48 protein-coding genes (1 of these 48 only partly in view) are annotated in these 57671 nt (G+C 57.2%); 24 read left to right on the top strand and 24 right to left on the bottom strand.

Features of this window, described 5'->3' with window-relative positions:
• Positions 1-77: 77 nt before the first annotated feature.
• Together ACTRXA_RS03940 and ACTRXA_RS03945 are read left to right on the top strand one after the other, a co-directional pair.
• On the top strand, positions 78-626 hold the full coding sequence (locus ACTRXA_RS03940; RefSeq protein ID WP_442426336.1) for a thioredoxin family protein: 549 nt from the start codon (positions 78-80) through the stop codon (positions 624-626).
• A gap of 20 nt (positions 627-646) precedes the next feature.
• Positions 647-3499, top strand: coding sequence for a UPF0182 family membrane protein (locus tag ACTRXA_RS03945; RefSeq protein WP_442425910.1), 2853 nt, complete (start codon positions 647-649; stop codon positions 3497-3499).
• A gap of 34 nt (positions 3500-3533) precedes the next feature.
• Here ACTRXA_RS03945 and purF read toward each other — a convergent pair whose 3' ends face one another.
• The 4 genes from purF to purS are packed head-to-tail and all read right to left on the bottom strand — an operon-like array spanning position 3534 to position 8144.
• Positions 3534-4970: an amidophosphoribosyltransferase gene (gene purF, locus ACTRXA_RS03950; RefSeq protein WP_442425911.1), complete on the bottom strand. Its 1437-nt coding sequence runs from the start codon at positions 4968-4970 to the stop codon at positions 3534-3536.
• Entirely contained in the window at positions 4948-7182 is a 2235-nt protein-coding gene (purL, locus tag ACTRXA_RS03955; protein ID WP_442425912.1) for a phosphoribosylformylglycinamidine synthase subunit PurL, read from the bottom strand. Before purL ends, purF begins: the two co-directional genes overlap by 23 nt.
• Complete coding sequence (gene purQ, locus ACTRXA_RS03960) at positions 7179-7877, bottom strand: phosphoribosylformylglycinamidine synthase subunit PurQ (protein ID WP_442425913.1); 699 nt, start codon at positions 7875-7877, stop codon at positions 7179-7181. The genes purL and purQ overlap by 4 nt, the downstream gene beginning before the upstream one ends.
• Positions 7878-7895: 18 nt before the next feature.
• Complete coding sequence (purS, locus tag ACTRXA_RS03965) at positions 7896-8144, bottom strand: phosphoribosylformylglycinamidine synthase subunit PurS (protein WP_442425914.1); 249 nt, start codon at positions 8142-8144, stop codon at positions 7896-7898.
• A gap of 274 nt (positions 8145-8418) precedes the next feature.
• On the opposite strand from purS, the gene ACTRXA_RS03970 reads away from it, so the two are divergent.
• Positions 8419-10479, top strand: a complete 2061-nt coding sequence (locus tag ACTRXA_RS03970) for a bifunctional aldolase/short-chain dehydrogenase (RefSeq protein ID WP_442426337.1) — start codon at positions 8419-8421, stop codon at positions 10477-10479.
• A gap of 31 nt (positions 10480-10510) precedes the next feature.
• On the opposite strand, the gene ACTRXA_RS03975 is transcribed toward ACTRXA_RS03970, so the two are convergent.
• Positions 10511-13252 (bottom strand): MMPL family transporter, encoded by a 2742-nt coding sequence (locus tag ACTRXA_RS03975; protein ID WP_442425915.1) that lies wholly within the window; start codon positions 13250-13252, stop codon positions 10511-10513.
• Positions 13253-13369: 117 nt separating this feature from the next.
• Complete coding sequence (locus ACTRXA_RS03980; RefSeq protein ID WP_442425916.1) at positions 13370-14146, bottom strand: acyloxyacyl hydrolase; 777 nt, start codon at positions 14144-14146, stop codon at positions 13370-13372.
• A gap of 458 nt (positions 14147-14604) precedes the next feature.
• On the opposite strand from ACTRXA_RS03980, the gene ACTRXA_RS03985 reads away from it, so the two are divergent.
• The 6 genes from ACTRXA_RS03985 (at position 14605) to ACTRXA_RS04010 (ending at position 18729) form a co-directional block, all read left to right on the top strand.
• On the top strand, positions 14605-15228 hold the full coding sequence (locus ACTRXA_RS03985; RefSeq protein WP_442425917.1) for an RNA polymerase sigma factor: 624 nt from the start codon (positions 14605-14607) through the stop codon (positions 15226-15228).
• Positions 15225-15464, top strand: a complete 240-nt coding sequence (locus ACTRXA_RS03990) for an anti-sigma factor family protein (protein ID WP_442425918.1) — start codon at positions 15225-15227, stop codon at positions 15462-15464. Before ACTRXA_RS03985 ends, ACTRXA_RS03990 begins: the two co-directional genes overlap by 4 nt.
• Before the next feature lie 159 nt (positions 15465-15623).
• Positions 15624-16112, top strand: a complete 489-nt coding sequence (locus ACTRXA_RS03995) for a bifunctional nuclease family protein (protein ID WP_005011229.1) — start codon at positions 15624-15626, stop codon at positions 16110-16112.
• Between the two features lie 132 nt (positions 16113-16244).
• The gene (locus ACTRXA_RS04000) at positions 16245-17120 is read left to right on the top strand and encodes an NAD(+)/NADH kinase (RefSeq protein WP_442425919.1); all 876 of its coding nucleotides are present in this window, start codon (positions 16245-16247) and stop codon (positions 17118-17120) included.
• A gap of 34 nt (positions 17121-17154) precedes the next feature.
• Positions 17155-18069, top strand: coding sequence for a peptidoglycan recognition protein family protein (locus ACTRXA_RS04005; RefSeq protein WP_442425920.1), 915 nt, complete (start codon positions 17155-17157; stop codon positions 18067-18069).
• A 174-nt stretch (positions 18070-18243) separates the two neighbouring features.
• On the top strand, positions 18244-18729 hold the full coding sequence (locus ACTRXA_RS04010; RefSeq protein ID WP_442425921.1) for a hypothetical protein: 486 nt from the start codon (positions 18244-18246) through the stop codon (positions 18727-18729).
• A 15-nt stretch (positions 18730-18744) separates the two neighbouring features.
• On the opposite strand, the gene ACTRXA_RS04015 is transcribed toward ACTRXA_RS04010, so the two are convergent.
• The 5 genes from ACTRXA_RS04015 to pgeF all read right to left on the bottom strand — a co-directional run bounded on the left by ACTRXA_RS04015 (position 18745) and on the right by pgeF (position 24445).
• Positions 18745-19572, bottom strand: a complete 828-nt coding sequence (locus ACTRXA_RS04015) for a hypothetical protein (protein ID WP_442425922.1) — start codon at positions 19570-19572, stop codon at positions 18745-18747.
• Positions 19573-19753: 181 nt separating this feature from the next.
• Entirely contained in the window at positions 19754-21310 is a 1557-nt protein-coding gene (purH, locus tag ACTRXA_RS04020) for a bifunctional phosphoribosylaminoimidazolecarboxamide formyltransferase/IMP cyclohydrolase (protein ID WP_442425923.1), read from the bottom strand.
• Between the two features lie 8 nt (positions 21311-21318).
• Complete coding sequence (locus ACTRXA_RS04025) at positions 21319-21561, bottom strand: hypothetical protein (RefSeq protein ID WP_442425924.1); 243 nt, start codon at positions 21559-21561, stop codon at positions 21319-21321.
• A gap of 155 nt (positions 21562-21716) precedes the next feature.
• The gene (locus ACTRXA_RS04030; protein ID WP_442425925.1) at positions 21717-23522 is read right to left on the bottom strand and encodes a DUF6178 family protein; all 1806 of its coding nucleotides are present in this window, start codon (positions 23520-23522) and stop codon (positions 21717-21719) included.
• A gap of 143 nt (positions 23523-23665) precedes the next feature.
• On the bottom strand, positions 23666-24445 hold the full coding sequence (pgeF, locus tag ACTRXA_RS04035) for a peptidoglycan editing factor PgeF (RefSeq protein WP_442425926.1): 780 nt from the start codon (positions 24443-24445) through the stop codon (positions 23666-23668).
• Between the two features lie 316 nt (positions 24446-24761).
• Between pgeF and ACTRXA_RS04040 the strand changes: the two genes are divergently transcribed.
• A complete protein-coding gene (locus ACTRXA_RS04040) occupies positions 24762-24995 on the top strand; it encodes a hypothetical protein (protein WP_442425927.1) in 234 nt (77 codons plus the stop codon).
• 201 nt (positions 24996-25196) lie between these two features.
• On the opposite strand, the gene ACTRXA_RS04045 is transcribed toward ACTRXA_RS04040, so the two are convergent.
• Entirely contained in the window at positions 25197-26405 is a 1209-nt protein-coding gene (locus tag ACTRXA_RS04045; protein ID WP_442425928.1) for a class I SAM-dependent rRNA methyltransferase, read from the bottom strand.
• Positions 26406-26522: 117 nt separating this feature from the next.
• Positions 26523-27752 (bottom strand): M23 family metallopeptidase, encoded by a 1230-nt coding sequence (locus tag ACTRXA_RS04050; protein WP_442425929.1) that lies wholly within the window; start codon positions 27750-27752, stop codon positions 26523-26525.
• A 184-nt stretch (positions 27753-27936) separates the two neighbouring features.
• Here ACTRXA_RS04050 and ACTRXA_RS04055 point away from each other — a divergent pair, with 184 nt between their 5' ends.
• A complete protein-coding gene (locus ACTRXA_RS04055) occupies positions 27937-29028 on the top strand; it encodes an SPL family radical SAM protein (RefSeq protein ID WP_442425930.1) in 1092 nt (363 codons plus the stop codon).
• A gap of 33 nt (positions 29029-29061) precedes the next feature.
• On the opposite strand, the gene dnaN is transcribed toward ACTRXA_RS04055, so the two are convergent.
• Entirely contained in the window at positions 29062-30171 is a 1110-nt protein-coding gene (dnaN, locus tag ACTRXA_RS04060; protein ID WP_442425931.1) for a DNA polymerase III subunit beta, read from the bottom strand.
• Between the two features lie 257 nt (positions 30172-30428).
• Here dnaN and aroF point away from each other — a divergent pair, with 257 nt between their 5' ends.
• The 7 genes from aroF (at position 30429) to ACTRXA_RS04095 (ending at position 38036) form a co-directional block, all read left to right on the top strand.
• Positions 30429-31448 carry a 3-deoxy-7-phosphoheptulonate synthase gene (aroF, locus tag ACTRXA_RS04065; protein WP_442425932.1) on the top strand — a complete coding sequence of 340 codons (1020 nt, stop codon included), beginning with the start codon at positions 30429-30431 and terminating at the stop codon, positions 31446-31448.
• Positions 31449-31608: 160 nt separating this feature from the next.
• Positions 31609-34329, top strand: coding sequence for a hypothetical protein (locus tag ACTRXA_RS04070; RefSeq protein WP_442425933.1), 2721 nt, complete (start codon positions 31609-31611; stop codon positions 34327-34329).
• A 56-nt stretch (positions 34330-34385) separates the two neighbouring features.
• On the top strand, positions 34386-35018 hold the full coding sequence (locus tag ACTRXA_RS04075; protein ID WP_442425934.1) for a tetratricopeptide repeat protein: 633 nt from the start codon (positions 34386-34388) through the stop codon (positions 35016-35018).
• 132 nt (positions 35019-35150) lie between these two features.
• Positions 35151-36014: a dimethylarginine dimethylaminohydrolase family protein gene (locus tag ACTRXA_RS04080; protein ID WP_442425935.1), complete on the top strand. Its 864-nt coding sequence runs from the start codon at positions 35151-35153 to the stop codon at positions 36012-36014.
• A gap of 81 nt (positions 36015-36095) precedes the next feature.
• Positions 36096-37025, top strand: coding sequence for an ornithine carbamoyltransferase (argF, locus tag ACTRXA_RS04085; protein ID WP_442425936.1), 930 nt, complete (start codon positions 36096-36098; stop codon positions 37023-37025).
• A 148-nt stretch (positions 37026-37173) separates the two neighbouring features.
• Complete coding sequence (gene orn / locus ACTRXA_RS04090) at positions 37174-37755, top strand: oligoribonuclease (RefSeq protein WP_442425937.1); 582 nt, start codon at positions 37174-37176, stop codon at positions 37753-37755.
• Positions 37756-37760: 5 nt separating this feature from the next.
• Positions 37761-38036, top strand: coding sequence for a hypothetical protein (locus tag ACTRXA_RS04095; RefSeq protein WP_442425938.1), 276 nt, complete (start codon positions 37761-37763; stop codon positions 38034-38036).
• Between the two features lie 31 nt (positions 38037-38067).
• On the opposite strand, the gene purC is transcribed toward ACTRXA_RS04095, so the two are convergent.
• Together purC and purB are read right to left on the bottom strand one after the other, a co-directional pair.
• Positions 38068-38772: a phosphoribosylaminoimidazolesuccinocarboxamide synthase gene (gene purC / locus ACTRXA_RS04100; RefSeq protein ID WP_442425939.1), complete on the bottom strand. Its 705-nt coding sequence runs from the start codon at positions 38770-38772 to the stop codon at positions 38068-38070.
• 24 nt (positions 38773-38796) lie between these two features.
• The gene (gene purB, locus ACTRXA_RS04105; protein ID WP_442425940.1) at positions 38797-40098 is read right to left on the bottom strand and encodes an adenylosuccinate lyase; all 1302 of its coding nucleotides are present in this window, start codon (positions 40096-40098) and stop codon (positions 38797-38799) included.
• Between the two features lie 182 nt (positions 40099-40280).
• On the opposite strand from purB, the gene ACTRXA_RS04110 reads away from it, so the two are divergent.
• The 3 genes from ACTRXA_RS04110 to ACTRXA_RS04120 are packed head-to-tail and all read left to right on the top strand — an operon-like array spanning position 40281 to position 47680.
• Entirely contained in the window at positions 40281-40769 is a 489-nt protein-coding gene (locus ACTRXA_RS04110; protein ID WP_442425941.1) for a low molecular weight protein-tyrosine-phosphatase, read from the top strand.
• A gap of 11 nt (positions 40770-40780) precedes the next feature.
• A complete protein-coding gene (locus ACTRXA_RS04115; protein ID WP_442425942.1) occupies positions 40781-41656 on the top strand; it encodes a fructosamine kinase family protein in 876 nt (291 codons plus the stop codon).
• Positions 41657-41710: 54 nt separating this feature from the next.
• Positions 41711-47680, top strand: coding sequence for an MG2 domain-containing protein (locus ACTRXA_RS04120; RefSeq protein ID WP_442425943.1), 5970 nt, complete (start codon positions 41711-41713; stop codon positions 47678-47680).
• A 139-nt stretch (positions 47681-47819) separates the two neighbouring features.
• Here the strand turns inward: ACTRXA_RS04120 and ACTRXA_RS04125 are convergent, their stop codons facing one another.
• From ACTRXA_RS04125 to ACTRXA_RS04155, 7 genes are all read right to left on the bottom strand, one after another.
• Positions 47820-48578 carry a hypothetical protein gene (locus ACTRXA_RS04125; protein ID WP_442425944.1) on the bottom strand — a complete coding sequence of 253 codons (759 nt, stop codon included), beginning with the start codon at positions 48576-48578 and terminating at the stop codon, positions 47820-47822.
• Between the two features lie 155 nt (positions 48579-48733).
• On the bottom strand, positions 48734-49015 hold the full coding sequence (locus tag ACTRXA_RS04130; protein ID WP_005011279.1) for a 4Fe-4S dicluster-binding protein: 282 nt from the start codon (positions 49013-49015) through the stop codon (positions 48734-48736).
• Between the two features lie 49 nt (positions 49016-49064).
• Positions 49065-49808: a 2-oxoacid:acceptor oxidoreductase family protein gene (locus tag ACTRXA_RS04135; RefSeq protein ID WP_442425945.1), complete on the bottom strand. Its 744-nt coding sequence runs from the start codon at positions 49806-49808 to the stop codon at positions 49065-49067.
• 30 nt (positions 49809-49838) lie between these two features.
• Positions 49839-50741, bottom strand: a complete 903-nt coding sequence (locus ACTRXA_RS04140) for a thiamine pyrophosphate-dependent enzyme (protein WP_005011284.1) — start codon at positions 50739-50741, stop codon at positions 49839-49841.
• A gap of 74 nt (positions 50742-50815) precedes the next feature.
• Positions 50816-52069, bottom strand: a complete 1254-nt coding sequence (locus ACTRXA_RS04145; protein WP_442425946.1) for a transketolase C-terminal domain-containing protein — start codon at positions 52067-52069, stop codon at positions 50816-50818.
• A 74-nt stretch (positions 52070-52143) separates the two neighbouring features.
• A complete protein-coding gene (locus ACTRXA_RS04150; protein ID WP_442425947.1) occupies positions 52144-52785 on the bottom strand; it encodes a carbon monoxide dehydrogenase beta subunit family protein in 642 nt (213 codons plus the stop codon).
• Between the two features lie 449 nt (positions 52786-53234).
• Entirely contained in the window at positions 53235-53735 is a 501-nt protein-coding gene (locus ACTRXA_RS04155) for a ferritin family protein (RefSeq protein WP_442425948.1), read from the bottom strand.
• A gap of 165 nt (positions 53736-53900) precedes the next feature.
• Here ACTRXA_RS04155 and rnhA point away from each other — a divergent pair, with 165 nt between their 5' ends.
• Positions 53901-54341, top strand: coding sequence for a ribonuclease HI (gene rnhA / locus ACTRXA_RS04160; RefSeq protein ID WP_442425949.1), 441 nt, complete (start codon positions 53901-53903; stop codon positions 54339-54341).
• A 33-nt stretch (positions 54342-54374) separates the two neighbouring features.
• Positions 54375-55898 carry a murein transglycosylase A gene (gene mltA, locus ACTRXA_RS04165; RefSeq protein WP_442425950.1) on the top strand — a complete coding sequence of 508 codons (1524 nt, stop codon included), beginning with the start codon at positions 54375-54377 and terminating at the stop codon, positions 55896-55898.
• Positions 55899-55931: 33 nt separating this feature from the next.
• Here mltA and ACTRXA_RS04170 read toward each other — a convergent pair whose 3' ends face one another.
• Entirely contained in the window at positions 55932-57041 is a 1110-nt protein-coding gene (locus ACTRXA_RS04170; RefSeq protein WP_442425951.1) for a hypothetical protein, read from the bottom strand.
• 289 nt (positions 57042-57330) lie between these two features.
• On the opposite strand from ACTRXA_RS04170, the gene pyk reads away from it, so the two are divergent.
• Positions 57331-57671 carry the start of a pyruvate kinase gene (gene pyk, locus ACTRXA_RS04175; protein ID WP_442425952.1) on the top strand. The gene runs 1096 nt beyond the window's last position, so the window shows 341 of its 1437 coding nt (coding positions 1-341); it begins with the start codon at positions 57331-57333; its stop codon lies beyond the right edge, outside the window.

The raw sequence follows: 57671 nt of genomic DNA on the forward strand, positions 1-57671 counted from the left end.
CATTCCAGATTGCCACGCCCCAACAGGCGTCCGGCTCGCATGCATACCGGACTTTCATCCATAATAAGGAAAGCATCATGGCATTGGCCCACTCTACGATGGTTCCGCTGGGAACCCAGGCTCCGGACTTTTCCCTGCCCGGCACCGACGGCAAAACGTACTCGCTGGACAGTTTTAAAGACACCGAAGTGCTGGTGATCATTTTCATGTGCAACCACTGTCCTTACGTGAAAGCGGTTCTGCCGCGCCTCATCGACCTGCAGAACAAATTTGAAGACAAAAGCGTGCAGATCATCGGCATCAATTCGAACGATGCCGTGAAGTACCCGGACGACTCCATGGAAAACATGAAAAAAATCGCGAAGGAAAAGAACATCCCGTTTCCATACCTGTTCGACGAGACCCAGGCCGTGGCGAAAACGTACGACGCCGTGTGCACACCGGACATTTACGTTTTCGGTCCGGAACGGAAACTCCTGTACCGCGGCCGCATCGACGACAACTGGGAGCATCCGGAACAGGTCACACGACGCGACCTGGAAGACGCCATCAACGCCATCCTCGATGGTCAGCCCATGCTGGAGGAACAGATTCCTTCGATGGGATGCTCCATCAAATGGAAATGAACAGATAACGAAATAAACTTATGAGACTGTCCCGCAAATGGTTCGTGGCCCTCGTCGCAGTGGTCCTGTTTTTCCTGCTGTTCACCGAAAAGCTGGTTTCCTTTTATATCGACCTCGTCTGGTTCGAAAAATATGGACTGTTGTCCGTTATCTGGACCATCCTCGGCTCGCAGTTCGGCTTCGGGTTTCTGTTCGGCGGCCTGTTTCTGGCCGTGACCTTCGGCATTCTCCGGCGCGTGTACCAGAAGACCTCGCACCTGCCGGTGATCCTGGCCGATCAGACCCGGCGCGACATGCCGTTTCTGGAAATGGTGGCCGACAACCTGAAACCGCTGGTGCTGCTGCTGCCGTTGGTGTTCAGCGTGTTCATCGGCCTCATTGCGGCGGAACGCTGGGACGTGACCCTGAAATTCCTCAATCACGTCAAATTCGGCGAAGCCGATCCCATTTTCCATAAAGACTATTCCTTTTATCTTTTTACGCTGCCCTTTCTGGAGATGGTGAAAGGCTGGCTGTGGGCGGGGCTGGCGTTGATCGGTTTCGGCGTCTCGCTCATTTACTTTTTCAAACAATATATTTTCCTGTCGCCGAAAGGCTTCGCCACCCTGCCGGAAGCGCGCCGGACTCTGTCGTTGCTGGCCGCCTTTGCGTTCCTGAACCTGGCCTTCGACATGTACCTGCGTCGCTACGGATTGCTGATCCAGTCCAATTCGCAGGTGGTGGCGGGCATCAGTTATGTCGATGACTGGGGCCGCCTCCCGGCGTACAACCTGCTCATCGTTCTGTCTTTCGTCGGCACGGCGCTCAGCATCTTCAACATCAACCGGGAAAACCTGCGCCGCATCTTCATCTGGGCCGGCGCGGTGGTGGTGATCTATGCCGTCGGCAACGTGTATCCCGGCCTGTTGACGCGGTTCGTCGTCGCACCCAACGAACTGGAAAAAGAAACGCCGTATATCGAGCACACCATCGCCGGCACCAATCGCGGTTTCGATTTGAAAGGCGTGGAAGAAAACGTGCTCACCGGCGCCAACACGCTGGACGCCGAAGCCGTCCGCAAAAACGATCTGACCATCGAGAACATCCGGTTGTGGGACCAGGCCCCCCTGCTGGACACGCTGGGCCAGATTCAAGAGATCCGCACCTACTACCAGTTTAAATCGGTGGATAACGACCGTTACATCCTAGACGGCAAATACCAGCAGACCCTGCTGTCGCCGCGCGAACTGGATTCCACCAGCCTGCCCAACCGCACATGGATCAACGAGCACCTGACCTTCACCCACGGCTACGGCCTGTCATTAAGCCCCGTCAACCAGATGACGCCCGAAGGACTGCCTGTTCTTCATATCAAGGACATTCCGCCGCAGTCTTCGATCAACCTGCAGGTCACACAGCCGGAAATCTATTACGGAGAGATGACGAATGACTACGTGTTCGTCAACACCGGAACCGAGGAGTTCGACTACCCCAAAGGCGAAAAGAACGTTTACAAAAACTATGAAGGCAAGGGCGGCATTGCGGTCAACTCCTTCCTGCGCAAAGTGATGCTGGCGACCCGTTTCAAAACCACCAAGATCCTGTTCTCGAACGACATCTCCAACGAAAGCCATGTGCTGATGTACCGCAACATCACCGAGCGCGTGCAAACGGTCGCGCCGTTTCTCAAGCTGGACCGGGACCCGTACCTGGTGATCACCGACGCCGGCCGGCTGAAGTGGATCTACGACGCCTACACCACGAGCGACAAGTTTCCCTACTCGCAGTCGATCCGCGATCCGGAAGTCATCCGCGGCGTCGCCAATTACATCCGCAATTCCGTCAAGATCGTCATCGACGCCTACGACGGCGACATGACCTTTTACATCACGGAACCGGACGACCCCATCATCGCCACCTACGCAAAACTGTTCCCGGCCATGTTCGAGCCGCTGGAGAAAATGCCGGACGACCTGCGCAAGCACATCCGCTACCCGGCGGACCTGTTCGCCATCCAGGCGTTCGTGTACGGCACCTATCACATGGAAACGCCGCAGGTGTTCTACAACAAGGAAGACCAGTGGCAGATTCCCGTGATCGACGGCACGCTGATGCAGCCCTACTACACCATCATGAAACTGCCGAAAAAGGACAAGGAGGAGTACATCCTGATGCTGCCCTTCACCCCGCGCAACAAGGAAAACCTGTCGGCGTGGATGGTGGCGCGCAGTGACGGCGCGCACTACGGTAAGATGGCAGCGTACACGTTTCCAAAGCAGAAGCTGGTGTACGGGCCGTCGCAGGTCGTGGCGCGCATCAACCAGGACGCGGTGATCTCCCGCCAGATTTCATTGTGGGATCAGCGTGGGTCCAACGTCATCCAGGGCAACCTGCTGGTCATTCCCGTGGATGAATCGTTAATCTACGTGCGCCCGCTGTACCTGAAGGCGGAAGGGGGCAAGATTCCGGAACTGAAACGCGTGATCGTGAGCTATCTGGACCAGGTCGCCATGGAACCCACTCTCCAGCAGGCCCTGGCGAAAATTTTTCCGGGCCTCAGCACCCAGGATCTGCCGGATACGATCATCGACGAAAGCGGTGAGAAAAAAGGTGTGATGGCCCGCGCCAAGGTCGAGGCCAAAACCGAAACCGAACAGACCCTGGCGGCGCCCACGGGCAGTATCGTGCTCAAGAAGTCGGACTACCTGAAGATCAAGGAACACTACCAGCGCGCCCTGCGCTCGCAGAACCTTCTCGACAATGCGTTTTCGGGCTACAAGGAAGACCTGAAGGATTTGGGGACTCTGCTTGAAAACGCAGAGGTGATGGAGCCATCCGTGGAGAAGAAAAAGAAGGAAGCCACCGCTCCGCCGACTGAAACGCCCTCTCCCTGACGGGCGCCTGCCTGCGGGGCCTGCCCCGGAGGGGTCACACGTCCGGCGTTTCGCTCCCGAAGAGTTGCAGTTGCACCGGTTGATGGCCGCGGCCGTCGATGTCCACCGGGTACTGCCCATCGAAACACGCCGAGCAGAACTTGCCACTGTCCTCGTCCATCACCTTCAGCATGTTTTCCAGGTGCAGGTATTCCAGTGAATCCGCCGTGATGAAGTTACGCGTTTCCTCCAGCGTATGGCGGGAAGCGATCAGTTCGTCCCGGTTGGGCGTATCGATGCCATAAAAACAGGGGAACAGGGTCGGCGGTGAACTGATGCGTACGTGCACCTCCTTCGCTCCGGCATCGCGTACCATCTTCACGATCTTGCGGCTGGTGGTGCCGCGCACGATGGAATCGTCGATGATGATCACCCGTTTGCCCGATATCAGCTTCTTCACCGCGTTCAGTTTCACCTTCACGCCGAAGTGACGTATGGGAGACTGCGGTTCGATGAACGTGCGCCCGACGTAGTGATTGCGAATGAGCGCCATTTCGAACGGAATGCCGGATTCTTCCGAGTAGCCGAGCGCGGAGAGATTCCCCGAGTCCGGCACCGGCACCACGATGTCCGCATCCACCGGAGACTGGTTCGCCAGAGCTTTCCCCATGCGCTTGCGCACCGAATAGGTGTACTCGCCGAAAATCAGACTGTCCGGCCGGGCAAAATAGATGTGTTCGAAAATACACCGCCGCGTCTCCTTCCGCTGGAACGGGAAAAAGGACTGCAACCCGTCTTCGTTGAGGAGGATGACTTCACCCGGCTGGACCTCCCGCAGGTATTCCGCTTCTATGAGGTCCATGACACAGGATTCCGATGCCACGATGTACGCGCCATCGAGCATGCCCAGGCACAGCGGGCGGAAGCCGTGCGGGTCGCGGGCCACGACAACTTCGTGTTCTGTCATCAGCGCCAGCGAATACGCCCCCTGCACTCCCGCCAGCGCCTCGATCACACGGTTGACGAAAAGTTCCTGGTGGCTGTGCGCGATGAGGTGGACGATCACCTCGCTGTCGTTGCTGGACTGGAAGATCGCTCCTTCATCGACCAGCGCTTCGCGGATCTGGTCGGCGTTCACCAGGTTGCCGTTGTGGGCGAGCGCCATCGATCCTTTGGCGTAGTTGATGAGACAGGGCTGGGCGTTGACGATCTGGCTCACGCCCGCGGTGGAATAACGGTTGTGGCCGATAGCGATGTTACCGGGAAGTTTTTTTATGCGCTGGGAGGTGAAGATGTCCGCCACCAGGCCCATGCCCAGTTCGACGTACATCTTGCCGCGGTCGCTGGTGGCAATGCCCGCGCTCTCCTGCCCCCGGTGCTGAAGGGCATAGAGGCCGAGGTAAACGAGGTTGGCCGCTTCGGGGTGACCGTACACAGCCACCACGCCGCATTCCTCGTGAAATTTGTCGTTAGCGGGAAACTCGACTGGCATAACCGCTCAAAGAATGTTTCCAGATATCCGCGAGCGTCTCCACATCTTCCTGGATGTAGGGCTCGTTATTGATGCTGAACCGGAACGCCGACCCGCCGACCGTGCCCAGCATTTGAAAGGCCACGCCCGCCTTCTCCGCGTCGGATTGCAGGCGCTCCAGACTTTCCTCTTTAAAGGAAACCAGAATGCGCGACTGCGACTCGGCGAAGGCCACTGCGTCCGGTCTCAACGTAGATTCCATTTCCACCACCGCACCCAGCGGTTCCGGTCCGGAGAAGCACGACTCCGCCAGCGCCACCGCCAGCCCGCCTTCGGAGCAGTCGTGCGCCGAGGCGATGAGGTCGTTCTGGATCCAGTCGCGGCACACCTGCTGGACGTCCATTTCTTCCCTGGGATTCAATACAGGAGGTTTGCCCTGGCACCGGTTGAAAATACGTTTCAGGTATTCGCTGCCGCCCAGTTCTTCCAGCGTCAGGCCCAACAGGCCGATCTTGTGCCCTGGCCGTTTGAACCACTGGGTCATGTGCCGGGACCGGTCCTCCAGCAACCCCACCACCGCCACGGTGGGTGTCGGAAATATCGCTTCGCCTTTAGTTTCATTATAGAGACTGACATTCCCACTGACCACAGGAATGTTGAAAAACCGGCAGAAATCCCCAAGACCCTGTACTGCCTGCTGGAACTGCCACATGATTTCGGGGTTCTCCGGGTTGCCGAAGTTGAGGCAGTTGGTGACGCCAATGGGCTCCGCCCCGGAGCAGGCCAGGTTGCGGCAACCCTCGGCCACAGCGATCTGCGCTCCTTGAAAGGGGTCGAGGTAACAGTAACGGCTGTTGCAGTCCACAGAGATGGCCAATGCCTTGTCGGAGTCCGGCACACGCAGAACGGCGGCGTCCGACCCCGGCAGAACCAGCGTGTTCAAACCCACCATGTGGTCGTACTGGTCGAACACGATTTCCTTGCTCGCAATGGTCGGGCTGGCCAGCAGTTTTTTGAGTGCGTCGCCGCCGGGGGCAACCACCTCGATCTCGTTCAGGTCCAGGTGCTGGACGGCGTCGATGTATTTGGGTTTGCGGGTGGGGCGGTGCGTCTCCGTGGCGCCGTGCACCACGACCTCGATGGGGAGGTCCACCACCACCTCGCCGCCGAAGCGGATACGCATGTGGCGGTCGTCGGTGACACGCCCGATGACGGCGGCGTCGAGGTCCCACTTGCGGAAAATCTCCAGCGCTTCTTCCTCGTGGCCGCTTTTGATGACGAACACCATGCGTTCCTGCGATTCGGACAGCATGATCTCGTAGGCGTTCATGCCCTCCTCGCGCATCGGCACCGCGTCGAGGTCCAGCTCCACGCCGCTGTCGGCACGCTCGGCCATCTCGAACGACGACGACGTGAGCCCCGCCGCGCCCATGTCCTGCACGCCCACCACCCAGTCCTTCTGCATGATCTCAAGACAGGCTTCGAGCAGAAGCTTTTCCATGAACGGATCGCCCACCTGCACGGTCGGGCGTTTTTCTTCCGTCGAGTCGTCGAACTCCGCCGACGACATCACCGCGCCGTGAATGCCGTCGCGCCCGGTTTTCGAGCCGACGTACACAATGGCGTTGCCGACGCCCGAGGCGCGGCCGAGGAATATCTTGTCGGCCTTCACCAGCCCCAGGCAGAACACGTTCACCAGGATGTTGCCGTCGTAGCAGTCGTCGAAGTAGATGTCGCCGCCAACGGTGGGCACGCCGATGCAGTTGCCGTAACCGGCGATGCCTTTCACCACCCCGTGAAACAGGTAGCGCATTTTGGGATTGTCCGGGTTGCCGAAGCGCAATGAGTCGAGAAGCGCGATGGGACGCGCGCCCATGGTGAAGATGTCGCGCAAAATGCCGCCGACGCCCGTCGCCGCACCCTGGTACGGCTCGATGAACGACGGGTGGTTGTGGCTTTCGATCTTGAACACCGCCGCCAGCCCGTCACCGATGTCCACCACGCCCGCGTTCTCGCCCGGTCCCTGCAATACGCGGGGGCCTTCGGTGGGCAGGGTTTTCAGGTGTGGCTTGGAGCTTTTGTAACTGCAATGCTCGCTCCACATGGCGGAGAAGATGCCGAGTTCGACGAGATTCGGCTTGCGTCCGAGCAGGTCGCAGATGCGGTCGTATTCCACGCGGGTGAGCCCGTGCTGGGCGGCCTGTTCGGCGGTGATGAGCGACGGCGCACTCATGCCCGCACCCCGGTTTTGTGGAACAGCGAATCGAACAGCTTCTGACCGTCGATCTGTGGCCATACCGGATCGGCACAGCGCTCCGGATGCGGCATCATGCCCAGCACATTGCCCGCGTCGTTGACGATGCCCGCGATGTTGGCGAGCGAGCCGTTGGGATTGGCGTCCCCGGTGACGTTGCCCTTTGGGTCGCAGTAACGGAAAACGACGCGTCCGGTTTCTTCCAGCCGTTTCATCGTGTCGGCATCGGCAAAATAACTGCCCTGCGCGTGGGCGATGGGGATGTTCAACACTTCACCGGATTCGCAGGAGCGGGTGAAGGGGGTGTCGACGTTTTCCACCTTCAGGTATACGTAGCGGCATATGTAATTCTGTGTTCTGTTGTCGAGAAGCGCGCCGGGGAGCAGTCCCGCTTCCACCAGGATCTGGAAGCCGTTGCAGATGCCCCACAGCAAGCCGCCCCTGTTGGCGTGTGCGACCACGGCTTTCATGATCGGCGAGAAGCGCGCGATCGATCCGGCGCGCAGGTAGTCGCCGTAGGAAAACCCGCCGGGCAGGACCACCAGGTCGAACCCGTCGAGCGACGTGTCCTTGTGCCAGACCATCCTTGTGTCCGCGCCATAGACGTTTTTCAGGATGTGGACGCAGTCGCGGTCGCAGTTGGAGCCGGGAAATGTGACGACGCCGCACTTCATGATTCGATCACCGGACGGTCAGTTCTGAGGTTCGAGGGTGAAGCGGTAGGATTCGATGACGGTGTTGGCCAGCAGTTTTTCGCACATGTCACGCACGCGCGCTTCGGCCTCCGCCGCCTCGACGCCCTCGAGCTCGATTTCCATGTAACGGCCCAGATGCACATCCCGCACCTCGTTGTAGCCGAGATCGTTGAGGGCGTGGTGCACGGCCTTGCCCTGCGGATCGAGGACGCCTTGCTTCAGGGTGACGTGGATTTTTGCGAGCATGTATGGGTGTTCGGGACCGCGCAGCGTGGCCTGAGCCGCGAGCCGGGTCCGGGTTGAGAGTCGATTCGGGCGAACCGGGAAGGCACCGTCCAACAGGGCGAAAACCAACGCCCTCCGCCTTGGATTCGCGGCAAGATTAGCACAGAACCCCGCCGAATTCATCCGACTTTTCTTGCCCCTGCGCGCGTTCCGGTTAATCCTCTGTATTTCATAAATTTTCCGCCGTTGATTTTGCAACTTTATTTAGTTCGCGGGATTTGTTATTTTGCTTGCCATGAAGAATCGCTGGAACGATAAAGAGGCGCAGGCGGCCATCGAGCGCTGGTCCGACGTGAATGAGGACATCGCCCTCCGCGTGTACACCTCGCGGCTGATCGGCGCGGACACGGAACTGGTCCTGCACGGCGGCGGCAACACCTCGGTCAAATCGCGCGTCAAAGACCGCTTCGGCGAGGACATCGACGTGCTGTTCGTCAAGGGCAGCGGCTGGGACCTGGACTCGCTGGAACCGCCGGGTCTGCCGGGGGTGAAGCTGGGCCCCATCCAGAAACTGCGGCAGTTGGACGGTTTGTCGGACGAGGCGATGGTCAACGACCAGAGGACGAATCTGCTCGACGCCTCGGCGCCGAACCCGTCGGTCGAAACCCTCCTCCACGCTTTTTTGCCGCACAAGTTCGTCGATCATTCCCACGCCGACGCCATCCTCGTCATCGCCAACCAGCCGGACTCGGTCGAAATCTGCAAGGAGATTTACGGCGACGAACTGGGCGTGGTGGATTACATCATGCCGGGATTCGATCTGGCCAGGGCCGCGGCGGAGGCCTACGAGAAAAACCCGAGTGTGAAGGGGCTGGTGCTCATCAACCACGGACTGTTCACCTTCGCCGAGACGGCGAAGGAAAGCTACGACTACCACATCGACGCCGTGACGAAGGCGGAAGAATACATCGCCAGACACCCGGCCAAAAAACTCACGCCGCAGACGGTTTCGATCGGCTCCAGGAGCCCGGACGAGATCTTCCGCCGCATCGCCCCCGCGCTGCGCGGCATTTATGAAAAGGAATCGGGCGTGCCGTGGCTGGTGCACCACCGGCAAAGTGAGACGGCCTACCACTTCGCCACGAGCGAGGAAAGCCTGACCTGGTCGCAGATCGGCACCGCCACGCCGGACCACGTCATCCGCACCAAACAGAAACCGCTGTTGCTGAACCTGAAAAACCTGGACGACACGGATGCGTTGTGGAAGGAACTCACCGGGGCGATCCAAACGTATAAAGACGCCTATCACGCCTACTTCAAGAAAAACTGCGAAGCCAAAGGTATCGAGAGAAAAGAACTCGACCGCCTGCCGCGGGTGATCCTGGTGGCGGGGCTGGGGCTGGTCACCATCGGCAAGAACGCAAAAGAGACACGCATCGCCGCCGACATCTACGAACACACGATCGACATCATCCACCAGGCGTTCAACGTCGGGACCTACCAGCCGCTCTCCGACTTCGACCTGTTCGACATGGAATACTGGTCGCTGGAGCAGGCCAAGCTGGGCAAGGCCAAGCCACCTTTGTTGAACGGCAGGGTGGTGTATGTGACGGGGGCGGCGTCGGGAATCGGACGCGCCACGGCAGAGTTGTTCGCCGAGCAGGGCGCGAACGTGTTCATGACCGACATCAATCCCAACCAATTGGCCGAAGCCGCCGAGGAAATCAAGAAAACAACGAAGGCGAACCTGCTGGCGCGGGTGGTGGACGTAACGGATGAAAAAGCCGTGCGCGAATCGTTCGAGCAGGTGGTGCAGCACTTCGGCGGCCTCGACATCCTGATCTCCAACGCCGGCAACGCGGTGCAGGGTCCCATCGGCGAGGTGGACAGCGCGACGTTGAGGCAGAGTTTCGAGCTCAACTTCTTCGCACACCAGTCGCTGGCGTCACAGACGGTGCGCCTGTTCAAGACGCAACGCACCGGCGGGGTGTTGCTGTTCAACGCGTCGAAAGCGGCGTTCAACCCAGGCAAAAATTTCGGACCCTACGCCCTGCCGAAAGCCGGGGTCGTGGCGCTCACCAAGCAGTACGCCCTCGATTACGGCGCCGACGGCATCCGCTCCAACGCGGTCAACGCCGACCGCATCCGCACCGGCATTTTCCCACCGGAGTTCGTGAAAGAACGCGCCGCCGCGCGCGGTTTGAGCGCCGACGAATATTTTCAGGACAACCTGCTCAAGCGCGAAGTGACCGGACGCGACGTGGCCGAGGCGTTCCTCGATCTTGCACTGGCCGAAAAGACCACCGGCAGCATCGTCACCGTCGACGGCGGCAACATCGCCGCCTCCCCGCGCTGACGTTTCTCTTACCTTTTCTATTTTCTTCGATTCAAATGCGCCAGCCGTGCGCGTGGAAGAGCTTCATGAGTGCGGGCAGCAGCGTGATCGACGTGATCATGCAACTGCCGACGCCGAGGCTCAATACCTGCCCGACGCTGTACACGCCCTGGTGCTCCGCCACCATGAGGCTGCCGAAGCCGATGATGGTGGTGAGGGATGTCAGCACCACCGACATGCCGGTGCTTTTGGAGATGACGTTGCCGCCCTGGTCCGGCGTCTCCCGGTAGCGGTGCACGATGTGCACGCCGTCCACCACGCCGATACCCAAGATGAGCGGCAGGATGACGAGGTTGGCCATGTTGAAGTTGACGTTGTAGAGCACCATCAAGCCCAGGGTCAGCACCGCCCCCGCCAGGGTCGGCACCAGAACCAGCATTGTGGTATTGAGGTTGCGCAGGGAAAGGAGCAGGTAGAGGAAAATCGCCCCCAGCGCGTAGATGCCGCCGCGCACATAACCGTCGATCATCAAGCGGCTCGACTCGTACATGTGCACGGCGTTGCCGGTGACGTCGGGATCGATCCGCCGCATCTCGGCGAGAAACGTTTCCATCTCCTCCCGCTCCCAGATATTGATCGAGGGATACACCAGCGTCAGGTAGCGTCCGTCGTCACTGATGAAACGGTTTTTGAGGTCGCGCGGCAGGTCGTCGATCTTCACCTCCGACGGATGCGCCGCGGCCTTGAGATCGGCAATGCGTTCCCGGTAATCCACGAACAGTGTTTCCGAAAACGCGGAAAGGCGTTCGGTCGCAGTCGTTGCGTCCGTACTGTCGAGGTCCTGTTGAAACCGCGCCACCCATTCCGACGCCTCCGCCACCTCGTCCGTCGGCCCTTTCTTTTCCTTCTTGCGCAGTTTGAACCGGATCTTTTTCATCGTTGCCACAAGTGCATCGAGCGAAAACGACTCGTCGGAAACCGCCACACGGTATCCATCGATCTCGGTTGCGTAGTCGGCGATGAGTTCCATTTTTTCCTGCTGGCTCTCCGGTACCGCTTCAAACAGACCCTCGACCTTGCCGACGCTGGTCATGGTTTTCAGCCGCTCGTATTTCGCCTGGGCTTCCTCGCGGGTTTTGGAGATGAACGCCGCATTCCACGACGCGCGCTGGGCGTTATCGAGGATTTTCATTTCATAGCGCACGGCCTCGATGCCTTCCGCCTGCATGTTGAGCAGGTTGTAATCGAAACGCAGGGACTGAGACGCCCACGCCGAAACCAGCAGGACCGCAAGCGACCCGAAGATGATCAGGTAATAGTGCGCGTAAAAACGTTCCATGAGATTTTCGCGCAGGTCCACGTAACGGCGCTTGACGTATTTCGGTTTCAGCCAGCGTTCCTCCAGTGAGATGCACGCCGGAAACGTGAGCACCATGGCCAGGAAACAGAGCAGGATACCCCCGGCGGCGATGACGCCCAGCTCCGCGATGCCGATGAAATCGGTGAACGCCATGGCGCCAAAGGCGATTGCCGTGGTGATGGCGCCTGCAAGATTCCCTCGTCCCGTCTTCTGCAAGGTCTCGCGCATGGCGGAAAACGAATCGAGTCCATTCCGCCGCTCTTCGCGGTAGCGTCCGAGGATGTGGATGCCGAAGTCGATGCCGAGCCCGATGAGGATGGTGGTGAACACCACCGACATGATGTTGAGGTGGCCGACCGAAAGGGTGGTGTAGCCCATCGACCACGCCAGCCCCAGAACGAGGCTGAACACGGCGAGGATGGGTTTCCGCACTTCGCGGTAACAGAGGATGAACAGGATGGCGACCCCTGCCAGGGCGATTTCCGATGCCTCCTGCGCATCGGTCATGGTGGTGTGCATTTCGTCCGATGCGATCACCTCACCTCCCGTCAACCCCACCTGCACCTCCGGGAAATCCGGTTTCACCTCCCGGATCATGCTGCGGATGAGCTCGATGGAATTTTTCGATCCGGCAAAGTCGCCTTCCGTTTCCACCGGGTTGAGGAGCACAAACAGCAGCCCGCCGTCGTCACTGACGAGGTACCCGTCCTTCTCCAGCGGATTCTCGTCGTCCTGCAAAAACGAACTCCACGGAGAGCGGTATTCCGCATTCGGGTCTTTGAGATGCGCCCTCATCTGCTTGACCAGCGCAATGAGCATATTGAGATCGGCGGTGTCGTCTTTTTCCTCTCCGCCGCCGGTGCCAAGGAAATCCGTCATGAGCGACCCCACCATGCCGGCGCTGATTTCGCGGTTGATGCTTTCGAGCAGGGTGTTGAGCCCCGGCGACCGGTTGACACTGGAAAGGAAATCATGGTGCGACTCCAGCTTGCCGCCCAGTTCGCGGATTTCGTCCGGTTCCAGGTAAAGCAGGGCCTTGTCGCGAAAATAACCGGTGTCGATCCTGTAATAAATTTCCGAGAACAGTTCCTGCCGGGTTTGCAGGCGGGACACCAGAGCTTCGGCGAAGCGGCGCATCGGTTCAGGCCGGTTGCCCTCGACCACCACGATCATGCCGTCGAAATCTTCAAACGCTTTGCGGTAATCCTGGAAGAGCTGGTGGAATTTCTGCGACGGGGAGATCAGGTCCTGCCGGCTGGTGTTGAAGGTGAGGTGGTGCGCCGTGTACCAGAAACTGAGGCATGCGAGGAGCAGCGATGCCGCAAGCACCCAAAGCGAATGGCGATAGGCCAGCACCTCCAGTGCATTGAAGGCACGATCGATCGGGCTGGTTTTGGAAGGGATCGGGTTGTGGCCGGGATGGCGGTCGCTCATGGTCACCAGGGGTTGAGGGAACCGGGCGCGCGCGGCGCCCCACCCTGCACGGGTGAGAAGGCAAGATTATAAGCGATCCCGGCCGGAAGAAAAAGGTTTGCCGGGCCGGAACCCGCTCTAGAACGTGAACCCGATGGTGAAGACGTGGGCGTTCAGGCCGACGTTCGGTTCCTTGATGTCGGAGTTGGACAGGTGCCAGAAATGGTAGTTGAAACTCACTGCCCTGCCGTTTTCGAAAAAGTATTCGATACCGCCACCCGTATTCAGCACAAATTCGAAAGGCGTGCTGATCTCATTGGCCCCGTGCTGGAAGTCGCCGACGGAGACCCCCGCCCCGCCAAAGACGAAGGGAACCCAGCGGCGGTGAGGATTGAGGAATTTGTATTCCACCTGAATCGGCACCAGCGCCACGACGAAATTGGGGGCGTCGTCGGTTTTCACGCTGTTGATTTCGGGATCGGTGACGTTCGCCACCACGCCACCTTCGACGACCCAGTACAGGGCACCCTGGTAAGCCCCTTCCCCCACCACTCCGGTCAGGTTGTATTTCCATTTTGGGAAAAAATAAACGAACTCGATATCCGTGCGATCACCCAAAGAAGGAGGTGGGGGGGGCAGGTCGAAAGTGAAGCCGTACCCGATTTCAAATCCCCACAGGGTCTGCCCCTGGTGAAACTGTGCCATGAACCCCGGGATGACCGGGTCCGGGGACTGACCCAGTACCACCTTGGAAAAGTATTTGACGGGCGAACTCTGGGCAAAAGGGGTTTCCGATTCCACGCTGGTCGAGGAAAAGTCCGTTGAAAAGTAGGAACCCTCAGCACCCACCGGAGCAGGCAGCCCCATCCAAAGCACAAACACAAACAACCCTGAAAACCTGAGACCCTGTTTCATACCACTCGTCGAAGAAAAAGTTGAAAAAGATGCGATTTTACCACAGTGCCGCGCTAACCGTTGGTTTTTAAACCTTTTTTTAGTCGCAAAACAAGCCATTCCTTACAGATGAATTGAAACCCGTTCCCGGAAACCGTTCCCAACCGGCACCCCTCCCCCGTTGACCCCGGCAATTGCCGTAAAACCGGCCCCGCGTGGTTCCCATTCCCGGGCAAGGGTGATAGAATCGGAAATTCCACGCTGGTTTTCGCACCATCGGCGTGGATCGATCGATTCCGGTACCCGGATATGACTTGAAAATCCGGGTTGCAGTGGACTCCGGGACGGGAATTAATGAACCGTTTTCCGTTTCCCCGGCATCTTAAATTTCAAAGGGTGAGACCCCTTTGGGATGGATCACGAGCTGCTGCTGAATCCGTAAGGAATCCCCCAACGCGCACATCCCAGGGTGTCAACGCATGCCGACGCAGGAAGAAAAAGAGCAGGACGATCTGCTGGTCCGGGACCTGAAGGCGGGCAGTCACGAGGCGTTTGAAAAAATCGTTGAGTCGTATCAGCGAAAAATCTACGCCCTCGCATTCAACATGACGCGCAACCAGATGGATGCCCAGGACATCACGCAGGAAGTGCTTCTCAGCATATACAAAAAGATCGATACGTTTCAGGGCAAGTCCGCATTTTCCAGCTGGGTTTACCGGATCACCCTGAACGCGACATACATGAAGCTCCGCAACAAGAAAAAAGAGCAGTATGTTCCTCTGGATGACATCCTGCCCGCTTTCAATGGAACGGGGTTTCAGACCGAAAAATTGATGGACTGGTCGGATTCGACCGAATCCCTGCTGTTCTCCAACGAAACGCGGGAGATCATCGGCAAGGCTGTCGATCAATTGCCGGAAAAAGAGAAGGTGGTGTTCATTCTGCGGGATGTGGAAGGACTCTCCACCGAAAAGGTGAGCGAGATTCTGGACCTGACCATTGCAGCGGTCAAATCGCGACTGCATCGGGCGCGGCTCTTTTTGCGTAAGAAATTGTCTCACTATTTTGAAGAATACCAAGCGCAGGGGGAAAAGAAGAAATGATCTGCTGTAAGGAATGCATCGATTTGCTGTACGACTACCTGGAAGGGGCGCTGAGTGAAGAGACTGCAAGCGCACTGGAAGAACACTTTCAGGACTGCCCTCCCTGCATCTCTTTCCTGAACACGTACAAATCCACCAGTGACCTGTGCCGGGAGACCATGGGAAAGATTGAAATCCCGGAAGTGGTCCAGGCCAAGCTGCGGGATTTCATAAAGGAAAACACCTCCAAAGCCTGACTCCCCACTCTCCTCCAGAAGGGCCGTTTTGGAGGCTCCTGCCTTGATAAAACGATGATTGAAAAAGGGTGGGGATTGATTTAGTATTTAAATGTGATCTCCAAAACGACTGCGCCAAACGGTTTTCTCCTTACCAATTGATTGACGAGGCTGTTCTCAATGGTTGAAATGAAAGTAGATGGGCTCACGCTGGATCCCCTGACGAATATGCCCATCATCATTCTCAAGGATCTGGAAGGCAACCGCGCCCTGCCGATCTGGGTCGGGTTTTTCGAAGCGAACGCCATCGCCCTTGAGATTGAAAAAATCTCCACGCCCCGTCCCATGACCCACGACCTGATGAAAAACCTCATCGGCAACATGAAAGCAGAGATCAACCACATCCTCGTGAGCGAACTCAAGGACAATACTTTCTACGCCGTCATTTCCATGGTTCACGGTGGAAGCACATTGAACATTGATTCGCGGCCAAGCGACGCCATCGCCCTGGCGCTTCGGACCAAATCCCCTATCTTCGTAAACGAAGAAGTCATCGAAGCGGCCAAAAGCCTGGACCTTCCCGACACCAGCAAAGCCTCCCCGGAAGACAAGGACCAGTGGAAGAAGTGGCTGGACAACATCAAGCCGCAGGACTTCGGCAACCTCTGAGTTTTTTCCACCCATTCCCATCGCCTCCTGAGAAGCAAGGAAAACTTGCGCCGAAACGGGAAAGTTCTATATGATGCCGTAAGGAGTACGCCTGCGTCCGCCGGGAGACGCAGCTTCCCGAAAGGAATTTTCGTGGACACCATCAAATCCATCGGCATTTTCTGCAAACAGAAACCCCATATCAGCCAGGAAGTCCTCCAGGAACTGGTGGACTGGCTCCGCCAGCGCAATTACCAGGTTTTAATGCCACCCGATACCGCCGCCATCGTGCAGGAACCCTCCTCCGACGGCAGTGACGATATTCCGGGAAAAAGCGATCTGATCATCGTCCTTGGCGGCGACGGCACGTTGCTGAGCGTCGCGCGCCTGACCGAAAACCACGAGGTGCCGATCCTCGCCGTCAACCTCGGCAGTCTTGGGTTCCTCACCGAAGTCGCTCTTCCGGAGCTGTACTCGACGCTGGAAAACGTGCTGAAAGGGCAGTCTGCGGTGGAAGACCGCATGCTGCTGCGCTCCTGCCTCAAACGGCACGGCAAGGTTCTACGTAGTGACGCCGCGCTCAACGACGTGGTCATCAACAAACGCGACGCCCGCATCGTCAACCTGGAAGTGCACGTGAACGATCAGTACATGACGTCGTACCGCGCGGACGGCCTGATCATCGCCACGCCGACGGGTTCCACGGCGTATTCGCTTTCTGCAGGCGGCCCCATCATTCACCCCAGCATGAACGCCCTGCTGCTCTGCCCCATCTGCCCGTTCACGCTGACCAACCGGCCCATCGTCATTCCCGACCGGGCGGTGATCCAGGTAAATCTGACCACGCAGGAGAAAGTGCAGATCACGCTCGACGGTCAACACGGTTACGAAATGACCAGCGAGGAAACCCTGGAAGTGCAACGCGGCCCCAAGCCGGTTCACCTCATCCAGGCGCCCGGAAAAAACTATTACCAGATCCTGCGCCAGAAACTGCATTGGGGGCGTCCCGCGGAAGATCGCAAACAATAACACGGCGCCGCCCGGTCCCCCGGCATCGCACATCATGAACGACACCACCCCCCACGAAGCCATCGTCGCCTGCGGCCGAACCATGGATATCGGCTCGCCGGTCGTGTTGTGGAACCAGGCGGGCGGGTTTCGCTGTCCGCATCCGCGCGGACGCGCTGCGTGTCATCAGCATCCGCCGGAACTGAATGACGCACCGACCCGGCCTTTCGACGCCTACCGGATCGCCGATCCTGAACGTGCTTACGAGGAACTCACGCAAACGGTTCACCAGTTGGTCCTGCATTACGACGTGTGTTACACCTCCCGCCACTGCCATGAAGTGCTCCAGAAAAGCGCGTTCATGGGAAGTCATTTTTACCTGGACCTCGACGGCACTCTCTACCAGACCTGCGACCTGTACTGGAAAACCAACACCGCACCCGCCGATGACCGCAAAGGCAACGAACGCGCCATCCATGTGGAAATGGCGAACCTCTCGTGGCAGGCACGGGCGGAGGAGTCCGACCTCTACCGCGCTGAGAAGGATTTATACGTGAAACAGGGGAATTGCTGGCGGTTGCAATTGCCGCAGGCTTACCGGAAGACGCTTCGCACCCCCGGTTTTGTGGCCAGGCCGGCGCGAACGTATGGCCAAAGGGGTTATTTCAGCCGCAGGGTCAACGGCAAGATGGTTCGCATGTGGGATTTCACGGAACAGCAGTACCAGGCGCTCATTCGGTTGTGTTTCGGCGTCCACGCGCTGTTACCGGGTATTGGCTTGAAGGTACCCTTCGACAAAAATACAGGCAGAACACCGCTCTCCCGCCTGCGCAATTTCGCCACCTTTCGCGGAATTCTCGGCCATTTTCACGTTCAGGCGGGCACCACCCCCGGCGTCAAATGCAAATACGACCCCGGATCCGCCTTCGACTGGGGACGGGTCCGGCGCGCACTGGAAACGCAGGAATAAACAACACGGCTTCGCAACCCTTCCCGGTAAAATATTTGACCTCTCCCCGCCTTTGAGGTTAGGGTTTAATAATCCCGTTGCCCGATTCCCGTCCCCTCTTCGGTCCGGGACCGCCTGTTCCTGCACGGAACCCTGCGGTGAAACACCGCTTCATACCATAAGGATTCAATACCCATGAAACTTGGAATATTCCGGGACGAACTTCCCGGCGAACGAAAAAGCATCATCAACCTCATCATGGCGGGTTACATGGTGGTGATCGCCATACTCGGCTACATGGCGTTTTACCTGAACATCCAAATGGCCCAGGTGGAGCGCCTGCTGACGGGCATCGACCCGGTCACCCTGAGCGGGGAACAGTTCGGCCTGCTCAAGCAATCCCTCATGCGCACCGCGGACCGCCTCGGCAACGAGTCGATCTGGATCGCGGTGGTTGGCGGGTTGTTTTCGCTGATAGCGGCAGGATACACTTATAACCTGGTCATCCGTCCGTTGCGCCAGTTGATCGTTTACACGGAAACCGGCAAAGGTGAGCTTCCTGAAATCAAGAACAACAACGAGATCAAGCAACTGATGACGGCCATCCTGGAAAAAGAGGGATCCGGGCCACAGAACGGGGCGGGTTCCAGACAATCCGCAAAATCTTCCGGCGGACGTTAATGAAATAGGAAGAAATCAGGTGCCGGCCAGGTCTTCGGTCATTCCCTCCAGCTTTTCGGTGAAGGTAAACACTTCGCTTTCCTTCATCCCGATCTCCCCAAGTAGCTGAAGATACTTGAAATAATCCAGTTTCTCTTTCAACTTCTCAAACGCACGACCGATGGCACGGGGGTTGTCCTCAAGCGGAATGAGGTCGGTGCAGAACAACTCCGGCGTCATTCCACCCAGCCGCGTGTCCTGAAACGTCTCCACCAGGCTGGACTGGTACTCGCCTTGTGGAATTGAAACGCGTTCCGATTGTTCCTGTTTCAGGTAGTGAACGCACTTTTCGCGCAGGATAAGGCCTTTTTCCCAGGGGCCTGCCTGGCCCCAGCGAAGGCGCTCGGCCAGCATGCTGGACAGGCGGTTGGTATAGCGGATGTTGGAAACCGCTTTGGCATGATCTTCCAGCCGCGCTTCCCGCGCCTTTTCCATTGTTTCCTTGCGTTCCCGCCGCTGTTCCAGACGAAACTTCGGGTCCTGTTTGAACTGTTTCTGCCAGCGTTCATAGCGTTCAAGATACAGCTTTTTCATTTCGATATCTTCCAACGCGGAAAACTGCCGAAACGCCTCCAGGAAGTGCAATTCTTTAATTTCTCCCACCGCCTGCTGGTAACGGAAGGCGTCTTTATTTTTCAGGCTCTGAAAGTAAGGCTGGAAGTAATAATAGGCCATCACTCCAAAAACGATGAACATCAGCGACGCGTAAAAACCAGCGATGATGAGTTTTTCGAGCAGGAGCACCGAAAACCGGATTCTCGGCAGTTTGAATTTGAATCTGGATGTGATTTGGGTCCAGTCCATGACGGCCCTCCGTAAAGACCCGTTTCTTGTTTCTAGAATAAACAGGCCCCTCAAGTGCGTGGGAAGAATTTCTGGAGATATTGTTTTGGAGAAACCTTTCAACTCTTTACGGAAGAATTCCCGTAAAGTTGAGTGCCGTGGGGAACACGGGACCGGGAGGAGAGGGAGAAAGGGGCCGGGATCAGTGCCGGAAGTGGCGGATGCCGGTGAACACCATGGCGATGCCGTGCTCGTCCGCCGCTTCGATCACTTCCTTGTCGCGGATGGAGCCACCGGGCTGGATGATGGCCCGGATGCCGCTTTTCGCCGCGGCGTCGATGGAATCGCGGAACGGGAAGAAGGCGTCGGAGGCCATCACGCATCCATCCACCGGCTTGTTGGCCTTGTCGATGGCGAGGCGAGCGGAGTCCACGCGGCTCATCTGACCCGCACCGACACCGACGGTCTCGGTATCGCGTGCGTAAATGATGGCGTTGGATTTGACGTGCTTGGCAACGATCCACGCGAACTCCAGCGTGCGCAGAGTGGCATCGTCCGGTTGCAGTTTGGTCACCGTTTTGAGCGTGGTGCGGTTGAGCGTGACGTCGTCCGCATTCTGCACCAGCAGACCGCCGCCGATACGTTTCAGGTCGAGGCGTTTTTTATCCGGGTTGGTTTGCGCGGTCGGCATCTCCATCACACGCACATTCTTTTTCGCGGCGAACAGGGACAGGGCTTCCGGTTCGTAACCCGGAGCGATGACCACCTCCACGAAGTTTTTCAGGATCTCTTCCGCCGTCTGTGCCGTGACCACCTGGTTGAATCCCAACACCCCGCCGAATGCGGAGACGGGGTCCGTCTCCCGCGCCCGGATGAACACATCCAGCTGGTCCTTTCCGATGGCGACGCCGCACGGGTTGGTGTGTTTGATGACCACTGCCGCCGGGTCTTCAAACTCGATGGCGCATTCCCACGCCGCGTTCATGTCGATGAAGTTGTTGAACGACAACTCCTTGCCCTGCAGCTGCCGCGCCTGCACGACATCCGTCTCCAGCGTCTGGTACTCGCGGTAGAGCGCCGCCGCCTGATGCGGGTTTTCCCCGTAACGCAGGTCCTGAACCTTGAGAAAGGTCTGCTGGTAGGTGGGCGGAAAGCTGTCCGGGCCCTCGATCTGCAGGGACAGGTAACGGTTTATGGCCGCGTCGTATCGCGCGGTCAGCGCAAACGCGTCGCGGCTCAGCCGCTGGCGCGTGACCTCCGTCACTTCTCCATTATTTGCGTCCATCTCCGCGATGACCACCTTGTAGTCGTCCGGATTGACCACAATGGCGACGTCCTTGTAATTTTTCGCGGAGGAGCGCACCATCGTCGGCCCGCCAATGTCGATATTCTCGATCGCGTCGGCAAGCGTGCAGTCGTCGCGTGCGATGGTTGCCTCAAACGGGTACAGGTTGATGACGACGAGGTCGATGGGTTCGATGCCGTGGTCCTTCATCGCCTGCATGTGTTCGGGGTCGTCGCGGCGTCCCAGGATGGCCCCGTGCACCTTCGGGTGCAGGGTTTTGATCCGGCCGCCCATCATTTCCGGGAATCCCGTGTAATCGGAAATGGGAATGACCTTGATGCCGTTTTCTTCCAGCATCCGCGCCGTACCGCCGGTGGAAAGGATCTGCACACCGCGTTCGCTCAACTGCTTGGCGAATTCGACGACATCCGTCTTGTCAGAGACGCTGATCAGCGCCCGTTTGATGGCTCGCATGGGTTGGGTCAGACTCGGTATTTTTTCTTTGAGGGGTTTTTCTGCACCAGCGCGTCCGGGGTCAGCATCTGGATTCCCTTGAGCATCCAGACGGGAAACGTGCCATACGATTCCATCATGCCCGGATCTTCCTTGCGCGGGTCCAGTTGACCGGATTCCTCTTCCACAAACTCGGGTTTGGGGAGGATTCTTTCGGGTTTGGGCGGCGGTGTGTCGATGATGATTTTGCTGCCTTTGTTTTCTTCTGCCATAACAACCTCGTGACTCAGTACCCGCCGGAGGGGCCTTGCGGGAGACCTTCCGGCTTCAGGGTGGAGAGTGATGGTACACTCTTTTTTCACGTTTGAAAATCAAAAAAACGGTCCGGGCGGGACCGCTCTCCTAACCTCCTGAAACCACACCGCATTCACTGCAAAAGCAGGCCGCGGGTGAATTTCCAATCGATCTTCTCCTTGAGGTTCAGCCTGCCGAAATGGTGTTCCAGGTTGGCGACCGCATCTTTCAGCAGCTGCTCGAGGGACGCCCGGTCCTCGTCGCTCCACGCCATCGAGGCGCCCAAAAGCGTATCCCGGAAGGCCGCCACCTTGTCTTCGTCCACGGTGTGCGGGTCGTCAGGATGGATGTTGTGGACGAACACGGTTTGCAAAAACGTTTTCGCGGCTACCTCCGGCAGAGGATCACACGCCAGATGACCAAACAGGGTGGACTGCGCGAGTGCGGTGGTGGTCAGCACCACAATGTTGAAATCGTCGATGGACGCGGGATGCGTGCACTGGTCCTTCAATTCTTCGATGCGTTTTTCATCCAGATTGAATCCCTGCTTGGCCAGCCGCACGTAAAACCGGGTTTTTATCAGGAAATCTTCCATCAGAGCAAGGTCTTCCAGCGCGCGCGGGTGAGCCCACTGGACGTTGGTTTCGGCGATCTCGTCGCCCTCCTGCACCAGCACCCCGATTTTCGGGAAGCGGTCCACGATCGCGGCGAAGTGGTCGACCAGGCCCGCAGGCAACACGTACTCCACCAGCCGTCCGTTTTCCTTGAGCAGCTTCTCGCCTTCCCACTTGAGCCGCATGAGCGCCGCGTACCCCACCTGGAACAGCGACTGCATGTAAGTTTTGGTGAGCAGGGTCTCGCCCTTCTGGATGTCCCCCCCTGCACCGAGTTCGAGGCCGATGTTGATGTAGCCCAGCAGTTTGCGCATCGCCTCGTGACGCTGGTGGATGTCGGCAAAGTCACCCCGGTCTGCCACCATCACTTTATGAAACAGCCACGCCAGCTCCCAGCTGATGGCATGGAACCGTTCGGCCGATTTCACGATGGCCAGGCACTGGCCGAAGAACGTTCCCGGATCGAGGTCTTCCAGCGGAAACGCCGGCGCGAGGGTGTGGCGGATGTCCTCGGTGCGGAAATCGTCGGCGGACGGCAACGACTCCTTCAGCGTCTGCGCGTCGAGCAGGCTGTACACCTGGAACGCTTCCTCGAAAGCAAGTACCCCCCGCTCCTCGTTGCGCGCCAGGTACCAGCGGTAGGACGTCTCCACCGTCGGGGTCACGCCGTACCAGATGACTCCCTCCATCAGCGAATGCAACAGCTTCTGGTTTTCGCTGTACAGCATTTTGAAGATGCGCGTGAGGGGTTTCTCCGCCTCGACGTCCTTGAAGTAAATGTCGTACACCCCGTCCGGCGAGTAATGCGGCAGGTTCTCCACATTCTCATACTGGTCCGTCATCTCGTCACGTTTGTACACCTTGATGAGGGACTGAAGGACCATGACCTTCTGGTCGAAGTCCTCGGTATAAAGCCAGTGCAGGAGTTGCTGGTCGTTGGCGTCGGCGACCAGCCCCAGCCATTCGACAGCGCGCTGGGGAGAAAATTTATCCGCCTGCCACCACTCCATGTCAAACATGAACTGGAGTTGCTTCTGCGAACAGATGGCGATGAGCGGCAGGGCGTCTTCCTGCCCGATCTCCTTCACCGTCTGGTACAGCTCCTCGTCCGGCAGAGCGCGCACCACGGAGACCGCCTGTTTCGACAACAGGATGAGGGCCTGCTGTTGCACGCCGTGCAGTTGCAGGACACAGCGGGCCTGGTCCGCTACCGACAGTTTGTTGAGCAATTCCTCAACCTTCTGCGGCTGGGTTTTGATCCATTCGACGGGAAACGGCAGTTTGGGTGCGGGAGTCTGGGACACGGGATACTTTTCGGATGGCATCGTTGGTTTCTAACTTATATGAATAGCGGCGCCGATCGGTCGATTTCCTTTCAACCGGTGCCGCCTTCTGATTCAAAATCGGATCGTGATGGAAAATATTGTAGCACGAACACGCGCTCAATCCCGCCTGGCAATGGGGTAATTCAGTCTTTCAGCATGGCGAGGGTGATCATGCGTCCGGTTTGCCCTTCCCTGCGGTAGGAGAACCAGCGGTCAGGATGGCAGGCGGTGCAATCGCCGTGGAGATGGATGCGATCTGGAAGGATGCCCGACCGCTCGGCTTCCATGCGATTCGCCATCCACAAATCGAGCATGTATTTTCCCGGTTTGCCCGGTGTGCTGAAAGCCTGCCAGCCCCCATCCCGGTTTTTGAACGGAGTGACGCAATCCTCGTCCACCTCGTAACAGCAGGGGCCGATGGCCGGCCCGAGTCCCATCACCACCTGTTCCGGACGGCTTCCGAAGATCACTTTCATCGCATCGAGTGTTCGAGTGAGGATTCCCTGCTGGGTGCCACGCCGCCCGGCATGCGCCACGCCCACGGCATGCGCCTTTTCGTCGTAGAGGATAACGGGAACGCAGTCGGCGGTCATCACACCGATGGGGGTGTCCTTCAGGTGGGTCACCAGCGCGTCCGCTTCCTGGCCGCCCACCTGCGCCGGAGTCATCGATTCGCGGTCGATCACCACAACACGGTCGCTGTGAACCTGCTTTGCGAGGAACAGGCGATCGTGTTCGATACCCAGTGATTGCAAAAACCATCGGCGGTGCTCCACCGACGCGCTTTCCATTTCGTCTCTTCCCAGATGCAACGGTTCGACGGTTCCATCTTCATGAACCGCGCAACGCGGGCTGACCCCGTGAACAAGCCGCGAACACACATCCAAACCGGGAATGGGTTGATTGGGGATACGAACACTCATAAATTTTTTCAGTTTTTTTCCGGTTCTGATTCAGTATGCAAAACGTTCATTGCTCAAAACTTTTATTCGATGCAAAAAAAGCAGTACTCTATTTTAAGGCCATTTTATGCATGCTTCCGACATGCATGCTAAAAAACAAATGAAGCACACGCACTGCGGAACATGCAGACAAAACCATAAACACTTCACCCATCAAACCACAACTGCCTCATTTTTTGACAATATTTTCTTGACAAAGTAAGTGTATGGAATAAAATACATTAAAATATTTGGGCGCTGAGACATACCAGATATTTTTAAACGAAAGGAGTTCTTGATGGCAACCAAGAAAAAATCCAAAGCAAAAACCAAGACCAAGGCTAAGGCGAAAACCAAAACCAAAGCCAAGGCGAAAACGAAAAAGAAAGTAACACGGAAGAAAGCAACAAAGAAAAAAGCCACGAAGAAAAAGGCTACCAAGAAAAAGGCTACTAAGAAAAAAGCGACCAAGAAGAAGGCAACCAAAAAGAAAGCGACCAAGAGAAAAGCTACGAAACGGAAAAAGAGCTGAGGTTGCTCCCGCTTACTTGGTATTGATTTGGGATTGTTTCTCTTTTACAAGTTCGAAGGTTGTATTCAGGGAAATCTCAAAGCATTCATTTGCAACTGGTATCGTTTCAGCGCCCAAAATTTCCCCCTCCTTTGATTCATCATTACTTTTTGCGTTCTTTTCCCGCCCTTCGGACTCCAGTAACTCCTTATATTCCTTAACTTAGCCAGAAAACTCCAGAAACACCCCCTTGAGATACGCCCCTTCCCTGAAGGTCACCGGGTGATCCAAAGCATGCCCCGTTTTGAGCATTTTTGCGGGGGTCCGGTTCGCGGCTTTCAGTCCCTGCTCGACCGCCCGGTAAAACTCATCCGCTGCCACCGGCCCGGAACAGGACGCAGAAAATAACGTTCCCCCCTTTGAGGTCACGCGTGCCCCGAGCCGGACCAGCCGCTGGTAGGCCCGAATCGCGTTCGGTTTGTCCTTTTTGCTCTTGGCGAACGCCGGCGGATCCAGAATCACCAGGTCGAATGTTGTGCCTTCCGCATTCAGGCGCTCCAGTGCTTCAAAGGCATCACCCTGAATCTGTGAAAACCGCCCCGAACTCGCCACCTCTTCACCGAAATTCAAAACCGTATTGGCACGAGCGGCATCGAGCGCGGGCCGGCTGATTTCGAGTTCCGTGACCGATTCGCATTCTCCCGCCAGCGCGTAAACGGAAAACCCGCCCGTGTAGCTGAACACATTGAGCACTGTTTTTCCCGAAGCACGGCGACGCACCTCCTGCCGGTTGTCGCGCTGATCGAGAAAGAATCCTGTCTTTTGTCCCGCCACCACGTCGGCTGTAAAACGCAATCCATTTTCCAGAAACTCAACCGGGCCCTCAACCGGGACACCCGCCAGCACCTGGCCGTCGTGGTACCCTCCCGCATCGACTTTCTGCACGTGGCGGCTCAATCGCAGAATCAGTCGCTCCGCACCAAACTCTTCCGTCAACAACGCCACGAGGATCGGCAGATGCGGCAACCATGCAGAGGTGTACACCTTCACAATCTGCGTTCCCGCGTAGCGGTCCACCACCAGCCCCGGCAGGGCGTCGTTTTCCCCGTTGACGAGACGGTATCCTGTCGTGTCTTCCGCTTCCAGTCCCTCACGCAACGCCGCCGCCGCACGCAATCGCTCCATGAAAAAATCACGGTCGATGATCACCGGTTTGCGGGTTTGCAGGATACGCAGGCGTATGTCGGAATAAGGATCGAACAGACCGATGGCGAGGAACTTGTTGGCGGAATCGTACACCACGCCCAGGTCACCTGCGGCACCCGACACCCTGCGGTCTTTCATCTGGTAGAACCGCACCCACGGGTCGCCGTTCAGGATACGCTTCTGCACTGTTTTCGAGACCTTGATTTTGATTTTTCCGGAACGCACGGAATCCGCTTTCCTTTCGTAAGACAAAAAAACCCTGCAATTCACGCAGGGTGAATGGTTTCAATTATACAGGTTGGGAGAGGGGTTGCCGAAACGCGGTGCGATCGTGGGACCCGGTCAGGAGTTCGCTTTCTTTTGCGTCTCGGCCCTGACCTGCAGGAAGGGTTTGCCTTCGAGCACCGCGTCGTAATGCCGCACCCGGGATGTGAATTCATCCATCGCCTGCGAGGGGATGCGGCGGACATGCGTTTTGTGGTGCCTGAACTCGAACGGGTTGTGAATGCGGCCGCCCTTGCCCAGGCGGCGCACCTCGTAGTGCAGGTGCGGCGCGAAGCTGCGTCCTGTGTTGCCGGAGGTGCCGATCTGCTGGCCGCGTTTCACGTATTCTCCCCGCCGCACCATCACGCGGTCGAGGTGCAGGTAGAGTGTGCGCACGCCTTCGCGCGGATGCACAATCTCGATGCAATAGCCGTTGTGGCTGCGGTTCCAGTTCGTGCGGGTGACGCGTCCGTGGAAACTCGCGTAAACCGGCGTGCCCACTTCGGCCTTGAAGTCGGTACCGTGATGGCCGTCCACCTTGCCCCTTCGATAGTCGCCGGGCAGCGAGGTGATGGCTTCATATTCCCGGATGGGAGCGCTGTGGTTGCGCAGGCGGGGAAACAGTTCGCGCCCGGATTTATCGAAATAACTGCCGTATTTCATGTTGGGTGCACGGTAGTAGTTGGCCTCAATCACCTGTTTCAGAAACCGGCTGTCGTATACCAGCTTAAGAATACGAAAGCGTTCCTCGCTTTCGATCTCCTCGTAGACGAGGGACAAGCGATCGCCCTTGCGCACCGATTGGCTGACATCGAGGTACCACGACAGAATGCGCGCGGCATAGGCGGACAGGCGTTTGCAGTCGTCGGCGGGCAGGCGCGCACACAACGAATGCGTGAGCGACAGCTTCACCTCCAGATCGAGCGTGTGCAGTCGGCTTTGTTCGAGCGCGGAAGGGTCGTACGCCGTCTTTTTTACCTCCGGCAGAACGGACGATTCCAGCTCGGCCATGAAAGCTTCCGCATTGCCGGCGATCCAGCCGCCTTCATTCGGCAGGTCCTGGGTTTTCTCCTCCACCCAGTCCACCGCAGGGCCCAGAGGCGTGGCACTCACCATCTCCTGCACCGGTTTCTGGGGAACGAGGCCAAGGAGATCCCGAACCAGATCGGTGTCTTTATTGAAGAAAAGGAACGTGCCGAAACCCATCAGCGTATACAGCACCACCCAGAACGGACTGGGACCTTTTTTCTTCTGCGGCCAGTCCTGGTCTTTTAATAACGAAGATTCCTGCGTTGGTTCCAAATCCATTTCAGCCACTCAAAAGTCCGGCCCGGAGACCCAAAGGAAAAATCCGGCAATAATGAGGACAGGCGGGAAAGTGCTTGATTTCACGTTCCCTCCTCCTCTAAAAACCTGTATATTATCGCAGATAGCCCCCATTCAGACAATAGCGAAAAATCGAATAAAGTTAATTTTTTCAATAAAATAGACCATGCCGTTCGAACCCGACCTCATCGTGCTGGACACCCCGGCGGAGGACCACCCCTTCACCCAGAGGGTGCTGGAAACCCTGCCCGGCGTGCCCGTGCGGCGGGACCACACTCCGGAAAATGCAGTCGAAACCCTGCGCGAGGAGGCGGTCGATGTGTTTGGCGCGGCCAAGCGGCAGCTCGCCCTCACCACCTTCAAGGGATCGTTTCTTAAAAAGTGCCCGGGGTTGAGTCCCGGCATGGTGTGCTGCAACTACTATGTCGTCAACCTGATCAAAAACTGCGTGTACGATTGCTCGTACTGCTTCCTGCAGGATTTTCTGGAAAACAATCCCCTGCTCACCGCTTTCGTCAACATCGACGACCTGCTGGCGGAACTGGAAGAGGAGTTTTGCGAACACCCGGACCGGTCGTTCCGCGTCGGCACCGGCGAAGTCACGGACAGCCTTGCGCTCGATGACCTTCTGCCTTACACGGATTACCTGGTGCCTTTTTTCAACCGGCAGAACAACGCGGTGCTGGAACTCAAAACCAAGTCCGACTGCGTGGACAACCTGCTCAAACAACCTGACCCGACCAATGTCATCGTGTCGTGGTCGCTGAACCCCGAAGAAATTGTCGAGCGGGAAGAGATCGGCACGCCGTCACTGGCCCAACGGCTGGACGCGGCGCGGCGTTGCGCGGAACACGGCTTCCAGGTGGGGATCCATCTCGACCCGGTGATCCTGTTCGACGGCTGGGAAAGAGCGTACGGGCGGTTGATCGAACAGGTTTTCGACACCCTGCCCGCCCACCAGTTGGAATGGATCAGCCTCGGCAGTTTCCGCTACCGTCCGAACCTGAAACGCGTCATTAAGGAACGGCATCCCCATACCCGCCTGCTCACGCAGGAGCACGTCGCCGGCGCCGACGGCAAGTTTCGTTACCTGCGGCCTTTGCGCAATCACGCTTACGACACCCTGCGAACCACCATCAAACGGCGCGCGCCGGAGGTGGACGTCTATCTGTGCATGGAGACGAAGGAAGTGTGGGAGGGCGTCACCGGTCACCTGCCCCGCGCGGACGAATCCCTCGACCGCTTTTTCGATTTTTAAAAAGAAATCAGATTGGGGTGGGAACGCGCCGGATCACAGCCGCATGGGCATGACGATGGAGAGGTAGTCCTTGTCGTCGTTGATGGTCAACAGGCAGGAGTGGTTTTCGTCTTTCAGGTTCATCACCACCTCAGGTTCCTCCACCACCGCCAGCACATCCAGGATGTAACGCGCGTTGAGGCCAATGGATACCGGTTCTCCGTCATAATTGATTTCCAGTTCCTCGGTGGCGTTGCCGATTTCGGTTCCCTCGGACACCAGCGTCATCAGCCCCGGAGTGATGTCGAACCGCACCATCTTCGATTTTTCATCCGCCAGCAGGGCCACGCGTTTGAGCGCGTGCACCAGCGATTCGGTGTTGACCGTCACCTTGAGGTTGTTGTCGCCGGGGATCACCTGCCGGTAGTTGGGAAACTTTCCGTCGATCTTGCGCGACACGATGACCTGCTGTTCCTGAATGAACGCGAGCTGGTTGTCCTTCACGGAAAACGAGCAGGTGGCGTCGTCGCTTTCCATCAGCTTCAACAATTCCGTCAGCAATTTCTTCGGCAACAGGTAACCTGACTTGTCCACCTTGTCGGCGTTTGCCTTGAGCAGGGGACGTTTGATGAACGTCATGCGATGGCCGTCGGTGCCGACCAGGTTCACGTGGTTGTCTTCCTTTTCCAGGAGCAGACCGTTCAGGGCCTGCCTGGTTTCGTCCGGTGAGATGGCGAAATAGGTTTTACGGATCATCTCCCGCAGTTGCGGTCCGCTGAACTCCATGAGAGGCTCTTCGCTGTACTCCGGAAGCTTCGGGTAGTCCGCCGCCGCCAGACCGGGCAGGCGGAACTTCGACTTGCCGCAGGTGATCGTCACCCAGTCGTTGTCCTCCTTTTTCAGCGTCACCTCCAGGTCCGGAAGCTCCTTCAATATATCGAACAGCTTGCGCGCGTTGACGGTGACCGAGCCCTGGGTGACCACATTTGCCGGGCAGAACCGCTTCATGCCGATTTCGAGGTCGGTCGCCTGCAGGTATACGCCTTTTTTTTCAGTGGAGATCAGCGTGTGGGACAGGATGGGCATGGCGCCTTTGCTTTCCACGATGCCCTGAACCTTGTGCACCCCGTTGAGAAAGGCGTCGCGTCCGATTTTGATTTCCATCCGGCCTCCGGGAGTGAGTGGTGCGTCGAAAAAAGGAGAGAATCCTCAAGAGTTTGTTAATTATCACACTTCCATGAAAGCTGTCAAAAATTTCATCTCCCGCCCCGTCCCCCCCTGCTGAAAACCGAAAAACACAAAGCCGGAACCCGGCGTTGCAGCCGGGTGTGGAAAACGGTTGATTTCTTTGTAAAGTGCTGTCTTGACTGGATTTTTAAAAGCATGCTAATTTGATACCAACCTCATAAAAGGAGTTGGCAATGATCGTAGTGCTCAAGGCGGACACCTCCCCGGAGGAGGTCCAGGCCGTGAAGGATAAAATCAAGGAAAACGGATTCACTCCCCACGAGATCCAGGGAGTGGAACGCAAGGTCATCGGCGCGGTCGGTGACGAACATTTCAAGGATCACCTCATGGAAGTTCTCGACTCCATGCCGGGTGTCGAGGACGTGATCCCCATCCTCAAACCGTACAAACTGGCCGGACGCGAAATCAAAAACGCGAATTCAGTGATCGAATGCGACGGGTTCGCCATCGGCGGCGACCGCCTGGCGCTGATCGCCGGTCCCTGCTCGGTGGAAAGCCACGACCAGATGATGGCCACCGCCAGCTCCGTGAAACACGCCGGAGCCAACATGCTGAGAGGCGGCGCATTCAAGCCGCGCACCTCCCCATACAGCTTCCAGGGCCTGGAAGAAGAAGGCCTCAAGCTCCTGAAGGAGGCGAAGGAAGCGACGGGCCTGCCCATCGTCACCGAAGTCATGAACCCCGGCGACGTGGAACTGGTCGCGCGTTACGCCGACGTGCTGCAGGTGGGTGCGCGCAACGTGCAGAACTTCTCGCTCCTCAAGGAACTGGGCAAGGTGAACAAACCCGTGCTCCTGAAACGCGGCATGATGACCACCATCAAGGAATTCCTCATGTCGGCGGAATACATTCTGTCCGAGGGCAACAAGGACGTCATCCTGTGCGAGCGCGGCATTCGCACCTTCGAAACCGCCACCCGCAACACGCTGGACATCGCCTGCGTGCCGGTGCTCAAACGCGAAACCCACCTTCCGGTCGTGATCGATCCCAGCCACGCCACCGGCCACTGGGACCTGGTGGAGCCGATGGCACGGGCCGCCGTGGCCGCCGGAGCGGACGGGTTGATGATCGAGGTGCACCCGGATCCGGTCAATGCCTTCTCCGACGGACCGCAGTCGCTCAAACCATCGAAGTTCGTCAGGCTGGTGGAAAACATCCGTCCGTTTGTGCAACTCATGGGCCGGACCCTGTAGCCTCGACATAAACTACTGATTTTTCAGGCAATTCTGAGGCTCTCCGCTTGAAACACACAGGCGTTTGGTTTATCCTGCTGGGTGATACAATCCATTTAATTTGAACCTTGTACGGTCCTGCCGTCGCTTTTCGTGTCCGGCAGGCAGGTGGCGAGTCCAGATGCTTGAACTGTATCAGACCAACCGAAAGCAAGCTCAGGAATACAGGGAGAGTCTCGTCTCCCAACTGGACCAGCTCACCGACCCGCAGGACCTGCCCTCCATCCAGGACAACAACCCCCAGCCGTTTTACCTGGAATTCAAAAAGAAGCTCGCCCTGTTCGTGCAAAAGGAAACCGATCTGCTGCAAAAGGAGCTCCAGCAGTCCGAGAACAGCCATCTGCTGCTGCTGAAACGCACGGCGCTGGTCGATGCGGTGGTGCAGACGGGGTTTGCGCGTGCGGTGTGGATGTGCAACCGCGGCAGAACCGAACCGTGGGGGAATCATGATTTCCCGGTGGCGGTGATCGCCCGTGGCGGGTACGGCCGCGAAGAAATGTACTTCCACTCCGACGTGGACATGCAGATCGTGGTCCGCACCGGGGCGGCAGAAGAGGAAAAGGAGCGAGGTTACCAGTTGATCAATTTCTTCGATTACCTGCTGGTGTACCAGGACATCTTTCCCACCGCCGCCAGCACGGGCCATTCAGAAATCGATACGGAAAGCCTGGACCTGAAGGAAAACGAGGTCGCGTCATTTCACTCCCTGCTCGAACACCGCCTGGTGGCGGGCAATCCGCTGGTGTACCGCGAGTTCACCAGCTCCATAAAAACCGCGAGCCTCATTCACAAGGATAAGATCATCCGGCACTGCCTTCAGTACAAACATTATTTTGAAGTGCCGAATACGGTGTTTCGCCAGGAACCGAACCTGAAGGAAGAACTGCGCCGCCTGTACTGGGCACTCAGCCTCGTCCGCATCCAGGGGGGGTATCACGAGATCAATCAATTTGAACTGCTGGTGGAACTGTACAACACCGGAAAGCTGAGCACGACGGCTTTCAAAAACATGAAAAAAGCGCTGAATTTCGTCTCGCGTATGCGCCTGTTCCTGCATTGTCACCAGAAAGGTTCGCACCGCGACGTACTCAGCTACGAGGTGCGGGAAGTGATCGCGGAGTCGATGGGCTACACCGGAAAGGTTCGGGAATTTTTCCAGGAATACTTTTTCAACGCGGTCCTGCCGATGAAGCGTTTCAGCCGCAACCTGTTCTGGGACGGCATCACGCCCTCAACCGAGAAAACACGCCGGCTGTCGCCGGATTTCGCACTCAACTCGGAATCGCAGATCGTACTCCAGGATGACAGGGAAGACGTGACGTGGGATTCGCCCCTGCCCATCCTCGAGTTGTTCGTGTGGGTGTCGCGAAAGAATTACTTTCTTTCGTACCCGGTCGTTCGCGCCATCGAACGCCATGCCGATCAGATGCTGCCCATGTTCCAGAGCGGAGCGGATCAGGTACAGGTTCAGCAATTGTTCCATGCCATTCTGCGTGGCAAACACTTCGCCCGGGCTCTACGCTACCTGCACGAGTTCCGCCTGCTGGAAAGCTTTTTCATCCCGGAATTCAAAAACCTGAGCGGGCTGCTGCAGGACATCTACGTGCACCTGTTCCCGACGGACATCCACGTACTGGCAGCGCTCGACGCGCTCAACCGGCTGGACATCGATCCGGAAGCCGACCCTTTTCTCACCGGCCTGTACCATTCGCTCAAGGACAAATCCACCATGCGCCTGTCGGTGCTGCTGCACGATATCGGCAAGGGACTCAAAACCGAGGGGGAAAACGAGGAGCTGGTGGGCTCGCGCGCGGTGCCGCGCATCCTGGAAAACCTGGGCTTCGGCAAAAACCAGAAAATGATCCGCGACATCGCGTTCCTCGTCGAGAAACACCTCATGATGCGGGACCTCATGATGCTCGATCCGGACGACGACACAACGTACGAGATGATCTGGGACCTGGTGGAGAAAAACGTCGAGCGGCTCAAGATGCTGATCCTCCTCACCTACGCAGACCGCGCGGGTACCAAGATGAAGATGACCCAGACGCAGATCGACCAGCTCAAGTATTTCTACCAGTTCACGCTCCAGTTCAAGAAACGTGAAAGCGTGCCGATTCCCGTGAAGCAGGAATTTCTGAAAATGATCCGCCTGCCTCGCGATCTTCAGTCGCAGTTGCAGATCTACGACCAGTTCAAAAAATCGCGCGAAGGTTTCGCCACGGAGTTGTTTTACAAACCGGAACATCCGGCAGAACTGGTGGTGTGCACACGCGACCAGCAGGGCCTGTTGTACAAAATCGCGGCGGTGCTGGCGTTCAACCATCTCAGCATCATTGAGGCCAACGTCCACACGCTGGACGACAACGTGTTCGACATCTTCAAGGTGGTCAGCGCCACGGGCGACCCGGTCGATTTCTCCAATTTCTTTTTCATCCAGAAGCAGGTGATCGACGACCTCCGGCGTGTGTTTGTCGGCAACCTGGACATCGCCTCGCTTTACCGCGGCCGTGCCCTGAGCTCCAGCCACCAGGTGAGCAAGTACAACGACATCAAGCTGAAGGTGTCCATCATCGGGCGCACGGTCAAGGTGGAGACGCACGATATCCTGGGCACGATGATGATGGAAACCAGGGTCTTCTCCGACCTGAACATGAAAATCGAACGGGCGGTGATCCACACCACGCTTGAAAACGCGTCCAACGTGTTTTACGTTCGGCCGGAAGACGTGCGCAAGATCATCCAGGAAGAGGACAAGTTCAAAACCCAACTCAAAAACGCCCTTCGGCCGCTGATCGAGATCAAGCCGATCTTTCCCAACGAACCGGCAGAAGTGGCCTGACTGACAGCGAGACGCCTATGACACGCGGTTACCTTTTTTTCCCGATGACATTCCTGATGCTGTGGCTGACAGCCGCGGTTCCCGGTGCGGTGGCCGCGCCCCAGAGCCCGGAACTCCAAGAGGCCCTGACCCTCGATCGTGATGAGTTTGTTGCGGAATCCATCGCCGCGTGGCAGAAGTACATTGAAACCAGTCCACCGAAAAACATGCACATTTATGCCGGGGTGAAAATGTGCATTGCATACGCAAAAACCGGGCGTTTCCTGGAGGCCATGAAAGCGGCGCAGGCCCTGGCGGACAAGTATCCTGACCACTACGATGTTCAGTTCAACCTCGCCAACATGATGAGTGCCGTCCAACGGTTTGACCAGGCCGTGGCCGCGTTTCAGGAAGTCGTCAAGATGCGCCCGCAGGAAGGATTGGGGCACGTGGGCCTCGGGCTGGCCCTGTTCGGCAATGGCAAGACCGATGAGGCTGTGAAGAGGCTGCGCCAGGCGCGCGCTCTCTTCAAGGAACAGAAAAACATTTCCTGGTACCAGAACGTGCGCATCATGATCGGCCAGATGAAAAGTTTCGCCCCCTACCCGCCAGATTTCTCCAACCTGTGGCTCACCAACAACATACGCACCATCCGTGAAACGTACGAGACCGGCGTGTTCCGCCAGTACGAGGAAACCCTGAACCTGTAAAAAGGGTCAACCCCACCCCCTCAATTCTCCATAACATACGAAAATTCAAATATTTATTTAAAATTTAAGGCGAATCCTCTGCATGGCGGGCCTCATCTAAATATAAGAACCCTGTTTCTCAGGAGGTCTGCCATGAAGCCCAAAATGCTGATGTGTGCGCCGGACCATTTCGGCGTCCGTTACGTGATCAATCCGTGGATGGAAGACCAGATCGACCACATCGACACCGACCGCGCCCGCGCCCAGTGGGAGGCCTTTTACCATGCGTTGACCGAAAAGGCGGAGGTGCACCTCATCGAGCCGCGGCGCGAATCTCCCGATATGGTGTTCACCGCCAACGCGGGGCTTCTGGTGGACGGGGTGTTTGTGCTGAGCCGTTTCCGTCACAAGGAACGCCAGGGGGAAGAACCGCATTATCTGGAATGGTTCCGGCAGAATGACAGCGAGATCGTGAAACTGGCGGATGGTATCGCGTTCGAAGGCGAAGGCGATGCTCTTCCACAACCGGGCCAGGACTGGATCTGGGCGGGCTGGGGGTTCCGCACGGATCTCGCGGCACACCGTTTTCTGGAGCAGAAACTGGCACGGCCTGTGGTGTCGCTCCATCTCGTCGATCCGCGCTTTTACCACCTCGACACCTGCTTTTGCCCCCTGCCCGACGACCGGGCGATGTATTTCCCGGAAGCGTTCGACGCCGACAGCCTGCGGCAGATCGAGGCACGCATCGCTCCGGAAAACCGCATCGTCGTCTCGCAGGAGGATGCCGAACACTTTGCCTGCAACACCGCCCGCGTACACAAGACCCTTTTCATGAATCACGCCACCCCGGCCTTGCGGGAGCGGCTGGAATCCCTGGGCTTTGCCGTGGTGCTCTGCCCGGTGGACGAGTTCATGAAAGCCGGCGGTGCGAACAAGTGCCTGACCCTGGTGCTGGATGCAGGCGACCCGGCCGAAACCCTTCCCCAAAGCCCGGAACAGGCGGAATCCTCCCGCTGAAAACCGGCACAATAGGGGGTATTCCTGCGGGCCGGGATCGTGTAAAATAACCCCTTTTCGACGCACCCCACGAAAGCCCGTATGGACATCTCTTTGCCGCAAAAAGATTTTCTGGTGCTCACGGATTTCACCCGCGAGCAGTTGTCCGCCCTGCTTGACCTCGCAGAGGACATGAAGCGCCAGCCGGAGGCCTACCGCAATGCGCTTGCCGGAAAATCGCTGGGCATGATATTCCACAAGCAATCGACCCGTACCCGCATTTCGTTCGAGGTGGGCATGTTCCAGATGGGCGGGCAGGCGCTCTTTTTCAGTCCCGGCGACATGCAACTCTCTCGCGGGGAGACCATTGAAGATACGGCAAGGGTTTTGTCCCGGTACCTGGATGCGGTCATGATCCGCACCTTCGCATACGACGACATCGTGGAACTGGCAAAGCACGCGACCATTCCCATCATCAACGGGCTCACCGATTTCAACCATCCCTGCCAGGCGTTGTCGGACATGATGACCATCCGGGCACACTTCGGCAAACTGGAGGGATTGAAGCTCGCCTACATCGGCGATGGCAACAACATGGCGGTGTCCCTTCTGTTCGCCTGCATCCGCATGGGCATGCACATCTCCATCGCCAGCCCGCCGAATTACACCATCACCCCCAAAGCCATGGAATGGATTCTCGACGACGCGGAACGGGACGAACTCGACATCTGCCTGACGGACAACATCGAAGAAGCGGCCAAAGACGCGGACGTGGTGTACACCGACGTGTGGGCCAGTATGGGGCAGGAAGAGGAACGCAAGAAACGCCTGCACGATCTCGCTGATTACACGGTGGACGACATGGTGATGTCCTTCGCCAGCACGAATGCCGTGTTCATGCACTGTCTGCCCGCGCACAGGGGAGAGGAGGTCGGCGCTTCAGTGATCGACGGCCCCGCCTCGATCGTCTTCGACCAGGCGGAAAACCGTCTGCACCTGCAGAAAGCCATCCTGTATGGACTGGTTAAATGACCCCCGCCGGAGGCCCGTTTTCGGCCCCGGAGGGTGGTTTTAATATCAACAGAATTGGGTTAGAATCGGTTTCTCAACCCGTTATGAAGAAAACAGGCCGGAACACCCGCACACCTGCGTGCAAACCGGCCGTCATGAAAGTCGACTTATGAGTCTTGTGGATTCCAGCAATCTGGTGTGGATGGACCTGGAAATGACCGGGTTGGATCCGGACAAGGAAGAAATCATTGAAATCGCAACCATCGTCACCGACAGCCAGCTCAATATCCTGGCGGAGGGGCCCTGTCTTGTGATCCATCAGGACGACGCCATCCTGGAACGGATGGATGATTGGAACCAGAAAACCCACTCCGCTTCCGGCCTCATTCAGAAAGTGAAGGAATCGACCCTGACCGTGGAAGAAGCCGAACAGCGAACGCTGGACTTCATCAAGCAGTACGTCCCCTATAAAACCTCGCCACTCTGCGGCAATTCGATCCAGCAGGACCGGCGGTTTCTCGACCGCTACATGAAAGACCTCACGGACTACCTGCACTACCGCAACATCGATGTGACGTCCATCAAGGAAGTGATCCGCCGCTGGTATCCGAACGGCACCCGCCTGCCTAAAAAAAGCGACGCGCACATGGCACTCACCGATGTTCGGGAGTCCATTGAAGAACTTATTTTTTACCGCAACAATTTTTTCGTCGACGTGTCGAACTACATGTCCGAGGAAGGAAATCTGTAACTGCCATGAAACTGAACAAGGCCGCCGTGGCCACCATTTTGTTCCTGGGAATTTTTGGAGGCATGACCTTCATGATGATCTGGTCGGGAAGCAAGTACGAGTGCGAAGTGTGCATCTCGTACAACGGTTACGACATCTGCCAGCAGGTGGAAGGCATGGACTATGAAACCACCGTGCAGACCGGCATCAGTACTGCGTGCGCCGGGGCCGCCAGTGGCCGGACGGAGTCGATGGAGTGCGGCATGACGCCGCCCACCAAGGTCACCTGCAAGGAACTGTAAAGACCGGGGGCCGCAAGCGGCCCCCGTCCGGTCAACCACAGATCATGTGGTACACTTCCTCGTACTTTTCCTTCACCTGCCCCAGGTTGAAACGGAAGCGGTCCTTGTCCATCTTCTCGTTCGTATCCCAGTGCCACAGCCGGCATCCGTCCGGGCTGATCTCGTCGCCCAGCAAAATCTCTCCCTTGTGGCGCCCAAACTCCAGTTTGAAATCCACAAGGCGGATCTTGCGCTCCTTGAAGTAGTCCCACAACAGCTGGTTGATCTTGAGACCCTGCTCCCGGAGCACTTCAATCTCCGCATCCGTCGCCAGACCGAATTCGCGGATGTGGTACTCATTGATCATCGGATCGCCCAGATCGTCATCCTTGTAATAGAACTCGAGAATGGGATTCTTCAGGATTTCGCCTTCCGGCCGGCCCATGCGCTTGGCCAGACTGCCCGCCACCACGTTGCGCAGAACCACCTCGACCAGAATGATGTCCAGTTTCTTCACCAGCATCTCGCGGTCATTCAACTCTTCCACCATGTGGGTTTTGATGCCCTTGCCTTCGAGAAACTTGAAAATCGCCGCCGATACGTGGTTGTTGACGATCCCCTTGTCCACGATCTCGCCCTTCTTGATGCCGTTGAACGCAGACGCATCGTCCTTGAAATACTGGATCACCAGATCCGGATCGTCCGTGGTGTGAATGCTTTTAGACTTGCCTTCGTATATTTTTTCCAATCGTTTCATGTTTTCATCCTATGTTTCATGTTCTCATCCTGTTTTATTGAACACTCTCTCAAAAATGCGGTCCACATTCCGCAAATGTTTTTTCAGGTCGAACGCCTGATCGATCTCCTCGGCGCTCAACTTTTCCTTGATGTCCTCATCCTGCTTCAACAGGGAAACGAAATCGCCCCCCTGCTCCCACACCTGCATGGCGTTGCGTTGCACCATGCGGTACGCCTCGTCCCGCGTCACGCCCTTGCGCGTGAGCGCGAGCAAAACGTGTTCGGAAAAAACCAGCCCCTTCGTCAGTTCCAGGTTGCGCATCATGTTGTCCGGATACACCACCAACTGCTCGATCAGGCGGATCATCTTGTTCAGCATGTAATGAACGAGGATGGTGCTGTCCGGGCCGATGATACGTTCCACCGACGAATGGCTGATATCGCGCTCGTGCCACAGCGGCATGTTCTCCATCGCCGCCATGGCGTTGGCGCGCACCACGCGCGCCAGTCCGCAAATCTGTTCGGAGACCACGGGGTTGCGCTTGTGCGGCATCGCCGACGATCCCTTCTGTCCCTTTGAAAAGTACTCTTCCGCTTCCAGCACTTCGGTTTTCTGCAGGTGACGGATTTCGGTGGCGATCTTCTCCAAAGTGGTGGCGACGATCGCCAGCGTCGTGAAAAACTGCGCGTGCCGGTCACGCTGGATGACCTGGCTGGAAATGCGCGCCGGTTTCAATTCCAGCTGGTCGCAGACGTATTCCTCCACATCCACGTCGATCCCCGCAAACACGCCCACCGCGCCGGAGATCTGCCCGACGGCGATCTGGTCGCGCGCCTGTTCCAGGCGTTCCCGGTTGCGGTTGACCTCTTCGTACCAGTTCGCCAGCTTGAGGCCGAACGAAGTCGGCTCCGCGTGAATGCCATGCGTGCGACCGATGACCGGTGTGTGCTTGTGCTCCAAAGCGCGTTGCTTCAACACCTCGGCAAAGCGCTCAAGTTCACGCAGAATCAGGTTGGAAGCATCCTTCAACTGGACCGCCAGCGCCGTGTCCAGAACGTCGGATGACGTCATGCCCACGTGCATGAATCGCGCTTCCGGCCCCACGTATTCCGCAACCGACGTCAAAAACGCAATGACGTCGTGCTTCACTTCCTTTTCGATTTCATCGATGCGGGAAACGTCGAACCCGGCTTTCTGCTTGATCGTGTCCACCGCCTCCTGCGGAATTTGTTTGAGATCGGCGAGCGCCTCGCAGGCATGGATTTCAATGGCGAGCCAGATGCGAAAACGGTTTTCCGGCTTCCAGATGAAAGCCATTTCGGGCAGTGTATAACGTTCGATCAAAACGGAATCCTTCTTGCGATATATTAATAATTTTTAATCAAAAGGCAGTTGAAGCCGCCCGATGCGGACCTTACAATGAATGAATCGGTTTGACTTTGAAAGTGCAAAGGGCGTGAGGTGCTTTTCCGGTAAGGAAAACACGCGTCATCTTAAACGGATTCCGCCGCCAAATCAAATATACAATGGGCCCCTCCAAAACCATTGAAATCTGCTTTGTTTGCCTCGGCAACATCTGCCGCTCCCCACTCGCTGAAGGGGTGTTTCAGCACCTCGTCAACTCACAGAAATTGCAGGAAAAAATCATCATCGACTCGGCAGGCACCGGAAACTGGCATGTGGGCTCGCCCCCGGACCGGCGGATGGAATCGACCGCCCGCAAAAAGGGAGTCCGGCTGACCTCCATCGCGCAGCAGTTCCAGCCCGGGGATTTCCGCCGTTTCGACCTGGTGATCGCCATGGACCGCTCCAACCTGCAAAGTCTGGAATACATGTGCCCCCCGGAGGTAGCCGGGCAAAAACTCAAGCTGTTCCGCTCTTTCGACCCTCAGGCCAACGGCGACCTGGACGTGCCCGATCCGTACTATGGGGGACAGTCCGGATTTGAAGACGTGTTCGAGATCGTGAACAGGACCTGTCCGCAGATCCTGGAATACATAAAAACCCGATTCTGAAATCGGTCTTTATGAAAAACGAACTGCACGGCGTTCTGAAAACGGTTTACGGCCAACCGGTGGAAATCCGGAACACGCAATCCATCGGCGGAGGGTGCATCAATGAAACGCTCCTCCTGACCCTATCCAACGGCGACCGCGTGTTCGTCAAGCACAACGGCCAGCCGCCGCCCGACTTCTTCGCGCGGGAAGCGGATGCGCTCCGCCTCATGGGACGCGCCAAGAACGGCCCGCGCGTTCCGCAGGTCATAGGCCTTCCCGAAGAAATCAATCCCCGCTACCTGCTTCTTGAATACATCGAACCGGGCACGCCCAATAGTGATTTCCACGAGCGCTTCGCACGCGGACTGGCGGGACTCCACCACATGTCGCACCAGTTTTACGGTTTCGACCGGGACAACTACATCGGTTCCACGGTGCAGATCAACCAGCCGGAGACCGATCCGCTCGTTTTTTTTCGCGAACACCGCCTGCGGTTTCAGCAGGAACTGGCACGCAAACGTGGCCTGCTTCCCACCAACGTGGACCAGCGTATCGACCTGCTTCTCAACAAACTCCACCTCTTGATGGACCTGGAAGGCGAAAAACCTGCATTGCTCCACGGAGACCTGTGGTCGGGCAATTATTTCGCCGACCGCTACGGCACGCCGTGCATTTTTGACCCGGCCAGCTATTTCGGTCTGCGCGAAGCGGACCTTGCGATGACGGAACTGTTCGGCCGTCTGCCGCAACGGTTCTACGACGCCTATCACGAAGTGTTTCCCCTGAATCCGGGATACGAAAACCGGAAACAGATTTTCAATCTGTACCATCTGCTCAATCACCTCAACCTTTTTGGAAGTTCCTATCTGTCCTCGGTGAAAGCCGTGGTGAACCGGTTTGTGTGACCGGTTCCATCTGCGGCCTCTGCAAGAGGACGGCTTCATATAAGGAGAGACGGTATGCCAACCCCATCCCGGTCCATCAAAAATGTTTTCTGGTGCGCGCTTGCCCTGCTGGTCCTGCTGATTCCTTCCACCCCTTCCTATTCCGATTCCTCGCAGGACGTATTCGAACAACTCAAGGCGGAAGCGGAACGGCTGTACGAGCGCGGCTCGTATTCCCGTGCGCACAAGGTGTATCTTGATGCGGCCGGCCTGGTTTTGAATGAGGATGACACGCGCTGGGTGCAGTTCCGTCTCGCGGACACGTTGTGGCGGGCGCAGTCGGCCTCCAGCAACCCGGACACCACCACGGTGGACAAGGCCCGGTTTCAACTGGAGAAAATGGTGCGCGACGTCAAACACCCGGAGTTCCGCGACCGTATCTGGGCGGAGGTGCACGAGTCGCTCGGCGATTTCTGGTGGTCGCGCACGCAGGCCCGCAACTGGGGCGGTGGATGGCGGTATTACCAGAACGCGCTCGACTGGTGGGCGGGGGCGCGCGATGTGGAACTGGCCCGTGATCGCTACCTCAACATGATCTGGAAAATCACACAACCGTCGTGGGTCCCCCAAAATTACTACTACGGTTACTACGGCATGAACGTACCGATCCAGTTCCTGGACAACGCGCGCAAGATCGCAAAGAAAGACGCGGACCGGCACCAGACGCAATACCTCTATGCCATGGCGTTGCGCAACCGCGGCAACCACTGGCAACAGCAGAAAATTCCTGAAGCGTTTGAAGAAGCGTTGAAAGCCGGGCGCGCTTCCGAGTGGCACGACGATGCGCTTTATCATTACGCCCAGTGGCTGGCGGGGTCCGGCGAGGTCATCATCCTCGCCAACGGCCAGACCGTGCGCAAGCAGAATTATAAAAAAGCCCTGGATTACTATTCGCAACTGCTTCGCGAGTTTGACAAAGGCGAGACGCGTTACTACGACGACGCAAAGCGGCAGATCGAGGCCATCACCCGGCCCGTCCTGAACATCGGGGTGCCCAGCATTTTCCTTCCCGGCACCACCCCGGAATTCACGCTCAACTGGCGCAACGTGTCCGATATCAAACTGGATCTGTACGCCATCGACCTCACCCGCGACGTGGACCTGACGGATGAAAGCAACCCTGCGCACTGGATGAACAGCGTCAACCTGCTCCTCAAAACCGCGACACAATCGTGGCGCGAGGATACGGAAGATCAGGGCGACCACATGCCCGGCGCGCGGCGCATCGAACTGAAAGAAAAACTGCCCATGGGCGCCTACCTGCTCCGCGCCACGGGGGGCGGAGAGGAAGCGCGGGAACTCATCCTCGTCACCGACACGGCGCTGGTGACGCAAAACGCGAGCCGGCAGGCCCTGGGCTATTTCTGTGACAGCATGAGCGGCGCACCCATCGTTGGAGCCGAAGTGCGGTTTTTCGAACATTACTACGACGGCCGGAAATGGCGGTGGCGGGACGCGGAAGGAAAAACCAATGAAGACGGACTCGCGGTGTTCGAACTGGAAGAAGGCCGCTACAATTCCCAGTTCTTCATGGCGGCGACCCTGAAAGGCCGGCAGGCGCTGGCAATGGGCTACAACCACCATTACCGGAGCGACCAGCGGCCCTGGAAAATTTATGTCCATACCGACCGCCCGGCGTACCGCCCGGAAGAAACCGTGAAATGGAAACTGACCGCCCGTACCTACGACGGGGAGGTGTACCACACCCCCTACAAGGAAAAACTCAAATATACGGTTTACGATCCGCGCGGCACCAAAATGAAAGAAGATTCCGTGAAGCTGAATGCATTCGGAAGCGCGTGGGGTGAGCTGGAACTGCCCCAGACCCTGCCGCTGGGCGAGTACCGGATCGAGTTCCACACCACCGGCCGGAAAAGCCGCCGCATCGGGCAGGCGGCGATGTTTCGTCTGGAGGAATACAAGCTGCCGGAGTTCAAGGTTGCCGTAAAAAGTCCGGAAGAGAACGGCAAGCCCAAGGTGTATTCGCTGGGGGATGAGGTGACGGTGGACATCGCCGCCGAGTATTACTTCGGCGGTCCTGTTGCCAACGCCAATGTGGAAGTCGTTGTGTACCAGAATCCGTACTACCATGTCTGGCGGGAAGAGCGCACTTATCCCTGGTACTACGGTGACATGATCCAGAAACCGCAACGCTACTGGGGTTCCGGTCAGCAGGTCAAACGGGAAGTGATCAAGACCGACCAGGAAGGCAAAGCGAAACTCACGTTCGAAACCCAGCCTGGCGGGCAGGACCTCGAATTCCAGATCGAGGCGCGGGTAACCGACGCCTCCCGTCGCGAGGTGGTGGCCAAGGACACGGTGAAAGTGACGCGCCATCCGTATTTCGTCCAGTTGAAAGGCGAACACAACCTGTACCAGCCGCAGGATAAAATCGGCGTTAACGTCAAGTCGGTGGACGCCAACCAGCGGCCGCACACCGCTACGGGCACCATCACCGTCACCCGCGACTACTGGTTCGAAATCTGGATCGCTCCCGACGGACATGAGGTGGCGGGTGCGGAGTTGAAATCGGTGCGTGAAAAAACCGCCATCTTCCCTCCCCCGCCGGTTCCGGGTCAGCCCGGCTGGCAGTTGAAGTTCCGCGGTTACCAGCACGACGAAATTCTGAAACGGTCGGTCACCACCGACGCCGAAGGGGAAACGCTGTTCACCTTCACGCCGGAGCGGGAAGGTTATTACCGCTTCTCATGGTCGTCGCAGAAAGATCCGCAGAGCCTGCCCATCACCGCCGAAACCACGGTATGGGTGGCGGACAACAACACCACCGACCTCGGTTACCGCCACGGCGGGCTGGAAATCATCGTCGATAAAGACACGTTTCACGCCGGCGAGACCGCCCCGGTCATGCTGGTGTCCCACACGAGCGATCGCTACGTGCTGTTCAGCGTGTCCGCTGACGACCTGTACAGTTACCGCCTCGTTCACCTGACGGGCAATGTGAAGCTGGTGCAACTCGACATCGAAGAAAAACACGTTCCCAACCTGTTCCTGAACGGGCTCATGGTGAGCGACAACCAGATTCACCGGGACATAAAACAGGTGGTGGTGCCGCCGGTGAAGCAGTTCCTGAACGTGGAGGTGAAGCCGGATCGAGACCAGTACCGGCCGCGTGAGGAAGGCACCCTCACTGTCACCACACTCGACCACAAGGGCCGCCCGGTGGCCGCCGAAGTGGCACTGTCGCTGGTGGACGAGTCGGTGTTCTACATTCAGGAAGACCTTGCTCCGGATCCCCGCCAGTTCTTCTTCGGCAGTAAACGGCCTAACCGGCTCAACATGACAAGCACGTTCCAGATGAAAGCCTATCGCGACCGCAAACGCGAAGACCAGTTGCAGAGGAACGAACTGGAACGGCGCGCGTATGAACCGGGACGCTTTAAGGACAAGGGATTCAACGACCAGCTCGGCGCGGCTTATAAAAAAGGACTTTCTTCGCAGGTGCACCCTGGCGAGATTATGGAAGAATCCGCACCGATGGCCATGGACATGGACCAGATGAAGTCCGAGGGAAAGGTCGGCAGCAAAGAACGGCTCCAAATGAATGAGGGGGATGGCCATGAACAAGGGGCGGTGACCGTACGTTCGGATTTTCGCACCACGGTGTTCTGGCAACCCAACGTGCATACCGGAAAGGACGGCAAGGCGATGGTCAAGGTCACGTTTCCGGATTCGTTGACCGAGTGGCGCGCCACGGCACGCGTGGTGGACCGGAGCAACCGCTTCGGCATCGCCAAAGGGCACACCCGCACGCAGAATCCCCTCATCGTTCGCCTGCAGGCACCGCGTTTCTTTGTAGCCGGCGATGAGGTCGTTCTATCCGCCATCATCAACAACAACACTGATGCGCCGATGGATGTCGCACCCGGCATTCAAGCTGCGGGTGGCGTGCGCCTGGTCAAGCGCCTCACTCATACGACAACAGATAAAACCCGGTTGAACCTGGTTTCCGTTCCCGCACGCGGTGAGGTGCGCGTGGACTGGCTGGGGGTGGTGGAAAAGCCGGGGGACGTTAAAATTCAGGTGCTGGCGCGCACGCCGAAACTGAGCGACGCCATGGAAAAACGGTTCGTAGTGCACGAACACGGCATCGAAAAATTCCTCGCCAAATCCGGAAAAGTACGCGGTGAGGCGGTTTCGATCCGGCTCGACATCCCGGCGGAACGCAAACTCGACACCACTCAACTGACCGTGCAGGTGAGCCCCAGCATCGCCGTGACCCTGCTCGATTCCCTGCCCTATCTCATCGATTTTCCATACGGTTGTACCGAGCAGACCCTGAGCCGGTTTCTGCCGACGGTGATCGTCGGCAAAACCCTGCGCGACCTGGGTGTGGATGAGGTGGATGTGATGAACCGCGTTTTCGGCGGCATCGATCCCCAGCACACCGGGAAGACGCACCCCAAGGGCAAACAGAACCTGAAAAAGCTGAAAGCCATGGTGCAGGCCGGCCTTGACCGGCTTTACGACTTCCAGCATTCCGACGGCGGCTGGAGCTGGTGGAAAAAAGGCGACAGCGATCCGTTCATGTCGGCGTACGTTCTGTGGGGACTGGGACTGGCCCGCGAGGCCGGCGTGGAGGTACGGCGGGACGTGCTGGAACGCGCTTACCGCTACCTCAACCGGGCTCTCGTGGAAGCCGAAGGGCAATACGACATGCAGGCGTTCCTGCTCCATGCGGCAACGCACCACGGTCATAAAGGAAAGGACCGTGCTAACAAGTTCCAGATGAAGGCCTACGCCAATCTGTGGAAACACAAGGACCGTTTGAACGCTTACGGCCGTGCCCTGCTGGCCCTCTCCGCGCATTACCTGGACCGCAGGGAAGACGCCCGGACCCTGATTGAGAACCTGGAGAACGGCGTGCAGGTCGACAACCGGCCGGATCAATCCATTCTTCACCATGGGACAGGGGGTAACAAGGAGACCGTCATGGCGACAGCTCACTGGGGCGAAGACGGCATTTATTACCGGTGGTCTGATGGCGGCGTGGAGGCCACAGCGTTCGCCCTGCGTGCCCTTCTGACCATCGCTCCCGAGCACGAGTTGATCGAGCCCGCCATGAACTGGCTGGTGAAAAACCGGCGGGGTGCCCACTGGAGCAACACACGCAACACCGCCATCGCCGTACTCGCGCTCAACGACTACCTGAAAACCTCCGGCGAACTTGCGGGCGGCCAGGAATATGAATTGATCGTTAACGGCACATCCATCGCGAAAACCGAAGTGGAGGACGTGTTGCAGGCCCCCGGAAGTTATGACATCGACCCCGCTCTCATCCGCGACGGGGCCAACGAAATTCGAATTCAGCGAAGCGGCGAGGGTCCTTTGTATTTCGCGGCACACGCGGAGTTTTTCAGCCTGGAAGAACCTGTCACTCCCGCGGGCAACGAAATCTTCGTCAAACGACAGTACTACAAGCTGGTAGGACGGCCCAGCCTGTTGAAAGGCTACGTCTACGACAAGCAACCGCTCAATGACGGGGAGCAGGTTACAAGTGGCGACCGCATTGAAACCGTACTCACCATTGAAGCCAAAAACCATTACGAGTACCTGGTGTTTGAAGATCTCAAACCGGCGGGCTTCGAAGCAGTGGAAGTTAAAAGTGGCGGCGACCTTTATGCGCGCGAACTTAAATGGTCCGCCATCCTCAAAAAATTCGGCAGTCAGGCCGAACCTGTGGCCGGCAAGACCCCCCAGTTGAAGCACGTCGTGCTGCCTCCGTACCTGCCGTCCAGTGATTACACCGGCCGCTCGCGTTGGGTGTACCAGGAACTGCGCGACAGGAAGGTGGCCATATTCGTGGATAAACTGCCGCAGGGCGTGTGGGAAATCCGCTACACGCTGCGCGCGGAAATTCCGGGGCATTTTCACGCATTGCCGGTGATGGGGCATGCCATGTACATTCCGGAAATCCGTGCCAACGGATCCGAGGTGCGGGTGCGCGTGGTGGACCGGAACGAGTGAGGAAACGAGAGCATAAAAAAACCACCCCGGGTCAGGGGAGCCCGGGGTGGTTCTGAAAAACTGCTGAACAGGACGGGAACCGCCCTTTCAAAAATTTAGATTACAGACGCACCGAAATCGATTCAAAAAACTTATTCCTTTAAAATCCCCCGGCGATCTTTTTGATGAAGGTCTGGATTTCTTTTCGCAGGGGACCGTCCAGATTTTTCTCTTCCCGTGTCAGCGTGGTCAGGATATTCGTTCCGAACGCAGCCTCCATTCCCGCGGCCATGCTGACGAGAATGCGGGTTCCGTATTTTTCCATGAGCGCGTGCTCTTCCGCCGCGCGGAACGCCATTTCCGGTCCCACCAGGATGGCCCAGGTTTTGATGACGGCGACATCTTTGGATTCCCGGATTTGCAGGTTTTCCAACTCTTCCATATACGTTCCAGGATCAATCTGGCCGGACTCGAAGCTGTCGATCAGCTGTTGCATGGACAGGTGCTCCGAGTCGAGCCTGTTGAGAATGTGCTCAAACAGGCGGCCTTCCATATCCTTCAGTTTTTTCAGGTTCCAGATGTAATAGTACTCGCCGGGCCGGTTATCTTCTCCGCGGATTTCGCGTTTTATTTTTTTCAGGCATTCGGGGCACCGTTTCCCCGCGTCATAGCTGAACGGCTGGCCGCAGGGACAGTCGGAAAGGTAAGTCTGCACAGCAAGCGCCAGGGCCTCGCCTTCGATTTTCAATACCTCCTTTATGGCCACACGCACGAAATCATTGCGTGCGATCTGGATGCCTTTCACACAGGAAGAACAGTGGACTCTGTAGGCACCCTCGTTTTCTGCGGGTTCAAAAACAGGCTCATACGTGGCTTTGCACAAGGTGCAGGTCACTTGCTTGGAAACATTTTCGTCCATAGGTACACCCTAGTGATAACGCCTGGTGGGGCGGTTGAATACGGTTTGCGGGAGGGCCTGCATTCCATCCTTGGCTGTGCGCCGGGTTTCCGTTTTTGAAAAAAAAATAACCCATGGCCGGATACGACCATGGGTTATTGAAACCTTTAAGGAAGTTACCCGGCGTAAGCCTGGCCCAATCCAGCGGTTTGTCCTTCCTCTGCTTCGAGGATGATCTTACCGGTCTTCGAATCAACCGGGTGCATGCTGATGGCATTATGAGTGCTGCACACCACCTTGCACAGATCACACCCTTTACAGCGATGGGTGATGACCTCAGCTTTCATTTTCTCGGTGTTGAGTTTGATGCAGTCCGCTTCGGGGCAGTACATGATGCACAGCCTGCACCCTTTTTCCGCGATACATTTATCATCATGAACATAAGCTACGTTATACACGCTGAATGGCTCCTTCCGGTATCTTGAAGATTATAAATCCAAAAAAGCCTTAGGAAGCCGCTGCGGCCCCAACTGCCTCGAATTCACCGGGGGCGTAAAACGCGGGCGAATAATTGGACGTTTTCACCCACTCCGACGCAATCTCGTAAGACTTTTTAATCGTATCGTTGTTTTTCTGGAGCAATTGCTCCTTCTTAGCATACTTCTTTTTAATGGCTTCGTCCAGCGTAGCGGTACCACCGGAAGCGACGTACCGTTTGCCGAACCGGTCCTGCAGGGCAGCTTCCAGCGCCGGCAGATCCACCACTTTGGTGATACCGGCACAGGCGCCGATCATCGCCATGTTGGTGGAAAGTTCGGTGCCACCGACATCCAGTGCCATGTGCGTGGCATCATGGTTCAAGACCGAAACGTTGAGGTCCTCCAAGCGTTTGTGATCTTCATCGGTAAGCAGGTCCACGTTGGTATTGATGATGATCAAGCCATTCTCCTTGATTCCGGAATAAAACGGAGCCGTATAGCTCTTCTGCATGGTGATAACCTGCGGATGGAACACCATAATGACTTCCGGGAAAACCAGTTCCCCCCGGTCATAAATTTTAACCGGACCGATGCGCACATAGCTTTCGGCCGGCGCCATCCGCTTTTCCGCGCCGAAGAACGGGTTGGAGATGGAGTATTTTCCCATCTTGTTCGCGGCCATGGCCAACAGGTGAGCGGCAGTAACCGCCCCCTGACCACCCAAGCCGGAGATCCGGATATTCATCCGTTTCATTATTTGCTCTTCACTCATGACGTCTCCTTTTAGTCACCTTTGGCAGCGTTACTTCGCGGCGGCTTGGGCCTTCGCGGCCTTCTTTTCCTCTTTTTCCCTGGCGTCCAACTCCTTCAGGAAAGCCTTAACCTCATCCGTCATGAATTCCTTCATCACGAAACGGCCCCCAATGGATTCGGCGTCCTTCATTTCATCCAGACCTTCCATGCTCTGTTTGCCGATCTCAAGAATGCACGGCGTGTAGAGCTGAACGTAGGTCGGACCGAACTCACGGGAAACATGAATGGCGTTGCGGATCGCCTTCTCAACGCGATTCGGCTTGGATACTGTCAGGCAAGCCACGTAGTGACAACCGGATTCAAAAGCGATTTCCGGAAGGCGGACTTTTTCAAACCCCTTGCCGACCGGAGCCATTTTGGCAACGAAGCCCTTCTGCATGAGGCCGCTTTCCTGTCCACCCGTGTTGGCGTACAGTTCGTTGTCGAAACAGATGGTCGTGAATTTTTCCTGACGGAACCAGGACTGCATGGTCATATCAAGACCGATGTCAACCGTGGCGCCGTCACCAGCGAGAACGATAACATCCTTGATCCGGTCCGGGTAGCGAACCTTGAGAGCCCGCTGCAGGCCGGAAGCGATTGCATTCTGGTTGCCGAACAGCGAATGGATGTTATGAACCGCGATGTGCGGGAACACCAGGCTGGTGCAACCGGTGGAACCGACGAACACGGAGTCTTCCGGGTTCGGGATACTGGACAGGATGAACCGGAAAGCGATGGATTCCGGACAACCCGCGCACAGCGAGTGCTCCTCGATCAGTTCCTTGCTGGTACCGATGTCCTTCCAGCCCCGCTGGGTATTGCCGTATGTGGCATTTTCCACCATGTCGTGGTACTCCTGCGGCATGATGTCAGCCAAGTCTTCACTCAACTGGATTCGTTCTTTACTCATAAATGATTCACCTCAGATATATGTGCAAAATGTATTTTAAAGTTTAAATAAGTTAACTTCACGTTTCCCTTCGACTAACTGCCGCGGGAGGACAGGTTATTGGCCTTGAGACCCAGATGCTTCATGATCTCTTCGACAATGACCTCCGAAGGCATCGTCATGCCGCCTGCAACGTGAGGACCGGCGTAGACACGCTCGTTGTTCGGAACGATCGCTTTGATCTCCCGCGCCAACCAACCAACGACATTGAATTCCGGCACGATGATGTGCTTGGCATTCGCCGTGGCTTCCCGAATTTCCTCATGCGGGAACGGCCGCAGGGTTTTGATCTTGACCAGACCCACCTTGATACCATGCTCTTCTTCGAGCAGGCGAATGGCTTCACGGCCCTGCGAAACCGCCGTACCCGAGGAAACAATCAGAATTTCGCGATCGAGGTTTTCGGTTTCGATCAAGGAGCCTCCCATCAGCGCCTTGGTGTGTTTGCGGGACCGTTCCACGGCGGCGTGGATTTCCAGCTGCCAGGAAGCGTGGGTCATGTAACTGATGTAATTCGATTTCATAACAAACGGGTCGCGCATCATGCGCACCGGCGGAACTTCCATGTCCATGCAGGTGACCGGAGAGCGATACGGATCGTATTTCGGGAGACACATGTCTTCGGACTGCAGCAGGACGGTGTCTTTTGTGTGAGTGACGAAGAAGCCGTCACAGCAAAGAGCCAGAGGCACATGCACGTCCGGCTGCTCGGACACCAGAAAGCCGCCCAGAATCCAGTCGTAAAGATCCTGCGCCGTCTCTGCGTGCCAAACCAGCATGCCGGTTTCCAGCAGGTAGTAAATTTCCAGCGTGTCGGGCTGAATGCTGAGCGGGGAGTTGATGCCACGACAGGTCACGCAAACCTGGATGGGCAAACGGGAACCGGCCCACATGGGGAAGTTCTCCATCGCCCGCATGGTGCCCGGACCGGCGGTGGTGGTGAACACTCGCGCCCCGCCAAAGGCCGCGCCGGCACATTCGCCCATAACCGCGAATTCGCTCTCACCCCGGAAATAATCCCCCAGGTAGCCTTCGGCGTACAATTCGCCAATCAGTGCCGCCGCTTCACTCTGAGGGGTGATCGGATAAGCCACCGAAATATCCAGGCTGGACCGTTTGATGGCTTCGCGAATAACTTCGGAACCGGTCAGAAACGATGGGGTGCGTTCCGCGTCAAAGAACATCTCGTTCGGGTCCGTAAAAACCTGACCCTTCTGGTTCTTGTGACCAAGCTCCACTGTTTCCGACAAAAGAATTCTTTTGCCCTGGGTTTCAACCTTTTTATTCATAAAATCACTCCCTCATTTTTTGAAAAAGAGCGCTTGTATAAAGCGGATTTACAAATTCAAAATTATATTCTTAATCAGGACCCTTCAACAAAGCGTCCCTTAACGCTTGTTCTGAACTGGGTGAAAGACTCAGCCTGGCTCTTCACACCTTCCTTCTTCAACCTCTCGATGGTATCAGTGAGGTTGTTAATCGTTTCCACGCCGATGTCCCGCAAAGACAGACACGCATCCTCGTGTCCCGCCTGTGCGCAGTAAGCGATGGTATAGCAATCCGTACCCCCGCGAATGATCTTGAGAGCCAGATTCGCCTGATGGCAATGCACGCCAACGAATATGCAGACATCGATCCGGTTGTGCCAGATCGTAAGATTCGGATGGTTCGGGTTGATCTCGATCTCCGGGTCAATCTTTGGATACTTGGGGCGGTAGTCCGCCATCGGGATCAAACGCATCGGAGCCGTATCAGCCAGTCTGCGAAGCGCCTTGGCCTTTTTCGCAGCTTTTTCATTCCATTTCCACAACACCAGAGGGCCAGGAAAAATCGTCGGCACTTTCGCGCCCAATATTTTTCGAGCCGCGTATTCAACGGCTTCTTCTTCATCAACCAGTCGGCCCTCAATGTGCGCCTGCCCCGGGTCCGGCAAAACAATACCTCTGCTGGCCGCGGCGGGAGGCAAAAACGCCTCGGGACCAGGCAAAACCTGATATGGTTCCATCCGTGTAATCCTTTTATTTTAAAGGGTTATATAAACTCTGTCATTTCAGGAGGTTCAAATATAAACCACATTTGAAGAGGTTGTCAAACCTTTTCCCTTTTAAACACTTCGGGTTGATTGTATCCCGATTTGGCCCGTGCCCCAAAAAAATCTGGGAAAAAACTGGCCTGCCATTGCAAATTCCAACCCCAATCTTGACCAAAAGTAAAAGTCTTTGCGTGCAATCTGGCGCCGGAGACCCCCACAAACAAGAAAGTGCCTTTTAAATCAACTAATTAAAAAATTTTGGCGGGGCGGTTTGGGGGTTCGGGGTGCAGTCCTGTTGCGGGTTTTCCTTATTACAAACCCGTTACAAACATCATTCCTGCATACAGCCCTGCATCATTATGGTGGATCAGAGGATAAGGAAAGGGGCCAGTTTTCGCCCTTTCTCTCTGGAAGGCTTAAAATTACGGGAGTTGCGCCTTCAATGCCTGCAGTTGTTCAAGATGCTTTTTCTCTTCCACCACCAAATGGGAGAACACGGTGCGGACGTCGATTTTGGTCACCTGCTCAATCAGACCCTCCAGAATCTGAATGGAGTTTTTCTCCGACTGGATGCCGATTTCCAACGCTTCCGCATCGGTCCAGGACTGCGGTCGATCCTTGCCGCTTTCTGGAAACACCTTGCCCAGAATCTGCTGGCGGATGAATCGCTGGACTTCCGGTTTCTCCGGTGTACGCCGCTGAACCGCAGGTTGAAGAAAACGCGATTTCTCCTGCAGGGTGCGGGCGTGGTCCTTTTCCTGATCGGCCAGGTGCTCCAGCACCTGCCGTACGCGGTCGTCGTTCACGGTCCTCGCCGCCCGCTCGTAGTAAGCAATTCCTTCACGTTCCATCGCCATGCAGATCTGTACGGCGTCGGAACATTGAAGGGTGGTCCTCAAATCATCTCCCAGGCTGGTCGTCATGAGTTCTCCCCCCATGTCATCAAAACACCTTACCTTATACCTTGAGAGACGGGGGCGCCTAAAAAGTTTTCAAATATTTTCCGGGCTCCCCAATTTATGCTATCATTTCCCCGGTTTTGTTTTTAAAATCAATCAATTATGGACAGGTTGCGGGGGAGGCCCGGAATGCAGAAAATTTTGATCTACACAGACGGTGCCTGCAAGGGCAACCCCGGCCCCGGGGGATACGGGGGTCTCATCTTCCAAAACGGGAAAAAGCTGGAATTCAAGGGCTCCGACCCCAGCACCACCAACAACATCATGGAAATGACCGCCGCCATCGTGGCTCTCAAAAAACTCAAGGAGCCAAGCGAAGTGGAACTCTATACCGACTCGGAGTACCTGGTTAAAGGCATGACGGAATGGATGCCCAACTGGGTGCGCCGCAACTGGACCACGAGCACCAAAAAGCCGGTGAAGAACAAGGAACTCTGGCAGGAACTGCGGCGCCTGGCCGACACTCACAACATCACCTGGAAGTGGGTGCGCGGGCACGCGGGCCATCCGCAAAACGAACGCGCCGACCAGTTGGCCAACGAAGCCATCGTGGAGATGGCCCGCGGTTGATGGATTGACTCCATCTGCTATTGAGGGGGACGGATGCAAGGAAGGGCGACTTCAAAACGAGAGGGAAACGAAAACGGGTGGACGGTGCCGCCGGGCACGTTTGCCATCGTCTTCTTTTTGTTTTTCAGTTCGTGCGCCACACCGTCTCCTTATATGGTCGGCGATTCAACGTCCGTGGGATACCAGACAACACCCGCGCCCCATTCATCGGGTTCCACCTCCGTTCTTCCGCCCACCAGGCCGGATCAGGCAAAACACTCACTGCATCAAATCGAAGAGTCGCAAAAACAAAGCGTGGATGCCCTGCCCTACGCGGTGCATTACGAAGCGGATACCCTGGATGAAGCGGAACCGGAACCCATGGTGGCCCCCGATTCCCCGGTCCACGATAAAATCCGGGTCTTTACCGACAAAACTTTCGCGCCGCCGCCGAAAGTAGAAATCACCGACTCCGATGACTGGAACGAAGGCCTGCTCGCAGACGCGCCGCGTTTCTTCGACGACATGAGCCGCGGCACCCTGTTGCAGGCCATCGACCGCCAGTTGAACGCTTTCCGTTTCGCCAACCTGGACGAACGCCTGCGAATGGGTTCACGCAAGGTGACGAAGCGCGACCTGAAAGAAACGCTCATCGCCTTTCGCCGCCTGCTGGTGAGCGGCCTGTCACCGGAGGAGTTCAGCCGTGTGGTGGAAGAGCAGTTTGAAATCATCGAGGCGGGAAAAGGCCGTCGCGGTCGCAAGCGCATGCAGTTCACCGGCTACTACACACCCATCGTGGACGCCAGCCGGTACCCGAGTCGTGAATACTCGTATCCGCTGTACCGCAAACCCAAACAGGCGCCCACGCGCCGGGTGATCTGGACGCAGTCGGAAAGCAACCGCGACTACGGCTTTCACCTGAGCAGCGGCCAACGCAACCTCCTGCTGACGCGCAAGGAAATCGACGGGGACTTTGTCCTGCAAAACCGAAACCTGGAAATCGCATGGCTGAAGGATGACCTCGACCGCTACTTCCTGCACATACAGGGTTCCGGCTACCTGCGCTTTCCGGACGGCACGGTGCAGGCGGTCCGCTTCAACGGGTCCAACGAGCTTCCATACAAAAGCGTCGGCCGGCAGATGATCCGGGACGGCGTCATCACCGAAGGCGAGGGAAGCATGCAGGGCATCAAGGCCTACTTCCAACGCAACCCGGAACACATCCCGCGTTACCTGTTCCAGAACCGCCGCTACATTTTCTTTGAGCTGGCGGACCAGGGCCCGACGGGATCGGTGGGGGTCGAACTGGTGCCGGGACGCGCCCTGGCCACGGACAAGAGTCTGTACCCCGGCGGTGGCCTGGCGTTCATCTCCGCCACCAAACCGGTGCTGGATGAAAACCGGCGCATCATCGGCTGGAAACCCTTTTCCCGCTTCGTGCTGGACCAGGATACAGGAAGCGCCATCAAGGGACCCGGCCGCGCCGACCTCTACTTCGGAGTGGGAAAGGCCGCAGGCGTGGCGGCGGGACACTACAACCAGCACGGAAAAATCGTGTACCTGCTTCGCAAAAAATAATCTGAAAAAAGGAAAGCTGGCGGAAGGTCGCCGTCAGTTGGTGGGCAGGTTCTTGTTATACACCTTGACCTCAGGGTCCTTGCAGAAAATCTCGCCCAACTGTCCGCCGAACCCTTCATCGTCGGTGCCAACGCTCAACAGGCAATCGTCCGACAGGGCCGGACCCAGAGCCTCGATCTTGATGCCGCCGATCTTCACCTGGAACACCGGATCGGGATTCCAGTCCACGGGCAGGATGTGGCCCGGCGAGGCGTAGCCCGCCATGTACACGACCGAGGCGAACGGGCCGAAATCGCCTTCGTCATAAGCCGATGCGATCCACATGCGGCCCAGTTTGTCGATGTACAAATCCGAGATGTGGCGCACGTCGGTTTCCCCCAGCGTCTCCCAGACCGGGGCGCGGATGCCGTATTCCAGCACCTTGAAGCGGTCGCCGCGCAGGAACCGGTGCTTCCTCAAATCCAGCGTGTTCCAGAACAGGCGGCTGCGGTGCTTGCCCTCCCCGCGGTCGCCCAGCACCACCTCGACGCGGTCCTCGGTTTCCTGAACGCAGCCCATGCCTTCAAAGTTGTACGGCGTCTCCTCATCCTCATCCTGTTTCGGCAGGGACGCCATGCCCAGTATTTTTATTTTCCATTTCTTGCCGCGCTGTTTCAGGCGGACATGAAAAATACGCCCATCCCGGCCTTTATAATTCGAGCTTTCCAGAAGCAGGAATTCCCCGGGATTCTGTGACAGGCCGCAAATGGCCTCCAGGTCGTTGGCTGGGCCGCCCAGCTTTCGCCACGTGCGGTCGCTCAGCTGGATCTCCTGGTAGGTGGAGGTTTTCCGGGCTTCATCGATGGACAGCACGCCGAACCGGGGACGAAACTGTTCCGCGGGGGAGTCCTTGGAATCGTGGATGAGGAAGAAATCACCGTTGTCCAGCCGGGCCATGCCGGAGATGTCGATCTGCTCGACGTCCAGCCACTTCTTGAAAAACTTGTTCGCGCCGCCCAGCTCCAGCCCGACCTTGATGGCGGTGGGCTCGGGTTCATCCGGCTCCGTGTTGTAGGGAATCTGGAACAGTTTCCCGCCGCAGGCGCTCAACCACAACGCCGCGGAAAGGGCGAATCCCAGACGATATGTGTAGCGGAGGTCCATACTTCCAATGTAAGGAGTGAGGCAAAATTTGTCTAGCACCCTGTTTGGTCAAATTTTGCCGACCCCCGCAAGAGGGCCTTTGCCAATGAAGTCGAATCGATCCATCCGCACCCCTTTCCATTCACCGCCGGGCCCTCGGTAAGCAGAAAATGACAAACCCAAATGCAGGCAAAGATGAGTACAATGGATACCGGAATCGGCATGACCAAAAAGGCCTGCCGCAGGCCTCCCTCAAAGTTGAAATGGGGGCAGGCAGGATGGCCAGGCACTTTCATTCTCCGGAGGGGCGATGACAAATACCGGGGTGCGATTGACCAAGATCATAGCCACCCTGGGTCCCGCCACGGGGACCCTGAAACAGATTGAAGCGCTGGCGAAGGCCGGGGTCAATGTGTTTCGCCTCAACCTTTCCCACGGGGACCACAAGAGCCTGCAACAATGGATTCGCTGGATCCGCAGGGTGGAGAAAACCCTGCGGATTCACCTGGGCATTCTTTTTGATTTGCAGGGACCCAAAATTCGCGTCGGTGAATTTGAAAACGGGCACACCACTCTTCACCCCGGGCAAACGGTCACCTTCACCACAAAACGGGTCACGGGAAAAGACAACCTCATTCCCGTGCAGTTCAG

The organism is Nitrospina sp. P1_D6 (assembly GCF_052156615.1).
Lineage (GTDB): Bacteria > Nitrospinota > Nitrospinia > Nitrospinales > Nitrospinaceae > Nitrospina.

What these genes read in the sequence shown, in the direction of transcription:
- ACTRXA_RS03940 (WP_442426336.1), top strand. Translation starts at nt 78, where the DNA reads ATGGCATTGGCCCACTCTACGATGGTTCCGCTGGGAACCCAGGCTCCG.
- ACTRXA_RS03945 (WP_442425910.1), top strand. Translation starts at nt 647, where the DNA reads ATGAGACTGTCCCGCAAATGGTTCGTGGCCCTCGTCGCAGTGGTCCTG.
- purF (WP_442425911.1), bottom strand. Translation starts at nt 4,970, where the DNA reads ATGCCAGTCGAGTTTCCCGCTAACGACAAATTTCACGAGGAATGCGGC.
- purL (WP_442425912.1), bottom strand. Translation starts at nt 7,182, where the DNA reads ATGAGTGCGCCGTCGCTCATCACCGCCGAACAGGCCGCCCAGCACGGG.
- purQ (WP_442425913.1), bottom strand. Translation starts at nt 7,877, where the DNA reads ATGAAGTGCGGCGTCGTCACATTTCCCGGCTCCAACTGCGACCGCGAC.
- purS (WP_442425914.1), bottom strand. Translation starts at nt 8,144, where the DNA reads ATGCTCGCAAAAATCCACGTCACCCTGAAGCAAGGCGTCCTCGATCCG.
- ACTRXA_RS03970 (WP_442426337.1), top strand. Translation starts at nt 8,419, where the DNA reads ATGAAGAATCGCTGGAACGATAAAGAGGCGCAGGCGGCCATCGAGCGC.
- ACTRXA_RS03975 (WP_442425915.1), bottom strand. Translation starts at nt 13,252, where the DNA reads ATGAGCGACCGCCATCCCGGCCACAACCCGATCCCTTCCAAAACCAGC.
- ACTRXA_RS03980 (WP_442425916.1), bottom strand. Translation starts at nt 14,146, where the DNA reads ATGAAACAGGGTCTCAGGTTTTCAGGGTTGTTTGTGTTTGTGCTTTGG.
- ACTRXA_RS03985 (WP_442425917.1), top strand. Translation starts at nt 14,605, where the DNA reads ATGCCGACGCAGGAAGAAAAAGAGCAGGACGATCTGCTGGTCCGGGAC.
- ACTRXA_RS03990 (WP_442425918.1), top strand. Translation starts at nt 15,225, where the DNA reads ATGATCTGCTGTAAGGAATGCATCGATTTGCTGTACGACTACCTGGAA.
- ACTRXA_RS03995 (WP_005011229.1), top strand. Translation starts at nt 15,624, where the DNA reads ATGGTTGAAATGAAAGTAGATGGGCTCACGCTGGATCCCCTGACGAAT.
- ACTRXA_RS04005 (WP_442425920.1), top strand. Translation starts at nt 17,155, where the DNA reads ATGAACGACACCACCCCCCACGAAGCCATCGTCGCCTGCGGCCGAACC.
- ACTRXA_RS04010 (WP_442425921.1), top strand. Translation starts at nt 18,244, where the DNA reads ATGAAACTTGGAATATTCCGGGACGAACTTCCCGGCGAACGAAAAAGC.
- ACTRXA_RS04015 (WP_442425922.1), bottom strand. Translation starts at nt 19,572, where the DNA reads ATGGACTGGACCCAAATCACATCCAGATTCAAATTCAAACTGCCGAGA.
- purH (WP_442425923.1), bottom strand. Translation starts at nt 21,310, where the DNA reads ATGCGAGCCATCAAACGGGCGCTGATCAGCGTCTCTGACAAGACGGAT.
- ACTRXA_RS04025 (WP_442425924.1), bottom strand. Translation starts at nt 21,561, where the DNA reads ATGGCAGAAGAAAACAAAGGCAGCAAAATCATCATCGACACACCGCCG.
- ACTRXA_RS04030 (WP_442425925.1), bottom strand. Translation starts at nt 23,522, where the DNA reads ATGCCATCCGAAAAGTATCCCGTGTCCCAGACTCCCGCACCCAAACTG.
- pgeF (WP_442425926.1), bottom strand. Translation starts at nt 24,445, where the DNA reads ATGAGTGTTCGTATCCCCAATCAACCCATTCCCGGTTTGGATGTGTGT.
- ACTRXA_RS04040 (WP_442425927.1), top strand. Translation starts at nt 24,762, where the DNA reads ATGGCAACCAAGAAAAAATCCAAAGCAAAAACCAAGACCAAGGCTAAG.
- ACTRXA_RS04050 (WP_442425929.1), bottom strand. Translation starts at nt 27,752, where the DNA reads ATGGATTTGGAACCAACGCAGGAATCTTCGTTATTAAAAGACCAGGAC.
- ACTRXA_RS04055 (WP_442425930.1), top strand. Translation starts at nt 27,937, where the DNA reads ATGCCGTTCGAACCCGACCTCATCGTGCTGGACACCCCGGCGGAGGAC.
- dnaN (WP_442425931.1), bottom strand. Translation starts at nt 30,171, where the DNA reads ATGGAAATCAAAATCGGACGCGACGCCTTTCTCAACGGGGTGCACAAG.
- aroF (WP_442425932.1), top strand. Translation starts at nt 30,429, where the DNA reads ATGATCGTAGTGCTCAAGGCGGACACCTCCCCGGAGGAGGTCCAGGCC.
- ACTRXA_RS04070 (WP_442425933.1), top strand. Translation starts at nt 31,609, where the DNA reads ATGCTTGAACTGTATCAGACCAACCGAAAGCAAGCTCAGGAATACAGG.
- ACTRXA_RS04075 (WP_442425934.1), top strand. Translation starts at nt 34,386, where the DNA reads ATGCTGTGGCTGACAGCCGCGGTTCCCGGTGCGGTGGCCGCGCCCCAG.
- ACTRXA_RS04080 (WP_442425935.1), top strand. Translation starts at nt 35,151, where the DNA reads ATGAAGCCCAAAATGCTGATGTGTGCGCCGGACCATTTCGGCGTCCGT.
- argF (WP_442425936.1), top strand. Translation starts at nt 36,096, where the DNA reads ATGGACATCTCTTTGCCGCAAAAAGATTTTCTGGTGCTCACGGATTTC.
- orn (WP_442425937.1), top strand. Translation starts at nt 37,174, where the DNA reads ATGAGTCTTGTGGATTCCAGCAATCTGGTGTGGATGGACCTGGAAATG.
- ACTRXA_RS04095 (WP_442425938.1), top strand. Translation starts at nt 37,761, where the DNA reads ATGAAACTGAACAAGGCCGCCGTGGCCACCATTTTGTTCCTGGGAATT.
- purC (WP_442425939.1), bottom strand. Translation starts at nt 38,772, where the DNA reads ATGAAACGATTGGAAAAAATATACGAAGGCAAGTCTAAAAGCATTCAC.
- ACTRXA_RS04110 (WP_442425941.1), top strand. Translation starts at nt 40,281, where the DNA reads ATGGGCCCCTCCAAAACCATTGAAATCTGCTTTGTTTGCCTCGGCAAC.
- ACTRXA_RS04115 (WP_442425942.1), top strand. Translation starts at nt 40,781, where the DNA reads ATGAAAAACGAACTGCACGGCGTTCTGAAAACGGTTTACGGCCAACCG.
- ACTRXA_RS04120 (WP_442425943.1), top strand. Translation starts at nt 41,711, where the DNA reads ATGCCAACCCCATCCCGGTCCATCAAAAATGTTTTCTGGTGCGCGCTT.
- ACTRXA_RS04125 (WP_442425944.1), bottom strand. Translation starts at nt 48,578, where the DNA reads ATGGACGAAAATGTTTCCAAGCAAGTGACCTGCACCTTGTGCAAAGCC.
- ACTRXA_RS04135 (WP_442425945.1), bottom strand. Translation starts at nt 49,808, where the DNA reads ATGAGTGAAGAGCAAATAATGAAACGGATGAATATCCGGATCTCCGGC.
- ACTRXA_RS04140 (WP_005011284.1), bottom strand. Translation starts at nt 50,741, where the DNA reads ATGAGTAAAGAACGAATCCAGTTGAGTGAAGACTTGGCTGACATCATG.
- ACTRXA_RS04145 (WP_442425946.1), bottom strand. Translation starts at nt 52,069, where the DNA reads ATGAATAAAAAGGTTGAAACCCAGGGCAAAAGAATTCTTTTGTCGGAA.
- ACTRXA_RS04150 (WP_442425947.1), bottom strand. Translation starts at nt 52,785, where the DNA reads ATGGAACCATATCAGGTTTTGCCTGGTCCCGAGGCGTTTTTGCCTCCC.
- ACTRXA_RS04155 (WP_442425948.1), bottom strand. Translation starts at nt 53,735, where the DNA reads ATGACGACCAGCCTGGGAGATGATTTGAGGACCACCCTTCAATGTTCC.
- rnhA (WP_442425949.1), top strand. Translation starts at nt 53,901, where the DNA reads ATGCAGAAAATTTTGATCTACACAGACGGTGCCTGCAAGGGCAACCCC.
- mltA (WP_442425950.1), top strand. Translation starts at nt 54,375, where the DNA reads ATGCAAGGAAGGGCGACTTCAAAACGAGAGGGAAACGAAAACGGGTGG.
- ACTRXA_RS04170 (WP_442425951.1), bottom strand. Translation starts at nt 57,041, where the DNA reads ATGGACCTCCGCTACACATATCGTCTGGGATTCGCCCTTTCCGCGGCG.